48 protein-coding genes, 2 tRNA genes and 2 pseudogenes (2 of these 52 running past the window's edge) are annotated in these 57,671 nt (G+C 67.4%); 43 read left to right on the forward strand and 9 right to left on the reverse strand.

Going from position 1 to position 57,671, the window contains the following annotated elements; all coding sequences use genetic code 11:
• Positions 1 to 1,992, forward strand: partial view of a M14 family metallopeptidase gene (locus tag GA707_RS06365; RefSeq protein WP_152177551.1) — the 3' portion only. Its footprint begins 1,155 nt before the window's first position; 1,992 of the gene's 3,147 nt are visible here — the last part of the coding sequence; the start codon falls outside the window, past its left edge; it ends in the stop codon at positions 1,990 to 1,992.
• Between the two features lie 114 nt (positions 1,993 to 2,106).
• Here the strand turns inward: GA707_RS06365 and GA707_RS06370 are convergent, their stop codons facing one another.
• Positions 2,107 to 3,993 carry an ABC transporter ATP-binding protein gene (locus GA707_RS06370; RefSeq protein ID WP_226963565.1) on the reverse strand — a complete coding sequence of 629 codons (1,887 nt, stop codon included), beginning with the start codon at positions 3,991 to 3,993 and terminating at the stop codon, positions 2,107 to 2,109.
• Between the two features lie 97 nt (positions 3,994 to 4,090).
• On the opposite strand from GA707_RS06370, the gene GA707_RS06375 reads away from it, so the two are divergent.
• The 10 genes from GA707_RS06375 to GA707_RS06420 all read left to right on the forward strand — a co-directional run bounded on the left by GA707_RS06375 (position 4,091) and on the right by GA707_RS06420 (position 11,843).
• Positions 4,091 to 4,582: a MarR family winged helix-turn-helix transcriptional regulator gene (locus tag GA707_RS06375; protein ID WP_152177552.1), complete on the forward strand. Its 492-nt coding sequence runs from the start codon at positions 4,091 to 4,093 to the stop codon at positions 4,580 to 4,582.
• A gap of 331 nt (positions 4,583 to 4,913) precedes the next feature.
• Positions 4,914 to 5,303 carry a 2Fe-2S iron-sulfur cluster-binding protein gene (locus GA707_RS06380; RefSeq protein ID WP_152177553.1) on the forward strand — a complete coding sequence of 130 codons (390 nt, stop codon included), beginning with the start codon at positions 4,914 to 4,916 and terminating at the stop codon, positions 5,301 to 5,303.
• Positions 5,304 to 5,309: 6 nt separating this feature from the next.
• Positions 5,310 to 6,239 (forward strand): catechol 2,3-dioxygenase, encoded by a 930-nt coding sequence (locus GA707_RS06385; protein WP_152177554.1) that lies wholly within the window; start codon positions 5,310 to 5,312, stop codon positions 6,237 to 6,239.
• 97 nt (positions 6,240 to 6,336) lie between these two features.
• Positions 6,337 to 6,831: a heme-binding protein gene (locus GA707_RS06390; protein ID WP_152177555.1), complete on the forward strand. Its 495-nt coding sequence runs from the start codon at positions 6,337 to 6,339 to the stop codon at positions 6,829 to 6,831.
• A gap of 14 nt (positions 6,832 to 6,845) precedes the next feature.
• Positions 6,846 to 7,295 carry a hypothetical protein gene (locus tag GA707_RS20745; RefSeq protein ID WP_193315195.1) on the forward strand — a complete coding sequence of 150 codons (450 nt, stop codon included), beginning with the start codon at positions 6,846 to 6,848 and terminating at the stop codon, positions 7,293 to 7,295.
• A 50-nt stretch (positions 7,296 to 7,345) separates the two neighbouring features.
• Positions 7,346 to 8,368, forward strand: coding sequence for a phenol 2-monooxygenase (locus tag GA707_RS06400; protein WP_152177556.1), 1,023 nt, complete (start codon positions 7,346 to 7,348; stop codon positions 8,366 to 8,368).
• On the forward strand, positions 8,365 to 8,652 hold the full coding sequence (locus GA707_RS06405) for an MmoB/DmpM family protein (RefSeq protein WP_152177557.1): 288 nt from the start codon (positions 8,365 to 8,367) through the stop codon (positions 8,650 to 8,652). Before GA707_RS06400 ends, GA707_RS06405 begins: the two co-directional genes overlap by 4 nt.
• A 53-nt stretch (positions 8,653 to 8,705) precedes the next feature.
• The gene (locus GA707_RS06410) at positions 8,706 to 10,271 is read left to right on the forward strand and encodes a phenol 2-monooxygenase (protein WP_152177558.1); all 1,566 of its coding nucleotides are present in this window, start codon (positions 8,706 to 8,708) and stop codon (positions 10,269 to 10,271) included.
• 1 nt (position 10,272) lies between these two features.
• On the forward strand, positions 10,273 to 10,644 hold the full coding sequence (locus GA707_RS06415; RefSeq protein ID WP_152177559.1) for a phenol hydroxylase subunit P4: 372 nt from the start codon (positions 10,273 to 10,275) through the stop codon (positions 10,642 to 10,644).
• A gap of 95 nt (positions 10,645 to 10,739) precedes the next feature.
• Positions 10,740 to 11,843, forward strand: a complete 1,104-nt coding sequence (locus GA707_RS06420; RefSeq protein ID WP_152177560.1) for an NADH:ubiquinone reductase (Na(+)-transporting) subunit F — start codon at positions 10,740 to 10,742, stop codon at positions 11,841 to 11,843.
• Positions 11,844 to 11,999: 156 nt separating this feature from the next.
• On the opposite strand, the gene GA707_RS06425 is transcribed toward GA707_RS06420, so the two are convergent.
• Positions 12,000 to 12,761, reverse strand: a complete 762-nt coding sequence (locus tag GA707_RS06425; protein ID WP_152177561.1) for an IclR family transcriptional regulator — start codon at positions 12,759 to 12,761, stop codon at positions 12,000 to 12,002.
• A 69-nt stretch (positions 12,762 to 12,830) separates the two neighbouring features.
• Between GA707_RS06425 and GA707_RS06430 the strand changes: the two genes are divergently transcribed.
• From GA707_RS06430 to GA707_RS06485, 12 genes are all read left to right on the forward strand, one after another.
• Positions 12,831 to 13,706 carry an IclR family transcriptional regulator gene (locus GA707_RS06430; RefSeq protein WP_152177562.1) on the forward strand — a complete coding sequence of 292 codons (876 nt, stop codon included), beginning with the start codon at positions 12,831 to 12,833 and terminating at the stop codon, positions 13,704 to 13,706.
• Positions 13,707 to 13,950: 244 nt separating this feature from the next.
• Positions 13,951 to 14,733 (forward strand): 2-keto-4-pentenoate hydratase, encoded by a 783-nt coding sequence (locus tag GA707_RS06435; RefSeq protein WP_226963566.1) that lies wholly within the window; start codon positions 13,951 to 13,953, stop codon positions 14,731 to 14,733.
• Positions 14,734 to 14,774: 41 nt separating this feature from the next.
• Positions 14,775 to 15,788, forward strand: a complete 1,014-nt coding sequence (locus GA707_RS06440; protein WP_152177563.1) for an acetaldehyde dehydrogenase (acetylating) — start codon at positions 14,775 to 14,777, stop codon at positions 15,786 to 15,788.
• A gap of 3 nt (positions 15,789 to 15,791) precedes the next feature.
• Positions 15,792 to 16,937, forward strand: a complete 1,146-nt coding sequence (dmpG, locus tag GA707_RS06445) for a 4-hydroxy-2-oxovalerate aldolase (RefSeq protein WP_152177564.1) — start codon at positions 15,792 to 15,794, stop codon at positions 16,935 to 16,937.
• Position 16,938: 1 nt separating this feature from the next.
• Positions 16,939 to 17,820, forward strand: coding sequence for a 2-keto-4-pentenoate hydratase (locus GA707_RS06450; protein WP_152177565.1), 882 nt, complete (start codon positions 16,939 to 16,941; stop codon positions 17,818 to 17,820).
• A 2-nt stretch (positions 17,821 to 17,822) separates the two neighbouring features.
• Positions 17,823 to 18,026: a tautomerase family protein gene (locus GA707_RS06455; RefSeq protein ID WP_152177566.1), complete on the forward strand. Its 204-nt coding sequence runs from the start codon at positions 17,823 to 17,825 to the stop codon at positions 18,024 to 18,026.
• Between the two features lie 81 nt (positions 18,027 to 18,107).
• Complete coding sequence (locus GA707_RS06460) at positions 18,108 to 19,565, forward strand: aldehyde dehydrogenase (protein ID WP_152177567.1); 1,458 nt, start codon at positions 18,108 to 18,110, stop codon at positions 19,563 to 19,565.
• Between the two features lie 274 nt (positions 19,566 to 19,839).
• Complete coding sequence (locus tag GA707_RS06465) at positions 19,840 to 20,172, forward strand: helix-turn-helix transcriptional regulator (RefSeq protein ID WP_152177802.1); 333 nt, start codon at positions 19,840 to 19,842, stop codon at positions 20,170 to 20,172.
• A 3-nt stretch (positions 20,173 to 20,175) separates the two neighbouring features.
• A complete protein-coding gene (locus GA707_RS06470) occupies positions 20,176 to 20,661 on the forward strand; it encodes an SRPBCC domain-containing protein (RefSeq protein ID WP_152177568.1) in 486 nt (161 codons plus the stop codon).
• 100 nt (positions 20,662 to 20,761) lie between these two features.
• A complete protein-coding gene (locus GA707_RS06475) occupies positions 20,762 to 21,148 on the forward strand; it encodes an iron chaperone (RefSeq protein ID WP_152177569.1) in 387 nt (128 codons plus the stop codon).
• Positions 21,149 to 21,189: 41 nt separating this feature from the next.
• On the forward strand, positions 21,190 to 22,230 hold the full coding sequence (locus tag GA707_RS06480; RefSeq protein WP_152177570.1) for a LacI family DNA-binding transcriptional regulator: 1,041 nt from the start codon (positions 21,190 to 21,192) through the stop codon (positions 22,228 to 22,230).
• Between the two features lie 148 nt (positions 22,231 to 22,378).
• Positions 22,379 to 23,803, forward strand: a complete 1,425-nt coding sequence (locus GA707_RS06485; protein WP_152177571.1) for a ferric reductase-like transmembrane domain-containing protein — start codon at positions 22,379 to 22,381, stop codon at positions 23,801 to 23,803.
• A 149-nt stretch (positions 23,804 to 23,952) separates the two neighbouring features.
• Here the strand turns inward: GA707_RS06485 and GA707_RS06490 are convergent, their stop codons facing one another.
• Positions 23,953 to 27,375 (reverse strand): hypothetical protein, encoded by a 3,423-nt coding sequence (locus GA707_RS06490; RefSeq protein WP_152177572.1) that lies wholly within the window; start codon positions 27,373 to 27,375, stop codon positions 23,953 to 23,955.
• A 244-nt stretch (positions 27,376 to 27,619) separates the two neighbouring features.
• On the opposite strand from GA707_RS06490, the gene GA707_RS06495 reads away from it, so the two are divergent.
• The 3 genes from GA707_RS06495 to GA707_RS06505 all read left to right on the forward strand — a co-directional run bounded on the left by GA707_RS06495 (position 27,620) and on the right by GA707_RS06505 (position 31,025).
• A complete protein-coding gene (locus tag GA707_RS06495; RefSeq protein WP_370460016.1) occupies positions 27,620 to 28,924 on the forward strand; it encodes an extracellular solute-binding protein in 1,305 nt (434 codons plus the stop codon).
• A gap of 71 nt (positions 28,925 to 28,995) precedes the next feature.
• Complete coding sequence (locus tag GA707_RS06500; protein ID WP_152177573.1) at positions 28,996 to 30,099, forward strand: carbohydrate ABC transporter permease; 1,104 nt, start codon at positions 28,996 to 28,998, stop codon at positions 30,097 to 30,099.
• Positions 30,096 to 31,025 (forward strand): carbohydrate ABC transporter permease, encoded by a 930-nt coding sequence (locus GA707_RS06505; RefSeq protein WP_152177574.1) that lies wholly within the window; start codon positions 30,096 to 30,098, stop codon positions 31,023 to 31,025. Before GA707_RS06500 ends, GA707_RS06505 begins: the two co-directional genes overlap by 4 nt.
• A gap of 420 nt (positions 31,026 to 31,445) precedes the next feature.
• On the opposite strand, the gene GA707_RS06510 is transcribed toward GA707_RS06505, so the two are convergent.
• On the reverse strand, positions 31,446 to 32,990 hold the full coding sequence (locus tag GA707_RS06510; RefSeq protein ID WP_152177575.1) for a triacylglycerol lipase: 1,545 nt from the start codon (positions 32,988 to 32,990) through the stop codon (positions 31,446 to 31,448).
• Positions 32,991 to 33,137: 147 nt separating this feature from the next.
• Here GA707_RS06510 and GA707_RS06515 point away from each other — a divergent pair, with 147 nt between their 5' ends.
• From GA707_RS06515 to GA707_RS06565, 11 genes are all read left to right on the forward strand, one after another.
• Positions 33,138 to 33,920 (forward strand): enoyl-CoA hydratase-related protein, encoded by a 783-nt coding sequence (locus GA707_RS06515; protein WP_152177576.1) that lies wholly within the window; start codon positions 33,138 to 33,140, stop codon positions 33,918 to 33,920.
• A 537-nt stretch (positions 33,921 to 34,457) separates the two neighbouring features.
• Positions 34,458 to 36,521, forward strand: a complete 2,064-nt coding sequence (gene gyrB / locus GA707_RS06520) for a DNA topoisomerase (ATP-hydrolyzing) subunit B (protein ID WP_152177804.1) — start codon at positions 34,458 to 34,460, stop codon at positions 36,519 to 36,521.
• 98 nt (positions 36,522 to 36,619) lie between these two features.
• Positions 36,620 to 39,382, forward strand: a complete 2,763-nt coding sequence (gyrA, locus tag GA707_RS06525; RefSeq protein ID WP_152177577.1) for a DNA gyrase subunit A — start codon at positions 36,620 to 36,622, stop codon at positions 39,380 to 39,382.
• Complete coding sequence (locus tag GA707_RS21155; RefSeq protein ID WP_226963567.1) at positions 39,379 to 40,044, forward strand: DUF3566 domain-containing protein; 666 nt, start codon at positions 39,379 to 39,381, stop codon at positions 40,042 to 40,044. The genes gyrA and GA707_RS21155 overlap by 4 nt, the downstream gene beginning before the upstream one ends.
• Positions 40,045 to 40,220: 176 nt before the next feature.
• Positions 40,221 to 40,294, forward strand: a tRNA-Ile gene (locus GA707_RS06535).
• A 23-nt stretch (positions 40,295 to 40,317) separates the two neighbouring features.
• A tRNA-Ala gene (locus GA707_RS06540) sits at positions 40,318 to 40,393 on the forward strand.
• Between the two features lie 193 nt (positions 40,394 to 40,586).
• On the forward strand, positions 40,587 to 42,404 hold the full coding sequence (locus GA707_RS06545; RefSeq protein ID WP_152177578.1) for a sigma factor-like helix-turn-helix DNA-binding protein: 1,818 nt from the start codon (positions 40,587 to 40,589) through the stop codon (positions 42,402 to 42,404).
• Positions 42,397 to 44,445: a Z1 domain-containing protein gene (locus GA707_RS06550; protein WP_152177579.1), complete on the forward strand. Its 2,049-nt coding sequence runs from the start codon at positions 42,397 to 42,399 to the stop codon at positions 44,443 to 44,445. Before GA707_RS06545 ends, GA707_RS06550 begins: the two co-directional genes overlap by 8 nt.
• 25 nt (positions 44,446 to 44,470) lie before the next feature.
• Positions 44,471 to 45,556: a hypothetical protein gene (locus GA707_RS06555; RefSeq protein ID WP_152177580.1), complete on the forward strand. Its 1,086-nt coding sequence runs from the start codon at positions 44,471 to 44,473 to the stop codon at positions 45,554 to 45,556.
• Positions 45,549 to 46,424: a hypothetical protein gene (locus GA707_RS06560; RefSeq protein WP_152177581.1), complete on the forward strand. Its 876-nt coding sequence runs from the start codon at positions 45,549 to 45,551 to the stop codon at positions 46,422 to 46,424. The genes GA707_RS06555 and GA707_RS06560 overlap by 8 nt, the downstream gene beginning before the upstream one ends.
• Positions 46,421 to 46,702: a hypothetical protein gene (locus tag GA707_RS06565; protein WP_152177582.1), complete on the forward strand. Its 282-nt coding sequence runs from the start codon at positions 46,421 to 46,423 to the stop codon at positions 46,700 to 46,702. The genes GA707_RS06560 and GA707_RS06565 overlap by 4 nt, the downstream gene beginning before the upstream one ends.
• A gap of 13 nt (positions 46,703 to 46,715) precedes the next feature.
• On the opposite strand, the gene GA707_RS06570 is transcribed toward GA707_RS06565, so the two are convergent.
• Positions 46,716 to 48,116: a DNA cytosine methyltransferase gene (locus GA707_RS06570; RefSeq protein WP_152177583.1), complete on the reverse strand. Its 1,401-nt coding sequence runs from the start codon at positions 48,114 to 48,116 to the stop codon at positions 46,716 to 46,718.
• A 359-nt stretch (positions 48,117 to 48,475) separates the two neighbouring features.
• Between GA707_RS06570 and GA707_RS06575 the strand changes: the two genes are divergently transcribed.
• Positions 48,476 to 48,877: a very short patch repair endonuclease gene (locus GA707_RS06575; protein ID WP_226963597.1), complete on the forward strand. Its 402-nt coding sequence runs from the start codon at positions 48,476 to 48,478 to the stop codon at positions 48,875 to 48,877.
• 67 nt (positions 48,878 to 48,944) lie between these two features.
• Entirely contained in the window at positions 48,945 to 49,409 is a 465-nt protein-coding gene (locus GA707_RS06580) for a nucleoside-diphosphate kinase (protein ID WP_226963568.1), read from the forward strand.
• On the opposite strand, the gene GA707_RS06585 is transcribed toward GA707_RS06580, so the two are convergent.
• The 4 genes from GA707_RS06585 to GA707_RS21735 form a co-directional block, all read right to left on the reverse strand.
• Positions 49,406 to 50,986 carry a non-canonical purine NTP pyrophosphatase gene (locus GA707_RS06585; RefSeq protein ID WP_193315196.1) on the reverse strand — a complete coding sequence of 527 codons (1,581 nt, stop codon included), beginning with the start codon at positions 50,984 to 50,986 and terminating at the stop codon, positions 49,406 to 49,408. The genes GA707_RS06580 and GA707_RS06585 overlap by 4 nt on opposite strands.
• Before the next feature lie 58 nt (positions 50,987 to 51,044).
• Complete coding sequence (locus tag GA707_RS21730) at positions 51,045 to 52,028, reverse strand: beta-ribofuranosylaminobenzene 5'-phosphate synthase family protein (protein WP_226963598.1); 984 nt, start codon at positions 52,026 to 52,028, stop codon at positions 51,045 to 51,047.
• A gap of 2 nt (positions 52,029 to 52,030) precedes the next feature.
• A complete protein-coding gene (locus GA707_RS06595; RefSeq protein WP_152177588.1) occupies positions 52,031 to 52,807 on the reverse strand; it encodes a hypothetical protein in 777 nt (258 codons plus the stop codon).
• Positions 52,808 to 52,913: 106 nt separating this feature from the next.
• Entirely contained in the window at positions 52,914 to 53,984 is a 1,071-nt protein-coding gene (locus tag GA707_RS21735; RefSeq protein WP_152177589.1) for a DNA cytosine methyltransferase, read from the reverse strand.
• Between the two features lie 1,058 nt (positions 53,985 to 55,042).
• On the opposite strand from GA707_RS21735, the pseudogene GA707_RS21740 reads away from it, so the two are divergent.
• From GA707_RS21740 to GA707_RS06615, 4 genes and pseudogenes are all read left to right on the forward strand, one after another.
• Positions 55,043 to 55,669, forward strand: a pseudogene (locus GA707_RS21740) (transposase family protein); the annotation flags it as partial.
• A gap of 83 nt (positions 55,670 to 55,752) precedes the next feature.
• Positions 55,753 to 56,094: pseudogene (locus tag GA707_RS21745) on the forward strand (transposase); the annotation flags it as partial.
• Between the two features lie 167 nt (positions 56,095 to 56,261).
• Complete coding sequence (locus GA707_RS06610) at positions 56,262 to 57,326, forward strand: tyrosine-type recombinase/integrase (RefSeq protein WP_152177590.1); 1,065 nt, start codon at positions 56,262 to 56,264, stop codon at positions 57,324 to 57,326.
• Positions 57,323 to 57,671 carry the start of a tyrosine-type recombinase/integrase gene (locus tag GA707_RS06615; RefSeq protein ID WP_152177591.1) on the forward strand. It continues 1,694 nt past the right edge of the window, so 349 of the gene's 2,043 nt are visible here — the first part of the coding sequence; it begins with the start codon at positions 57,323 to 57,325; its stop codon lies off the right edge, out of view. The genes GA707_RS06610 and GA707_RS06615 overlap by 4 nt, the downstream gene beginning before the upstream one ends.

Raw genomic sequence — 57,671 nt, forward strand, 5'->3', positions numbered from 1 at the left:
TGCTACACGGTGTCCGACGCGGTCCCGGACGACGAGTGGGACGCCGCGGACTGCCAGAGCGTGTTCAACTTCCCCGACGACGAGGAGCTCATCCGGGCCGAGTACGAGAAGAACGTGCCGTTCGCACTGGCCGTCGCCGAGTCCGCCCTGGACCCCGACGACCCGGTCTCGGTCGTCGACCGTGACGCCGAGGACTTCCGGGTGGACAGCTTCGAGGTCTCCTACGGCGATCCCCAGCCGGTGTCGGTGACGGCGAAGCGGGCCATCCGGGCCAAGATGCTGAACTACTCGGTCAACGGCGGCGCGACCGTACGACGACCACTCACCGAGTGGACCGGCGGGGAGCGCTACGGCGAGGACGCCGACGACTACTACGCCGAGTACCGCGGCCTGGTCCAGGGGGCCGCGCCCGGTGACTCGGTCGAGGTGTGGTTCACCGGGACGGCGACCGCGGCTGACGTCGGTCCGGGCCAGGCCGGGCCGGTGGAGAGCGAGCGATTCACGTATGCGCTGGTCGAGGACTCCGGCAGCCCCGTCCTCGTCGTCGCGAACGAGGACTACACGGGGGTCAACCCCGACTACCCGGACACCACGACCGAACCGAAGTACCTCGCCGCACACGTCGCGGCCCTCGAGGCCAACGGGGTCACCCCGGCCACCTGGGACGTCGACGCCCAGGGCGTGCCGCACCACCTCGGAGTGCTCTCGCACTTCGACGCTGCCCTCTGGTACCTCGGCGACAACCGCCTCACCCAGGACCCGGAGGACGAGCTGATCCGCTACGGCGCGGCCGAGCTCCCCGACCTGGCGGTGGCCGAGCGTCAGCAGTACCTGACGGTCGCCATGCGCGACTACCTCAACGAGGGCGGCAAGCTGGCGTATGCGGGCGAGACGACGGCCTACTACGGCCTGGGCGGAGGTCTGTTCGGCGGGATCTACTACGGCCTGGACGGCGCCCCGGACCAGGAGTGTGTGGTCACCTCCGACCCGTTCTCCGACTGTCTCCTGCTCGCCGACGACTTCACGCAGTACTGGCTGGGCGCATACTCGCGCACGCCGCTCAGCGTGGAGAGCACGACGGGTACCGCACCGCCGTTCGAGGGGTTCGAGGGGACGTTCGGCGGGCCGGCCACGGTCGACAACCCCGTCGAAGAAGCGGGCGCGTTCGTCGCGACGAGCGACGTGCTGCCGGTGGACGAGTTCCCGCAGTTCGACAGCATGGGTGTGACCGAGTTCCCCGACCCGTTCGCCGCCGTCGAGGGGGCCTGGGCGGCGGCGGCCGGCCATGTCGATGACGGGTACCAGCGCCTCGGTCGCACCTTCGACCTGACCGGTCTCACGGCGGCCGACGCACCGGCGTTCACGGCGCAGATCGCCTTCGACCTCGAGCCGGGATACGACAACGTCCTCGTCGAGGTCCGAACCCTCGGCGCCAACCCGCCGGACTGGACCACACTCGAGGAGTCGGGGGCTGCCACGTCCTCGGCGCTGCCGACCGAGTGCGAGGCCGGGTTCTACATCGAGACGCACCCGCAGCTGCTGAACTACATCACGCTCGGCGACCCGTGCACGACGCCGGGATCCACCGGTGAGTGGAATGCGATGACCGGCTCCTCGGGTGGCTGGATCCCGGTCTCGTTCGACCTCACCGACTATGTGGGCGAGGAGATCGAGCTCGTCGTCAGCTATGTCACCGACCCGTTCACCGGAGGGCTCGGGGTCATCATCGATGACACCGCGCTGGTCACGACCGCGGGTCCGTCGCAGGAGGAGGGGTTCGAGACGGGCTTCGGTGCGTGGAGCGTTCTCGGCGCACCGGACTCGAGCCCCGACAATCTCAGCGACTGGGAGCGGGCGGACGGACTCTCGAACCTCTTCTCGGGGGTCGCCACGCCCGACACGCTGATGTTCGGCTTCGGGCTGGAGCAGCTCGCGAGCGACGAGGAGCGGGCCGACGCCGTCGGCCGCATCCTCGCGCACTTCGGCGGGTGACCTCCCCGTCCAGGCTCTTCGTGTGTGGGCGGGAACCACCGGCTTCGGGAGACAACCTTTGTCTCCCGAAGCCGAGGTTTCCGTCCCCCAGTGGTCGCCGCGGAGCGCGCCACCTCATGCCGCCCGGGCGAGAGACCCGGCCAGCGCCTCGGTGCGAGCGGCGGCGGAGGCGAGCGCCGCATACCGTCCGCCGAGGGCGAGCAGCTCCTCGTGGCGACCCAGCTCGACGACCCGGCCCGCCTCGAGGACGGCGATCTGGTCGGCGTGCTCGACCGTGGAGAGCCGGTGCGCGATGGTGATCGTCGTCCGGCCCCGCGAGACGGTGTCCAGGGCCTGCTGCAGGGCGCGCTCGGTCCGGTTGTCGAGCGAGCTCGTCGCCTCGTCGAGGACGAGGATCCGCGGGTCACGCAGGATGGTGCGGGCCACGGCGATCCGCTGCTTCTCACCGCCGGAGAACCGGTGCCCGCGCGCGCCGACGACCGTGTCGAGGCCGGTCGGCAGCGAGGCGACGAGGTCGGCGACCTGGGCCGCCGCGAGCGCGGACCACAGCTCGGCGTCCGTGGCGTCGGTCTTGGCGAGCAGGAGGTTGTCGCGGATCGAGGCGTGCACGAGGTAGGTCTCCTGCGTCACGACCCCGACCATCGAGGTGATCGTTGACTCGTCGAGGTCGCGTAGGTCGTATCCGTCGATGCGCACCGCGCCGGAGCTGGGGTCACGCAGGCGGGAGACGAGCGAGGCGAGGGTGCTCTTGCCGGAGCCGGTGTCGCCGACGAGCGCGAGGCTGGTGCCGGCGGGGACGACGAGGTCGATCCCGTCGAGCGCGGGCCGCCCCTCCCGCTCGTATGCGAAGGTCAGCTGCTCGAAGGCGACCTCACCGCGGACGGTGGTCGGGTCGAGGTGCACCGGCTCGCGCGGCTCCGGCACCTCGGCGACGAGGTCGAGGTATCCGAAGATCCGGCTGAAGAGCGCCATCGACGAGATCCACTGCGCGCCGATGTTGAGGATGCCCATGAGCGGGCGGAAGATCGCACCCTGGAGCGCGGTGAACGCGACGAGGGTTCCGATCGTCATCCCGCCGCTCGTCGCGGGGAAGCCGGCGGCGAGGTAGATGATCGCCGGGATCGCGGCGAAGATGATCTGCATCGTGGCCATCCGCCAGCGGCCGGCGAGCTGGCTGCGCAGCTCGAGGCCGACGAGGCGCTCAGAGGTCAGGGCGAAGCGGTCGGTCGCGGCCGAGCCGGCGCCGAGGGTCTTGGTGAGCAGGACGCCGCTGACGGAGAGCCCCTCCTCGACCTGGGAGTGCAGGGTCGCGAGCTCGCGCTGCTTGCGCGCGGTGATCTCGCGGCGCAGCAGGGCCACGCGGCGGGTCAGGTAGACCGCCGGCGGGATGACGACGAGCGAGAGCAGCGAGAGCCGGGGGCTGAGCGCGACCATCGCGATCGCCGTGGCGATCGCGGTCGTGACGTTGCTCGCGATCGAGGTCGCGGTCGTCGTGACGACCGACTGCATGCCGGCGATGTCGTGGGTGAGCCGGCTCTGCACCTCCCCGCCGCGGGTGCGCGTGAAGAACGACATCGACTGCCGCTGCAGGTGCGCGAAGACCTGGGTGCGCAGTCCGTGCATGACCTTCTGGCCGACGTCGGAGGACATCCAGGTCTGGACGACGCCGAGCAGCGAGGTCGTGGCCGCGACGGCGAGCATGCCGCCGACGAGCCAGAGCAGGAGCGTGACGTCCTGGCTGGGCAGGGCGTCGTCGATGACGGCCCGGACGAGGAACGGCTGGGCCATCGAGATGGCCGAGGTCGCGACGATGATCGCGGTGACGATCCCGAGGGCGCGGCGGTGCGGTCCGAAGAGTGCGAGCACGCGCCGGATCTCGACGGGGCTCTCGGCGAGCTGGGCGCGGTCGGCCGGGTCGATCCGGGCGGCCCTGCCGCCGTTACCGCCCCCGCCGCGCTCTCCGTGACCGGAGCGGGTGTGGGTGTTCATGCCGTCGTCCATGCGGCGCCTCCGTGTCTGAAGAGGAAGGGTCCTGAGGGTGCTATATAGAGAGGTTACCTCATTATCTGGTTAACTCCAAATCCGGTATGCTCGGCGCATGTCCAGCGAGCGCCTCCACTCCGATCGGGGCCAGGTTCCCGGGGTCGCCCACGAGCATCGGCCCGACTCCTCGGGTGCGGCGCTCGAGGGGTCGCTCATGGCGGTGGCGCGGGGGCTGCGTCGCGGGTGGGCGGACCAGATCGCGCACACCGGGCTGGCGCCGCACCAGGCGCGGGCGCTGCGGGTGATCGCGGCGGAGGGCTCGATCCGCCCAGGTGCCCTGGCGGAGCGGCTGCACGTGGCGCCGCGCTCGGTGACCGAGGTCGTCGACGCCCTCGTCGAACGGGAGCTCGTCAGCCGTGAGCCCGACCCGTCCGACCGTCGCGCGATGACGCTGACGCTCACCGAAGCCGGGCACGAGCTCGTCGGTGAGATCGGCGCGATCCGGCGCGCGCATACCGAGCAGGTCTTCGGCGCGGTCCTCTCCCGTGAGGAGCAGGACACCCTGGCCGCCCTCCTCGGCCGGCTGGCGGACCGCCTCTCCCCCTGACGCAGCCGGCGACAGGCTGCCGCCTCGCCACCGGTGCGTTCCGCCGCGTTTGGCGTGCACCGCGACGTTTGGCGCGCTACAGCGCACCGAACACGCCGCAACGCGCCGGTCCAGGAAGAACGCACCGGCTCCGGGCCACCCGCGCCCACGGCCCACACCCTCCCTCCCCGTTCCGCTGTCGGGAACGTGCGTGGCCGGGGGAGGACACTGGCAGCAGGCTCTTCACCAACGGCTGAGGACGGCCGCAGCACAGCCACACCGGCTGAGCGCCGGCCAGCACCACCCACGGCCGCCGAGCAGAACCGCATGAGCCCGCGCGAAGGAGCGCCCCGTGCCGAACGTCACGATCCACCCCACCGGCGAGGTCATCTACCTCGAGCCGGAGGAGACCGTGCTGAGCGGGCTCTACAAAGCGGGCTACGCCTACACGATCGGCTGCCGCCGCGGCGGGTGCGCGATCTGCAAGGTCGACTGCCGCGCGGGCACGTTCACCTACAACCGGCCCATCGCCGACACCGTCATCACCGCCGAGGAGCGCACCGACGGCACCTGCCTGAGCTGCCGCGCCGTCCCCGACGGTGACATCACGATCGAGATGCGCGACGGCAACGTCCGCCTCGTCAACCCCTTCCTCCGTCAGATCAACGACAAGGCCCGGCAGCGCGCCGAGGCCCTGGCCCGAGCGCAGGCCGACATGGCCGGCGCGACCACTAAGGAGTAACAGCACATGGGAGTCATGAGGTTGGGCTACGCCCACGTCCGGGTCACGGACATGGCCGAGGCCAAGGACCACTACGCCAACACGATGGGACTGTACGAGACCCTCTCGGACGTCAGCCCCGAGGGCGCGAACCGGACGTTCTACAAGGCCTGGGACGAATGGGACCACCACTCGGTCGTCCTCGAGGAGGGTGGCGTCGGCCTCGTCAAGTACGGCTGGAAGGTCCAGTACGAGAGCGACATCGACGACATCGAGCGCAAGGCCCAGACCTTCGGGGTCACCGTCGAGCGGATGAGCAAGGGGGAGAACCCGGAGATCGGCGACGGAATCCGTTTCACCACCCCCTCGGACCACGTCTTCGAGGTCTACCACGACGCGACGCTCATCGGCACCGAGGTCGGCACCCACAACCCGGACGCCTTCCCCCGGCACCTCGTCGGTGTCGGCGTCCCCGCGCTCGACCACTCGCTCATCACGGCCGAGGACCCGGGCATGATGGACCGCTTCCTCACCGAGGTCTTCGACTTCTACGCGACCGAGCGGGTGCAGACCAGCCTCGACGACGACGCGGACATCATCGCGACGTGGATGACGAGCAACAACCAGATCCACCAGCTCGCCGTCCTCGCCGGCCCGCAGGGCAAGCTGCACCACTTCGCCTTCCGCCTCGGTGACTGGACCGAGGTCGGCCGCGCGGCGGACCTGTTCTCGATGGACGACGTGCCGATCGACGTCGGCCCGACCCGCCACGGCATCACCCGCGGCCAGACGGTCTACTTCTTCGACCCGTCCGGCAACCGCAACGAGGTCTTCGCCGGCGGCTACCTCGCCTACCCGGACCGCCCGGTCAGCGTGTGGACCCCCGAGAAGCTCGGCAAGGGCGTCTTCTACCACGCCCGCGAGCTGAACGACGCGTTCACCTCCGTCCTGACCTGACCTCCCGCCCACCGTCGGCGACGGTGGCGGCGCCTCGCCGCCGTCGCCGCGGTACCCCCTACCCTCCAGCACCCCACATCCCCTGGGAGGAGCCACGATGCTGGTCCGCACCGAGACCGTCCTGACGTATGCCGGGGCCCGGCTCGCGCTCGACGCCTCCCTGCGCAGGGCGAAGGAGATCGGGGGCGCCTTCAACGTGGCCGTCACCGACAGCAGCGGTGGCCTGCTCGCTTTCGCGCGGATGGACGGAGCCTTCACAGTCTCCGGCTCGATCGCCCAGGACAAGGCGTGGACCGTGACGGGCTTCGGCGGGCTGTGCACCGACGACTTCTACGAGGCGATCGCCGGTGAGGACGCGGTGCGCGAGGGCATCGCGCAGCGCGGCCGGGTCGCGGCCTTCGGCGGCGGGGTCCCCGTACTTGTCGACGGAGTCCTCGTCGGTGCCGTCGGTGCCTCGGGCGGATCAGCCGCACAGGACAAGGACGTCGCGACCGCCGGCGCCGACGCCGTCGTCGCCGAACTGCAGAACCCCGCCGAACCGAACACGGCGGTCGAGCTGAACACGACAGCCGGAAGCCACGACAGACCCTGAGAGATGGAGTGACCATGACCCCGTTCATGCTGCGGGTCGCCGAGCTCGTCGACGTCGACGAGTCCGACGTCGCGGACGCCGACCTCGACGCCCTGGCGCCGATGCCGATGACGCGCATCAGCCAGAAGATCGCCACGAGCACGGGGGCCGACCGACACGTCGCGATCCGTGCCCTCGCCGAGCAGCTCGTCTGCGAGGCCAACGTCGTGCTCGCCCACGGTGACGAGCACCTGACCCTCGTCGACGAGATCCTCGCCAACGAGCTGGCCTTCACGGTCGGCTACCGCGGCCGCGGCGCTCGGGTGTCGACGACCTTCGAGGACGGGACCGCCTACGGGCGGCTCGTCGGCGACGGGTTCGAGAGCGAGCTCCCCCATGAGCTCGCCGACGCCGACGCCGTTCCCGATCTCGTCGTCCGACTCCTCGTGGAGTCCGGTCTCCCCCACCACCACGTCAACGTCTGACCCCGCCACGTCCCAACCCGCCACCCAGCAGCACCCACCTAGGAGGACCCGTGCAGATCGAGCTGCGAACGCAGGTCATCGAGCCGCGCCGCAAGACATTCACCCACGTGAGCAACCGCTACGGCGACCGTCCGGCCTCGCGCTACGAGGAAGGGACGATCGACCTCCAGGGTTCGGAGCACTTCCAGTACAAGCCGCTGTGGGCGCCGGACAAGGAGATCTACTCCCCCGACTTCAGCGAGCTCAAGCTGGCCGACCCGTACTCCTACATGGACCCGCGCCAGTACTACTACACGCCGTACGTGTCCGCGCGGGCCGACCTCCACGAGGCCTTCGGGGCGACGCTGTCCTACCTCGACAAGCGCGGCATGTTCGACCGCCTCCCGGAGGCCTGGCACGGCGTGCTGCAGAACATCGTCCTGCCGCTGCGGCACTACGAAGGTGCAGCCCAGATGATCAGCGCTGCCGCCGCGCGATACGGCTGGGGCACGTCGATCACACAGTGCTTCTCCTACGCCTCCTTCGACCGGATCGGGAACGCGCAGATGCTCTCGCGGGCCGGGATCTCCCTCGGTGGTGGCACGGCCGACCCCCTGGCGGTCGCCAAGACTGCCTGGATCGAGGACCCGACCTGGCAGGGACTGCGCAAGCACGTCGAGCTCACGCTCGCCGAGCAGGACTGGGGCAAGGCGATCGTGGCCCTCGACGTCACGGACCGGGTCATCTACCAGCTGCTCTACACCCACCTCGACGATGTCGCGATCGGCTCCGGCGCCGGCTCGTACTCGCTCATCGCCCAGCACTTCTCGACCTGGTTCGTCGACCAGCGCAAGTGGTTCGACGCGCTCTACAAGGCGTGGGCCGCCGACCCCGAGCACGGTGCGGCGAACGTCGAGACCCTCTCCGCGGTCGTCTCACAGACCCTCGCGACCGTGGCCGAGGCGCTCGCACCGGTCATGACCGCGGTCGACGGTCTCGTCGACGCCGGAGCGGTGGACGCCCTCGCCGCGACCGTCGACCAGACCCGTTCGGCCTACGCAGCCCTCGGTGTCGCGACGGAGGTGGCCTCATGACCGCCACCGCCGAGCGCCCCGTCGGCGTCGACATCCAGGAGAACGAGCAGAACCGTGCCGTCATCGAGGCCATCGAGGCCGACAACGAGGACGCGACCGTGCGCCACATGCCCGGTCTGGTCCGCGTCACGTCGCCCGGCCGACTGGTCATCAACCGCACGAGCGTCGAGGAGCGCCTCGGGCGGGAGTGGGAGACCCACGAGTTCCAGCTCGCGATCATCTCCTACTTCGGTCACATCAAGGAGTGGGACGACGACCAGATCCTCATCGCCTGGGACCACTGAGACAGCCCGACCACGGAACAGCGAGAGACAGCCATGAGACAAGGACTTCACACATGACCATCGCACCGAAGGCTCCGCGCAAGCTGAGCATGAAGGACCGCTACTCGGCCCTCACCCGTGACCTCGACTGGGAGCCGAGCTACGTCTCGAAGGAGCAGATCTACCCGCTCACCACCTTCGAGGGCATCACGATCCACGACTGGAGCAAGTGGGAGGACCCCTTCCGCCTGACCGTCGACGCCTACACCAAGTACCAGGCCGAGAAGGACAAGCGGCTGTATGCGGTGCTCGACGGCTTCGCGCAGAGCCAGGGCCATCTGAGCCTCACCGACGCGAGCTACCTCAACGCGATGAAGCTCTTCATCCAGGGCATCGCGCCGAACGAGTACAACGCGCACCGCAACTTCGCGATGCTGGCCCGGCACCTCGAGGGCGGCGGCCCGCGGTTCGCGGCCCTGTGCCAGTGCCTCGACGAGATGCGCCACGCCCAGACCGAGATCCACACGCTGTCGAACTACAACAAGTACTACGGCGGCTTCCACAACTTCTCGCAGCAGCACGACCGCGTCTGGTACCTCTCGGTGCCGAAGTCCTTCTTCGAGGACGCGCTCTCGGCCGGCCCGTTCGAGTGGCTCATCGCGATCGGCTTCTCCTTCGAGTACCTGCTGACGAACCTCCTCTTCGTGCCGTTCATGTCGGGGGCGTCGTTCAACGGCGACCTGCCGACGATGACCTTCGGCTTCTCGGCGCAGTCCGACGAGAGCCGGCACATGACCCTGGGCCTCGAGGCGATCAAGTTCCTCCTCGAGCAGGACGAGAAGAACGTCCCGATCGTCCAGTATTGGCTCGACAAGTGGTTCTGGCGCGGATACCGCCTGCTGGCGCTCGTCGCCCAGATGCTCGACTACATGCTCCCTCGCGAGTTCATGAGCTGGAAGGAGGCCTTCGAGCTCTACTTCGAGGAGCAGATGATGAAGGGCCTCTTCGAGGACCTCGCCTACTACGGCATCCGGCCCCCGCTGCACGTCGACAAGGCGATCCAGGAGAAGGAGCACGTCTCCCACCAGGCCTACTGGATCCTCTACCAGTTCAGCCACGCCGCGGCGTTCACCACGTCCGTCCCCACGGCCCAGCACATGGACTGGCTCGAGGAGCAGTACCCCGAGACCTTCCCCACCTACCGCAAGCTGTGGGAGAAGGAGCAGCGCAACATCGACAACGGCGGCCGCCACTTCATCCGCGGGCTCCCGCAGCTGTGCCAGGTGTGCCAGATCCCGATGGGCTTCACCGAGGCGGACGACCCGTTCGTCCAGGCCCAGCGGGAGAGCATCTTCGAGGGCGAGCGCTACAACTTCTGCTCCGACGGGTGCCAGTACATCTTCGAGCACGAGCCGGTGAAGTTCCGCCGGGCCTGGCTGCCGGTGCACCAGATCTACCAGGGCAACTGCGGCGGACCGACGCTGCCGGACGTCTTGAACTGGTACGGCCTGGAGCCGGGTGACGGCGGCGAGTACCTCGGGTCGATCGACCACCAGAACTGGCTGAAGTGGCACGGCGACCCCGCCCACGTCGAGAACGACCACGCTCCGGCAGCCGCCGGCGCAGAGGGAGGACAGTGAGATGACCCTTCAGGACACCATCGCCCGCCCCGAAATCAAGTCCATCGGCGAGTACAACCCCGCCTCCCGCTCCGCCCAGGAGCTCTACGGCGACGACATCCTCATGCACGTCTGGTGGAAGGGGAACCCGTGGTTCGTCGCGGCAGCCACCTTCCGGGTGTCGCCGCAGATGACCTTCGCCGACTTCTGGACCGGGGTGTTCGTGCCCTACCACGAGGAGGACCCGGACTTCGACGCCGGCAAGGGCTGGGAGCAGTTCGACTGGTTCCTCGCCGTGAACCGCGACGCCGTGCCCGTCGGCGTCTCGTCGGAGACGACCCTCGCCGACCTCGGCGTGACCCACAAGGCCGTGCTGGGGTTCACCGCCGCCTGACCCGCCTCCGAGGTGGGGTGTGCCGCGTCCGGCGCTCGGCATACCCCACCTCGATCTCCGCCTCCCTCTCCAGACCCACGAGGACGTGACATCAGATGTCTGAGTCGTTTGTCGTGACCGTCGAGCCGATCGGCCGCCAGGTCGTCTGCCGCGACGACCAGCCCATCCTCGACGCCTGCCTGCGGGCCGGTGTGTGGCTCCCTCACTCGTGCACCCACGGGACCTGCGCGACGTGCAAGGTCGACGTCGTCGACGGCGACGTCGACCACGGCGAGGCGAGCACCTTCGCCCTCATGGAGTTCGAGCGGGACGAGGGCAAGCTGCTCACGTGCTGCGCCAGGCCGCGCAGCGATGTGACGATCGAGGCCGACATCGACGTCGACGACGACATCGAGATGCACCCGGTCGAGGACTACGTGGGCACCGTGGTCTCCATCGACGAGGTCGCCCGCGACACGGTGCGTCTCGTCGTCGACCTCGACCGGGACATGCCCTTCAACGCCGGCCAGTACCTCAAGTTCACCGTGCCCGCCGCCGCAGACGGTTCGGCCGAGAGCGTCGACCGGACGTGGTCCATCGCCTCACCGCCCACCCAGTCCCGGACCCTGGAGTTCCACATCCGGAAGGTCCCCGGCGGACGGGGCACGGACGGATGGGTCTTCAGCAGCCTCGCGGTCGGTGACCTGGTCCCCGTCTCGGGTCCGTACGGCCGGTTCGTCCTGCACACCGGCCAGGACAACCACACGATCATGGTCGCCGGCGGCACCGGTCTGGCGCCGATCAAGTCGATGCTGCGGCACGGGCTGGAGAACGGCACCTACGAGGGTGAGATGAGCCTCTACCAGGGCGGCCGCTCCCGGGAGTGGCTCTACGACGTCGACTTCTTCCGGGCGCTGGCCGCGGAGTACGACCAGTTCACCTACCGGCCCTGCCTGTCCGAGGAGACTCCCGAGCAGGTCGCAGCGTCGGGTGACGACCCCGACGCCTACGGCTACGGCATGGTCACCGACGTCCTCGCCGCCGACCACGCCTCGCTCTCGGGCTGCAAGGGCTACCTCTGCGGTCCGCCGCTCATGGTCGAGGCCGCGCTGAAGACGCTGATGAGCAAGCGGCTCTTCCCCCGCGACATCTATCGCGAGGAGTTCTTCAACGAGGGTGACAAGGCCGCCGGAGTCAACTCCCCGCTCATCCGCCGCTGACCGAGGCCGACCCGACCCGCCCGCCAGATCGGGGCGCTGCGCCGGAACCGGTGCGGTGTTCGACGTTTGGGCCGCTACAGCGCACCAAACACGGAGCACCGCACCGGCTGCACCACAATGCACCAAGTACGGGTGACATACGGAGGCGCGCGCCAGTCAGATCCCGTCGGTGCGCAGCGTCCGCGACAGCACGAAGGCCGCGGTGCGCACGGCGGGACCCATCGTGCGCGGGTCGAGTGAGGCGGTCGGGCCGGTGATCGACAGGCCCGCGACGATCTTGCGGTCCGCGCCGAACACCGGCGCGGCGACGCACGACACCCCCGCGTGCGACTCCTCGGCGTCGAAGGCCATGCCGATGCTGCGGATCGCCCGCATCTCGGCGACGAGGTTCTCGGCCGTCGTGATGGTCCGCGGGGTCAGCTGGGGCAGCCCGGCCTCGATGCGCGCCTGGAGCACGCTCCGCGAGGAGTATGCGAGCATCACCTTCCCCACGCCCGTTGAGTGAGCGGGGAGCCGGCCCCCGACGCGGGAGGAGAGCCCCATCGAGCTGCCTCCGAGGATGTTGACGTAGACCACCTCGACCCCATCGAGCACCGCGAGGTGGATCCGCTGGTGCGTCGCCTCGCGCAGGTCCTCCATGATCGGCTGGGCCGCCTCGGACAGGGTGCGGTGCGTCGGCACGAGCTCACCGAGCTCGAAGAGCCAGGGCCCGAGCTGGTATCCGTCGTCGGTCCTCTCGAGCAGACGCACCGAGCACAGCTCGCCGCAGAGCCGGTGCACAGTCGACTTCGGCAGCCCCGAGCGGCGGGCGAGCTCGCCGACGCCGATCACGGGTGAGCGCTCGTCGAACGCGGCGAGAAGAGCGGTGGCGCGTGCAAGCACCGACACGCCAGGGCCGTCCCGCTCAGTGGAACGCATGTATTGATGGAATCACAGGATTCGGGCACCGTTCGAGGAACAGCACGATCCCGCGTCAAGGAGGACCCGATGTCGGTCGCCGCCCACGTTCCCGCCCCCGCGCAGCGCCAGCGCACCGTCACCCCGCTGGAGCGCGCCGAGGCCGACACCGCCTGGTGCGCGACCACTCCGAAGCGGACGACGAGTGCGCCGTACGCCGCCACCTCGGGTCTGAAGTCGGTCGGCAGCGCCCTCGATGTCCTCGAGTGCTTCGCGACCGACGGCGAGCTCGGCGTCTCCGACATCGCCCGCAAGCTCGGGGTCGCCAAGTCCACCGCGCACCGGCTCCTGCAGACCCTCGTCAGCCGTGGCTTCGTCGAGCAGGACCGCGAGACCGGTCTGTACCGCCTCGGCATCCACATCTACGAGCTGGGCGCCCTTGCACTGGCCCGCAACCAGCTGCGCCACGCCGCGCTCCCGACGCTGCGCCAGGTCGCGGCGATGACCGGACTCACCGTCAACCTCGCCGTGCCGGACGGCCCCGACGTCGTCTTCGTCGAGCGGATCGAGAACATCGACGGCCTGCGCATCCTCGGCCACGTCGGCCGCCGGCTTCCCGGCCACACGACGAGCTCGGGCAAGGTCATCGCCGCCTTCAACCCGGCCGTCGACCAAGCCCGCCGGGCCGCCGGCTTCCCGCCCCGGCTCGGTCGCACGGTGCGCACCGAGGCGGACTGGGACCGCGTCCTCGCCGACGTCCGCACGCAGGGATACGCGGTGTCCACGTCCGAGTCCTTCGACGGGACCACGTCGGTCGCCGTCGCCATCCTCGACAACCGAGGCGTCGCGGTCGCGTCGATCTCGCTCTTCGGCCCGACGGAGAGCATCGCCCCCCACGTCGAGCGGCTCGTGCCGCTGCTGCGGGCCGCCAGCAACCGCATCTCGCACACCCGCATCAGCGCCTGACCACTTCCTGCCGATAGGACCGATATGGCGTCGGTCCGACGGTCCGACTCGCCACTTCTTGGCAATAGGACCGAAACGGCGAACGGTCGGGAGCGGGACCGTTCGCCGTTTCGGTCCTATTTGGCAGATATGGCGGGGCAGGGGCGGGGCAGGTGGAGCACGGGTCCGTTCCCGCACGAGGAACGACCCGTCCCGGCCCCCGCCGCCCGCCCTAGCGTGGAGGGACAGCACAGAGAGGACTGCCGTGGACGACACGCTCCGGTCGGAGGCGACCGACAGACTGCTCAGCGCGTATGCGTCGCGTGAGCCGATCGACCCGCTCACCTCGACCTACGAGGGCATGGACCTCGAGGATGCCTACGCGATCCAGCTCGCCCAGATCGCCCGGATGCTTTCCGAGGGCAGAACGATCAAGGGGCACAAGGTCGGCCTGACGAGCGCGGCGATGCAGAAGCTGCTCGGCGTGAACGAGCCGGACTACGGACACCTCCTGGACGACTTCTTCTACCTCGAGCACATGCCGATCCCGGCGGACCGCTTCCTCCAGGCCCGGGTCGAGCCGGAGATGGCATTCGTCCTCAAGAAGACCCTGAGCGGCCCGGGCGCCACAGTCCACGAGGCGGTCGCTGCCGTCGACTTCGTCCTGCCGGCCCTCGAGATCGTCGACTCCCGCATCCGGGACTGGAAGATCGGCCTGTTCGACACGATCGCGGACAACGCCTCCTCCGGCGCCGTCGTGCTCGGCTCGACCCCGACGCCGCTGCGCGAGGTCGACCTGCGCCTCACCGGCGGGGTCATGCACAAGAACGCCGAGGTCGTCGGCACCGGGGCCGGCGGCGCCGTTCTCGGGTCCCCGATCAACGCCCTCGTCTGGCTCGCCAACACCCTCGGTGCCCGCGGCATCGCCCTGGAGGCCGGCCAGGTCGTCCTGCCCGGCGCCATCTGCGCGATGGTCCCGGTCGCCGCCGGCGACAGCGTCACCGCAACCTTCGCCGGCCTCGGGTCGGTCACCGCCCGCTTCGTCTGACCCGATCGCCAGCCGCAACTCACCGCCCACCAGGAGCATCCATGACCAGGACAACCGGAACGGCCGCCATCGTCGGCCCCGGCAACATCGGCACCGACCTGATGTTCAAGCTCATGCGCCGCAGCGACGTCATCGAGCCGCGCTACATGATCGGCGTCGACCCCAAGAGCGACGGGCTGCGGCGCGCGGCGTCGGTCGGGCTCGAGGCGAGCCACGAGGGCGTCGACTGGCTGCTCGCCCAGGACGAGCTGCCCGACATCGTCTTCGAGGCGACCTCCGCCAAGGCGCACGCCGCCAACGCGCCGCGGTATGCGGAGGCCGGCATCCTCGCCGTCGACCTCACTCCGGCCGCGGTCGGGCCGTACGTCTGCCCGCCGGTGAACCTCGACTTCAACCTCGACGCGATAAACGTCAACATGATCACGTGCGGCGGTCAGGCGACGACGCCGATGGTCCGCGCGGTCGCCGACGTCGTCGATGTGCCGTATGCGGAGATCGTGGCCTCGATCTCGAGCAAGTCCGCCGGCCCCGGCACGCGGGCCAACATCGACGAGTTCACCGAGACGACGGCGGAGGCGCTCAAGGTCGTCGGTGGCGCCGCCACGAGCAAGGCGATCATCATCCTCAACCCGGTCGAGCCGCCGCTGATGATGCGCAACACCGTGTTCTGCGCGATCCCGGCCGAGGCCGGTGAGGCGGGCGAGCTGCAGGACCGGATCCTCGCCTCGATCCACGACATGGTCGCCCGGGTGCAGGACTACGTCCCCGGCTACCATCTGCGCGCCGACCCGCAGTTCGACCACGCCCGCGACACGTGGGGCGGCCAGGCCCGCGTCTTCGTCCCGATCGAGGTCAAGGGACGCGGCGACTACCTGCCCGACTACGCGGGCAACCTCGACATCATCACCGCGGCGGCGGCCCGGGTCGGCGACATCATGGTCGCCCACCGGCTCGGCGTCGACACGACGTGGAAGTCGTCGGCGGACCTCGGCGACCTCGCCGCTGGAGCCGCTGCGAACACCGAGACGGCGGCTGCCGTGAAGACAGGAGTCTGAGCCATGGGAGACATGACCATCCGCCCGGAGGACACCCCCGTGGTCAACGGGCAGGTGACCGAGGCCGAGGTGCTGCTCCGCACTCCGAGCGCCGCCGCGGACCCGAGCGAGACTGACCTGCGGATCACCGACAGCACCCTGCGCGACGGCTCGCACGCCATGGCGCACCAGTACACCGAGGAGCAGGTCCGCGGCGTCGTCCACGCCCTCGACAAGGCCGGCGTGCAGGTCATCGAGGTGAGCCACGGCGACGGCCTCGGCGGCTCGAGCTTCAACTACGGCTTCTCCAAGGTCGACGAGTTCGACCTCATCAAGGCCGCCGTCGAGGAGGCCGAGCGGGCCAAGATCGCGATCCTCATGCTCCCCGGACTCGGCACCGTGCACCACCTGCAGAAGGCGCACGAGGTCGGCGCGTCCGTCGCCCGGATCGCGACGCACTGCACCGAGGCCGACGTCTCGATCCAGCACTTCGGTGCGGCCCGTGAGCTCGGCATGGAGACGGTGGGGTTCCTCATGCTCAGCCACAAGGCGTCGCCGCAGGTCCTCGCCCAGCAGGCCCGCATCATGGTCGATGCCGGCGCCCAGTGCGTCTACGTCGTCGACTCCGCCGGGGCCCTGGTCCTCGACAGCGCACAGGAGCGGATCGCCGCCGTGTTGGCCGAGATCGGTCGCGAGGCGCAGGTGGGGTTCCACGGTCACCAGAACCTCTCGATGGGCGTCGCCAACTCCGTGCTCGCCTACCAGGCCGGCGCCAAGCAGATCGACGGCGCGCTCTGCGCCCTCGGCGCCGGGGCGGGCAACTCCCCCACCGAGGTCCTCGCCGCGACCTACGAGCGGCTCGGCATCCGCACCGGCATCGACCTCGGTGAGGTCCTCTCCGCCGCCGAGGAGGTCGTGCGCCCGTTCATCCCGCGCCTGCCCTGGATGGACCGCGCATCGATCACGCAGGGGTATGCGGGGGTCTACTCCTCCTTCCTGCTCCACGCCGAGCGGGCCGCGGATCGGTACCAGGTTCCCGCGCACGCGATCCTCCAGCGGGTGGGCGAGCTCGGGTACGTCGGTGGCCAGGAGGACATGATCATCGACATCGCCCTCCAGCTTCAGCAGGAGCAGGAGCTCGGCGATCTTGCGGGCGCGGGAGTCCGCTGACATGGCTGACTCGACCACCGCATACGGCACTCGCGAACCCGGCCGGCAGCCCGAGGGTGGCTGGACGATCGAGACCGTCGCGGCCGAGCTGCTCCGCTGCGAGGACGAGCGGATCGAGCGGCCCCCGTTCACTGACGAGTGGGCTGACCTCGACCTCGACACCGGCTACGCGATCCAGGACCTCAACCTGACCAAGCGGCTCGAGCGCGGCGAGAAGCTCATCGGCGTCAAGCTCGGCCTGACGAGCCGGGCGAAGCAGCAGCGGATGGGCGTGCACTTCCCGTTCGTCGCGTGGCTGACCGACGCGATGATCCTGCCCGTCGGCGACCCGGTGCCGCAGGGCAGGCTCATCCACCCGCGGATCGAGCCGGAGATCGTCTTCGTCATGGGCGACCGGCTCGAGGGCCCGGGCGTCACAGCCGCCCAGGCGATGGCCGCGGTCGAGACCGTGTGGGGCGGTGCCGAGGTCATCGACAGCCGCTACAAGGACTTCCGGTTCAAGGCCGGTGACGTCAGTGCGGACAACGCCAGCTCGGGTGCCTTCGTCACCGGGCCGATCGGGCTGCCGCCCGCCGAGCTCGATCTCGCGACCGAGGCCGTCCTCGTCGAGGTCGACGGCGTCATCGTCGACTCGGCGACCGGTGCCGCCGTCCAGGGGCACCCCGGTGAGGCGCTCGCGCTCGCCGCGAACGACCTGGCCCGCCGCGGGCACGCCATCGAGGCCGGCTGGATCGTCCTGACCGGCGGGATGACCGACGCGGTGTTCTCGCCTCCCGGCTCCTCTGTGGCGATGCACTTCACCTCGCTGGGATCGGTCTTCCTCGCGCGTGGCGCCGACCCGGACGACACGGCACCGAATTCGCCCGCCGGGCAGGGGTCCTGACCATGCCCGTCATCGAGGTCACCCTCGTCGAGGGCCGCGAGCCGGACCGGCTGCGCGACCTCATCACCCGGCTCACCGACGCGGCCGTCGAGGCGATCGACGCCCCCCGGGAGTCGGTGCGCGTCATCCTCCGCGAGGTGCCGCCGACGCACTTCGCCGCCGGTGACGTGACCATCGCCGAGCGACGCGCCGGCCTGTCCGGCTGACCGCACGAGCCGACCACCGCATACCCAATCGACATCTGGATCCCGAACGACCAGCCAAGCCCGCACGGAAGGGGCATCGACATGAGCGTGACACAGCAGAGCGAGAAGCAGTTCTTCGGCCACATCATCGACGGCGAGGAGGTCGAGTCGATCGACGGCAGGCGCTTCGAGGTCTGGAACCCGTGGACGCGTCAGGTGTGGGCCGAGGCGGCGGAGGCGTCGGAGAAGGATGCCGAGCGGGCCATCGAGAGCGCGCGGCGCGCCTTCGACGAGGGCCCGTGGCCGCGGATGGGGCGGGTCGAGCGGGCGAAGCTCATCCACCGGCTCGCGGACCTCATGGAGGAGCACACCGACGACCTCGCCCGGCTCGACTCGACCAACATGGCCAAGCCGTTCGAGCAGGCCAAGCACGACGTTGCGCGCTCGGTGTGGAACTTCCGGTTCTTCGCCGACCACCAGCGCGACGCGGTCGGCGAGGTGTACCCGATGGACTCGGGACACCACACGTACAGCGAGTTCGGGCCCGCGGGTGTCGTCGCCGCGATCAGCCCGTGGAACTTCCCGCTCATGATGGCGACGTGGAAGATCGCGCCGGCGATCGCGTGGGGCAACACGTGCATCATCAAGCCGAGCGAGGACACCCCGGCCTCGGTGACGATGCTCGGGCGGCTCGCGGTCGAGGCGGGCTTCCCGCCCGGGGTGCTCAACGTCGTCAACGGCTACGGCGCGCCTGCGGGCTCGACGCTCACCGGTGACGACCGGGTCGACCGGGTGACGTTCACCGGGTCGTCGACGACCGGGAAGATGGTCATGGCCTCGGCCGCCACCCACCTGGCGCCGGTCTCGCTCGAGCTCGGGGGCAAGGGCGCCAACATCGTCTTCGAGGACGCCGACCTCGACAACGCGGTGTACTGGGCCGTCGAGGCGATCTTCCGCAACGCCGGACAGATCTGCCTCGCGGGGTCGCGCCTGTTCGTGCACTCGTCGCTCTACGACGAGTTCATGGAGCGCTTCGTCGCGGCCGCCGAGGCGTTGACGATCGGCGACCCGTTCGACCCGGCGACGAGGTTCTCGGCGCTCGCGAGCAAGCGGCACTTCGACAAGGTCGTCTCCTACGTCGAATCGGCGCGCGAGCTCGGTGGACGGATCCTCACCGGCGGGGTCGCGGACGACGGCTCGTGGGTCGTCCGGCCGACGATCATCGACGGGCTGCCGCTCGACGCGGCGCCGTACTGCGAGGAGATCTTCGGGCCGGTGTGCGTCGTCAACTCCTTCGACACCGAGGAGGAGGCCGTGCACCTGGCCAACGACACCCGCTATGGCCTGAACGCGATGCTCTTCACCGAGAACCTCTCCCGGGCGCACCGGGTGGCGTCGAATCTCAAGGCCGGCACGGTGTGGGTGAACTGCTTCTTCATCCGCGACCTGCGCACCCCGTTCGGCGGTGTCGGCGACTCCGGCGTCGGGCGCGAGGGCGGCAACTTCAGCCGCGAGTTCTTCACCGAGCCCAAGGCCGTCGTCATGCAGATCGCCCGCTGAACGCGGCGCCGCCCCGCCCTCCGCACGGCCGGATGCGTGCGGCGCGTCTCAGCGGCCGGAGTCATCCCCGCCTGCCGGAGTTGTCGCCGCCTGCCGGAGTTGTCCCCACCGGCCGCAGCAATTGCTGCGGCCGGTGGACGGATTTGCGGCGGCTGCTCACAACCGCGGCCGCTGGGCAGGATCCGTCCACCCGTGTCCCCCTCCCTCTTGACAACCTACAACCATTTAGTTGTACGTTAGTTGCGTGAGTGACAGCGAGGACCGCGCGGACGCGATGTTCCACGCGCTCTCCGACCGGACCCGGCGTGACATCCTGCGCCGCGTCCTGGCCGGCGAGCAGTCGATCTCACGACTCGCGGCGAGCTATCCGATGAGCTTCGCCGCGGTGCAGAAGCACGTCGCCGTGCTCGAACGGGCCGGCCTGGTCACCAAGCGCCGCAGTGGGCGCGAGCAGCTGGCCAGCGGCGACGTCGAGGCGGTGCGCTCGGTGACCTCGATGCTCGATGAGCTCGAGGCGATCTGGCGCGGCCGGATCGACCGGATCGACGTGCTGCTCACCGAGACACCGGGCGACCCGTCGCCCACTCCACAACCTCAGGAGGACTGACCCATGCCCGTCACCGACATCTCCAAGGACCTCGACCAGCGCACCATCGTCATCACCGCGGAGTTCGCCGCGCCGGTCGAGCGCGTCTGGCAGATCTATGCCGACGCTCGCCAGCTCGAGCGCATCTGGGGCCCGCCGACCTACCCGGCGACCTTCGTCGACCACGAGCTCGCGCCCGGCGCGACGAGCCGCTACTACATGACCGGTCCGGACGGCTCGAAGAGCGGCGGCTGGTGGCGGATCGTCTCGGTCGACGCGCCCCGCAGCTTCACCTTCGACGACGGGTTCGCCGACGCGGACCTCAACCCCGTCGACGGGATGCCCGTCAGCCACAGCGTGTACGCCTTCGCTCCCAGCGAGGGCGGCACGCGGGCGACCTTCACGTCGGTCTACGACTCGGTCGAGAGCCTGCAGCAGGTGCTCGACATGGGCGTCGAGGAGGGCGCGACTCTCGCGATCAACCAGATCGACGACCTGCTCGCCGCCTGATTCGACGTCCCCATCCCCGCGAGGGACGGCTCAGCGGTGGCCACCAGGCAGTTCGGCCACCGCTGTTCCGTCCGTCGCGCGTCCGGAGGACACTCGACCCATGGCGAACAAGCAGGTGAGTGGGATCGCGGAGGAGACCACCGCATACCTCCAGCAGGCGCCGACCCCCGGCCGCGAGAGGTATGCGCTGGTCCGGGCCGCGGTCCTGCGGCAGGTGAGTGCGGAGCGGGTCGGCGAACGGCTGTCCTACAAGATGCCGTCGTTCTTCGTCGACGGGCGCGTGCTCCTGCACGTCGGGCTGTGGGCCGACCACCTCGCGATCTACCCGGTGCCCGAGAGCGCGACCGACGCGACGCTCGCCGACGACCTCGAGCCGTACCGGAAGAGCAAGGGGACGCTGCACATCCGCTACGCGGACGACTGGCCCGCGGACCTCGTCGACCGGGTCATCGCCGCCCACCTCAGCCGGCTCGGCGGCCGATCGTGAAGCGCAAGCCCGAGCAAGCGGGTATGCCTAGGATGACCACCATGCCCAGCCCCCGTCGCAAGCCGACGCTCGAACAGGTCGCTCGGTATGCCGGGGTCTCGCGGGCGACGGTCTCCCGGGTCGTCAACGGACAGACGACCGTCGACCCAGCCATCCGCAAGGTCGTCGAGGAGGCGGTCGCCGACCTCAACTACGTGCCGAACCAGGCGGCGCGCGCGCTCATGACGCGGCGCACCGACACAGTCACCCTCATCGCCGCCGAGACCGACACCCGGGTCTTCGGTGACCCGTTCTTCGCGCAGATCGTGCGCGGGATCAGCAAGGAGCTGCGGGGCTCGCCGATCCGGCTCACCCTCTCGATGACCGAGACCGACGAGGAGGCCGCGGCTCTCGGCACGTACCTCAGCGCGGGCCACACCGACGGGGTCCTGCTCATCTCCGAGCACGGCCGCCACCGGATCGCCGAACAGCTCACCGAGGCCGGCATCCCCGTCGTCATCGGTGGTCGGCCGATCGACCCGAGGGTCGAGGTCAGCTACATCGACCACGACAACGTGGGCGGGTCCCGCCTGGCGGCTCAGCATCTGAAGTCGTTGGGACGCAAGCGGATCGGGACGATCACGGGACCGCTGGACATGTCGGCCGGCGTCGACCGGCTCGAGGGTTTCTCCTCCGGGTTGGGACGGATGTTCCGCAAGGGGCTCGTCGAACACGGCAGCTTCACGACCGCGTCCGGCGAGGTGGCCACCGAGCGGCTGCTCAAGAAGCACCCCGAGATCGACGGCCTGTTCGTCGCCTCCGACCTCATGGCTCTCGGGGCGTTGCGGGCGATCCGGCGGTCCGGCCGCAGTGTTCCGGACGACATCGCCGTCGTGGGCTACGACGATATCGACCTCGCCAGCATGGCGGAACCGAGCCTGACGACCATCCGTCAGCGCACCCAGAAGCAGGGCCGGCTCATGGCCCGCCGGCTCCTGCAGCTGCTCGAGCAGCCCCTCGAGGACGTGCTGCCGGAGGTCAACACCCCAGACGGCCGGGGCATCGTCCTCGACGTCGACCTCGTCCAGCGCGAATCGGCCTGACCACCGCACCACCCGAGAGAGCGCTCTCTCGCACCTCGCCCTTCGCGCGCCCAGCCGCAGTGAGGCGGACGTCATAGCGAATCTCCCACCGCGACATCGTCTCTCGCACCATACTGACGTCATCGACGAGACCACGCAGACCCGGCCCTTGGTCAGCCGCGGCACACGCCTAGCCCGAACCCTCGCGGGACGTCCCCAGGACTGGGCCGTCACGCTGCCCCGCCCGTGGCGGCACGGACTCTCGCCCGCGAGCCTCGGACCCCTCCTCGTGCTCGTCAGCGCCGTGGTCTGGTGGGTCCCCTACACCGCGACCGACCGGACCGTGGCCCTCGGCCTGTTCACCGGCTCGGTGGCGGTCGTGCTGATGGCCTGGAGCTTCGTGCTCGCGATCCGGTTGCGCTGGCTCGAGCCCCTCTTCGGCGGACTGGACCGGATGTATGCGGTGCACCGGTGGTCCGGCGTCCTCGCCATCGTCGCGATGTTCCTCCATGTGCGTCTCGAGCCAGAGATCCAGGGGGGATTCGACGGACTGCTGTCGGGCTACATGGAGTCGGGCACCGACCTCGCCGGAACCGCCGAGACGATCTTCTACATCCTCGTGGCGGTGAGTCTGGTGCGGTGGGTGCCGTACCGGTGGTGGCGGCTCAGTCACAAGGTCATGGGCATCCCGTTCGCGCTCGCCGCGTTCCACACGGTGACCGTCGACAAACCCTTTCCCGCCGACAGCGGCTGGAGCCTGGCACTCGTGGCGGTCAGCGTCATCGGGCTCGCCGCCTGGATCTGGCGCGTGGTGGGGCGGGACGTCGCCCGCCCGGGTGCGGCCTACCGCATCGTCGGCGCAGTCCGGCACGAGCGCACGATGGAGCTCGAGCTCGCACCCGTCGGACCGCCGCTGGAGCACCGCGCGGGTCGCTTCGCGTTCGTCAAGATCCGGCTCCCCGGGCTGCGCGAACCCCACGCCTTCACCATCGCCTCGGCACCGGGTGAGAAGCATCTGCGCTTCTTCGTGCGCAACCTCGGCGACTGGACCGCGAAGATCCGGCAGCACGACCTCGTCGGCGCCCGCGTCTACGTCGAGGGTCCGTACGGGCGCTTCGAACCTCTCCCGGAGGATCCGGCCGGACGACGCGTCGTGTGGGTCGCCGGCGGGGTGGGCATCACGCCGTTCCTCAGCGCGACGGCGGCCCTCCCGGCCGACGTGCCGTCCGAGCAGCGCCCGGTGCTCGTCTACTCGGTCCAGCGCGAGGACGACGCGACGGCGATCGAGGTGCTCCGGCGGGCCGGGGACGAGGCCCGGATCGACCTCCACGTGGTGGCGTCGGCGGACGGGCGGCGGCTCGACGAGGAGCTGTTCGCGAGCATCGTCGGCGGCGACCTGACCGGCGCGCACGTGGCGGCGTGTGGACCCAAGGGCCTGGTCGCGATGGTCGAGCACACCGCCAGGCGACTCGGCGCCCGGTCCATCGAATCCGAGGACTTCGACATCAGGTCGGGTCTCGGCCCGGACCTGTCCCGCCAGGTCGCCGATCTCGAGCGTCACGTCCGCGAGCGCGCCGCCCGCGAGCCGGCCTGACCGGAGCCGCGCCCCGAGAGCACCGGTCCGTTTCTCCAGGACCGGTGCGTTTCGACGGGTTCGGCGTGCTGTAGCGCACCAAACACGCCGCAGCGCCCCGGTCGTGGAAGAACGAGCCGTTTGCGGTGGTCCGACTCCTCGCCGGATCCCTAAGCCGGCACGGTCACGACGATGCGCCGCACCCGACCGTCCCGCGCGAACACCGAGGCCGACAGCTCACGGCTGAGCAGGCCGTCCCGGCTCGCCTCGACAGCACCGTCCGCGTCGACCACCTCGATGAGGGACTCACCACCGGGCACCCGGCGCATGATCACCGGCACCTGGCACACGGTGAACCCCAGCGCACCGACGGGGATCGGCTCGTGCTGCTCGCGACCGTCGACGTCGACATAGCTGAGCCAGCCCGTCGCCGTCGACCAGTCGCGTTCGCTCACCGCGCCGGCGTCGAGCCGCAGCCGCCCGTCGACGAACGCCACGCCGAGCTCGGCCCGCCGGATGAGCACATCCTCCTTGACCTGACCCGTCATCCCGGGCTGCCGTGCCCCACGTCCGGCCGGCGTGTGTGAGTACGGGTCGTGCGGGAACGCGCCGTACTCCTCGGCGGTCTTCGCCATCCCGAGCCCTCCGCGCGCCTGCTCGTAGGCAGCCGACAACCGGGCCACCCGCGCCTCGTCGACGGCCTCGGACCGTCGCGCCTCGTCGAACTGCTCCCGGATCGCGAGCACGAGCTTGGACACCATGTGCCAGTACACGCTGCCGACCCCCTCATAGGCGAAGAAGCTGCTCGACCGGCCGGTGAACGAGGCGTGGTCGAACATCTCCTCGAAGATCGCGAGCACGTCCTCCTCGCACTGCTCGACGAGCTCCCCGAACTTCGCATCCGCGCCCACGTCGGCGAGCCGCGCCCGCAGGTCCTCCGCGTGCCGGATGCCGGCGGCGACGTGCACCCCACCGCGCCGGTCCCCGACGACGACCCGCCGGTCGCCCGCCGCGACGAGCGCGACGAGCAGCTCGTTCGCGCGGAAACGGTTGTCCGGCAGGGTGTTCCGCTCGAGGAAGCCGCGGATGTCCGGCTCCGGATACAGCTGGTAGGTGTTCGCGTCCTCGCGGTACAGCCGGCTCCCCGGCAGCGCCGCGACGAGCGCGTCGACCTCGTCCGGTCCGAGGATCCCGGAGCCGAGGACGGCGACCTGCCCCTCGAGCATCTGGTCGAGACCGATCACCGAGGCGGTCCCCTCGCCGAGCCGCAGGAGGTTGTATGCGTCGTACAGCCCGTCGGACCGGTGCGCCGTCCGCACGGTGTGGCTGAGCCAGGACCGCACGGCCGCGAGGTGCTCCCGCACCTCCGCGACCCGCACGGTGGTGCGGGCGGAGGGCTGCTGGGCCACCGCATACCGGTAGTCGCTTCCGGCCCGGCCGAGGCGGTCCAGCAGGCTCCGACGCACGTGGTCGTCCACCCGCCCGTCCGCCGGCGGCGACACCGACAGGGCGTCGGTGACGGCCCGCACCGCGACCGCGAGCGGCTCGCTGATCTCGAGCTCGTCGACCGAGGCGTCGCCCTCAGCCGCTTCCTCGAGAACACGCTCGAGGAACGCGACGAACCGGTGCAGCTGCGCGACCGTGACGATCGAGAGGCCGCGACCGACGAGAGCGTTGTTCGCGTCGTTCCATTCGGGGCGTTGGGTCGTCATCCAGATCCCGCCCTCGGGAACGAAGTTCGCCATCTTGGCGGTGAGCAGGATGAGCAGCTTCTCGACCAGGCCGGCGCGCACGGGCGTGCCGTCGACCTCGACGAGCAGCCGCCCGTCGCCGCCGATCTCGGCCACCCGCTGCATCGTCGCCGCGTGCCGCTCCTCGTCGAAGAACACCGAGTTCTGGGCGTCGACGAGCAGCTCGTCATAGGTCGCCAGCCGGTAGGGCACGTCGACGTGGACCATCTCGACCCGGCCGAGCAGCCCGGCGAGCCGCTGCGGGTCCTGGTCGTGCAGCACCTCGAGCAGCTTGAGCAGGTAGATGATCTGGTGGTCGCTCCAGTAGCCGATGTTCGACCAGGGGTCGTCCGGCTCCGGCACCTCCCATTCGACGCCCTGGCGGAACACGCGGTAGGGGTTGTAACCGTCGATGGTCGTGGCGTTGAGGAACGCGCGCACCATCGACTCGGTGAGCTCGGGGAAGGACCAGGCGAGCGCCTCCCAGTTCTGGAAGATGTCGCGCCAGTTGCCCTGGTACGCCAGCCGCGGCCGGCCGTGCTCGTCGCGGAGGTCGATCTCGAAGCTGTTCCACGGTCGCGACGGGTCGCCGTGGCGCCGGCCGAAGGTCAGCGGGAGGTACTCGAGGACGAGGCGGCTGAGGTCGAGGTCCCCGGTCTCCCCTGCGGCCGTGCGCAGCTCGTCGAGCGACAGTCGCTCGGGGAGGACGTCGAGGAACGCCGCCGAGCGCTCGGCGACCGGCGCGTTGCGCTCGCGCAGGAAGCGGCGCACGTCCTCGCGCTCGACCGTGTAGCCGTCGAGCGGCACGCCGCCGCGCATGAGGTTGAACATCGTCGAGGCGGCCAGGTGCGCGTCGGCCATCGCGTCGCCAGACCGGCTCCAGCCGTCGGACGATCCGACGAGTGCCTTCAGCGAGGAGCGGCCCGCGGCGATGTCGTCCTCGAGCGCGATCTCCAGGTGGGCCGGGTCGCTGAGCAGCTCCTCGAGGTCGACGAGCGCGGCGGCGTCCTGGTCGATGTCGACGACGATGCTCCAGCGGGCGGGGGTCGCCGGAGTGAGGTGGTGGGACAGCTCGATGAGGTATGCGGCCCGCTGCCCCCTCGCCTGGGTGCCGGCCTCGCCGGTCCCCCACCCGTGCAGGACGTCGGTGCTCAGGTGGTGGCGCTCCGGCTCGGCGCCGACCTGCCACATCGCCGTCGCGGCGAGCGCCTCGGACGCCTCGGCCCGGTCGGTGAGCATGGAGTTGAGCCGGACCCAGGCCAGACCGGTGGCCGGGTCGAGCTCGGAGATCTTGTATGCGTCGAGCAGGGGCGACATCTCCCGCTGGGTGCGCGCGGTGACGCCTGGGGGAAGGACGTTGCGGATCCCGTCGATGATCCGGACGTCGAGTCCGCGGGGGTCGGCGCACGTGAGGGTGACGCTGCGGACGAGACCGAAGCGGGGGCTGACCCGCCACGAGACGCGGATGGTCGCGTCGAGGTCGGGGCGGCGCTCCTCGAAGTGGACGACGTCGCCGAGGTCGGTCTTGGCGACCGACCGCTCGACCCGGGGAAGGTCGGGGTGGACGGGACCGAAGGGGCGCCACTCGCTCGTCCGCCCGGTCGAGTCGGTGACGCGCAGCCGCGTGACACCACCGGTGACGTCGGCGTCGTCGGCCACCAGGTCCTCGGTGCGATATGGGAAGATCGCGTGGTCGACATTGCGCCGTCCGGCGGTGATGCCGCCGTTGCTCGTGAGGTAGGCCCACACGTCGCTGGCGCTGGTCAGGGTCATGAGGAACGGAGGCATGCGCTCCACCCCGGTGATCACGTGATGACGTTCGCCCGCGATGTCGATGACCGGGCTGCTGGCGGTGTCCTGCATATGACGTCGTCCGTTCCGTGAGATGGGGCCCCCCGCCGGAGGAGAGCAGCAGGGAGAGCGCTCTCACATTCTGGCCTGCCCGATGCATGTCGGCAACCCCACATCGACCGTTTTCCGCATGAATGTTGGAAGAACTGTCTTGACAGCGGGAATGCGGACCGCCACTATGGGCGTCAGAGAGCGCTCTCTCTGACCGGGTCCGGCATGGGGCCTGGGCCATTCAATGACGAACGTGGAGGTAACCATGCGCCCCGGATCCCGACGAGGAACCACCTACGGCCGTATCGCGGCCCTGACCATGACCGCAGCACTGCTCGCCGCCTGTGGTGGCGAGAGTGCAGACACCGACGCCGGCAGCGGCGGTGAGGGCGGTTCCGACGGCCCGGTGACCCTGACCGTCGCGACGTTCAACGAGTTCGGCTACGAGGAGCTCTTCACGGAGTACATGGAGCTCAACCCGGACGTCACCATCGAGCACAAGAAGGCCGCGACGGCCAACGAGGCCCGCGACAACCTCAACACCCGACTCGCCGCCGGCTCCGGCCTGAGCGACATCGAGGCCGTCGAGGTCGACTGGCTGCCCGAGCTGCTGCAGTACCCGGACCAGTTCATGGACCTCAGCTCCGACTCGGTCGAGGGCCGCTGGGTGGACTGGAAGGTCCAGCAGGCGACGACGACCGACGGCAAGCTCATCGGCTACGGCACCGACATCGGCCCCGAGGCGATCTGCTACCGCGCCGACCTCTTCGAGGCCGCCGGTCTGCCCTCCGACCGCGAGGAGGTCGCGGCCGCGCTCGGGTCGACGTGGGACGACTACTTCGCCCTCGGCGAGGAGTTCATGGCCAACTCCGACGTCCCGTGGATGGAGTCCGCGGGCGCGACCTACAACGCCATGGTCAACCAGCTCGAGTTCCCCTACGAGCAGGAGGACGGCACCGTCATCGCGACGGAGAACCCCGAGGTCCGCGCGCTGTACGACCAGGTGCTCGCGGCCTCTGCGAACGGCCTGTCGGCCGGCCTCTCCCAGTGGAGCGACGACTGGACCAGCTCCTTCCAGCGTGACGGCTTCGCCACGATGGTCTGCCCGAGCTGGATGCTCGGCGTCATCGAGGGCAACGCCGCCGGCGTCGAGGGCTGGGACATCGCTAACACCTTCCCCGGCGGCGGCGGCAACTGGGGCGGCTCGTTCCTGACGGTCCCGACCCAGGGTGAGAACCAGGAGGCGGCCAAGGAGCTCGCCGACTGGCTGACCGCTCCCGAGCAGCAGATCAAGGCGTTCCAGTCCAAGGGCACCTTCCCGAGCCAGGTCGAGGCGCTCGAGAGCGAGGAGCTGCTCGGCGACACCCGTGAGTTCTTCAACAACGCGCCGACCGGTGAGATCTTCAGCGAGCGCGCCCAGGCCGTGGAGGTCGTGACCTTCAAGGGCCCGAAGTACTCCGGCATCAACGACGCGATGCAGCAGGCCATCAGCCGTGTCGACGTCGACGGAACGGACACCCCCGAGTCCTCGTGGGAGAAGTTCGTGTCCGCGGTCGAGGCGCTCGGCTGACACCTATCGGCCGGGCCGCCCCTGCTGCACCAGGGGTGGCCCGGCCCCGGTAGTGCAAAGGAGCACACGCCATGGCCACCGTCACCGAACCGGCACCGAGCACGACGCCGACACCACCGCCGGGCAAGTCACTTCCGCTCACCCGACGGCAGCGGATGTCCGCACTCGACGTCAAGCTCTCTCCCTACCTCTACATCTCCCCCTTCTTCATCCTCTTCGCGGTCCTCGGACTCTTCCCCCTCGTCTACACGCTCTGGGTGTCCCTGCATGACTGGAACCTCATCGGCGGCAAGGGTGAGTTCGTCGGGATGGCGAACTACGCGCAGGTCGTCCAGCAGGAGTTCTTCTGGCGGGGCATGCGCAACACCTTCTCGATCTTCCTGATCTCCGGTGTGACCCAGACCCTGGCGGCCCTCGCCCTCGCGGCGGTGCTCAACCAGAACATCCGGGCCAAGACCTTCTGGCGCATGGGCGTCCTGCTCCCGTTCGTCATCGCCCCCGTCGCCGTCGGCGTCATCTTCAACAAGATGTTCGCGGACCAGAACGGCTTCTTCAACGAGCTGCTCGGCTATGTCGGTCTCGGGCCGGTCGCCTGGCACGCCGGCGTCCTGGAGAGCCACGTCGCCATCGCGACCATGGTCAACTTCCGGTGGACCGGCTACGTCACGCTGATCTTCCTGGCCGCCATGCAGGCGATCCCGACCGAGCTCTATGAGGCGGCGCTCCTCGATGGTGCGTCCCGCATACGGCAGTTCATCTCGATCACCGTGCCGATGCTGCGGCCGACGATCATCTTCGTCGTCATCACCGCCACCATCGGTGGCCTGCAGATCTTCGACGAGCCGCGCGTGTTCGACCAGACCGGTCTCGGCGGTTCGGACCGGCAGTGGATGACGGTGACGATGTACATCTATGAGCTGGGCTGGGGCCCGACGAAGAGCTTCGGCCGCGCGGCCGCAGTCTCGTGGATCCTCTTCCTGATCATCATCCTCGTCGGTGCGATCAACTTCTGGCTCACCCGCCGGATCGCCTCCGGCGACTCGAAGAAGGTCGCCGCCCCCGCGGCACCCGCGCCGACCCAGGCGGCGGCCCCCGGCGCCGGCGCCGTCGCGTCCGCTGAGCCGACCCGCAAGGCGGCAGCCGCGAACAACGATGCGAAGGAGACGACGTCATGAGCGCACCTCCGTCCAGCCACCTCGCCGGTGGCATCGCCGGCGCCGGCGCGGCCCGGGCCGCCAAGCGTCGCGACGAGCGCATCCGCCGCCGGAAGTCGCAGGTCGGCAACCGGCCCGGATGGGTGACGTATGCGATTCTCGGCGTCGTCCTCGCCCTCTCCGCGTACCCGCTGTACTACTCGTTCCTGCTCGGCAGCTCCGACCCGGTGACGATCGCGCAGAACCCGATCCCGTCGCTGATCCCGGAGGGCAACTTCATCGACAACGCCGTGCGGGTCATCAGCTCGGACATCAAGTTCTGGCAGGCGGTCCTCAACAGCGTCATCGCCGCGACGATCATGGCGGTCTCCGTCGTGTTCTTCTCGACCCTGGCCGGGTTCGCGTTCGCCAAGCTCCGCTTCAGGGGCCGGGCGCCGCTGCTGGTCTTCGTCGTCGCGACGATGGCCGTGCCGACCCAGCTCAGCGTCGTCCCCCTGTTCATCCTCATGGCGGAGCTCGGCTGGACCGGGCGGCTCGAGGCCATCATCGTCCCCGGGCTCGTCACCGCGTTCGGCGTGTTCTGGATGACTCAGTACCTCGAGCAGGCGCTGCCGTACGAGCTGATCGAGGCGGCCCGGGTGGACGGATGCAGCATGATCCGCACGTTCTGGCACGTGGTCCTGCCGGCGGCCCGGCCGGCGGCGACGATGCTCGGCCTGTTCACCTTCATCGGGTCGTGGACGGCGTTCTTCTGGCCGTTCATCATCCTCGGGTCCACGAACCCGACGCTGCCGGTGGCGATCCAGCTGCTCCAGGCGTCGTACTTCAAGGACTACTCGCTCATCCTCGCCGGTGTGACCCTCGCGGCGCTCCCGCTCGTCGTGGTGTTCATGTTCGCCGGGCGTCAGCTCGTCGCCGGTGTCATGCAGGGTGCCGTCAAGGGCTGAGGTTCCGCTCTCACCCCGGAGCACCCTGCATCACCCCACCCGACCCGTGGTTGGTGCGTTGCACTGAGTTCGGTCCGCTATAGCGGCCCGGACGCAGTGCAACGCACCGCCCACGGCGAAACGCGCCACTCCACCGCGCCCCACCACCGGCACCACCCCACCCCAAGCCGTCGAGAGTGCACGGCACGCCGTTCCTGAGAGAGCGCACCCGGCGTGTCGTGCACTCTCGACTCATGTCCGGGCTCGACCCGCGAGACGTCGTCGACCCGCGGCCATCCCCTCGACCCGCGGCGCTCGACCCCAGCAGCGGCGCAATATCCCCGCGTCTCGCCGGAGCCGCCGCGGCTCGGCGCAGGACCCGCCTCAGCATCACGACCCGCCCTCGCCGGAACCACTGCGGCTGGCCGTCACCGGCACCCCTCAGCCCGGCTGACTCAGCTCCTCCGCGGCCTGGCCGTCGCGGTCGCGCACCGTGAGCCGCAGGGCAGCCTCCGCGCCGAACAGCCGCCGCGCCCCCTCCGGGAGCGGGAACCGCTTGACCCACTTGCGCGGCGTCGCGTCGTCGTCGACGAGCGGCGGCCCCGACGGGATGTAGTCCCGCAGCGTGACGTCGAGCTCGGAGACCCAGCTCGCCCACGCCGCGAGCTCGCCGTTCACCGCGCCGATGTCGACCACCAGCCAGTCGTCGAAGTCGGCCGTCTGCTCGAGGTGGTCGCGGAAGTCGAAGATCCCGCGCTTCTGCCGCACCGCGAACAGCTTCAGGTGCAACGTGTACCGCGCGGTCTCGGCGTTGTCCGGACGCACCGTCGGGTCGGCGATGAGGAACGTCGTCACGAGCGGCTGCGGCCGGTCGGAGGCGTCGGCCGGCAGGTCGAGGATGACCGGGCAGTGGTGGGCGGCGACCTGCTGGTGCATGAGGATCGGCAGCCCGCGCACGGCGAGCTCGACCTCGGCCTGCCAGACCAGGTCCCGCGGGTCCGCGACCTGCTCGGGCGGGATCCGCAGCCCGACGAGGTCCGCCGTCACCTCGAGGTCGCCGAGCAGGAACCGCCGCAGGTTCTGGTAGCCCTCCTCGGAGTTGACGATCCCGTAGCGCCCCGAGTGCGAGCGGTGCACGTACGCGAACTTGGCACCTGGCACATACGCGTTCTCGATCTGGACCAGCCCGTCGCTCTTGACCCCGACCGCTTTCGACGACAGTCCCATCGCGACGTCGTAGTCCTCCGGGTTCGTCCCGACCAACGTGAAGACACGTTCGGTGGGGAACGCCGTGGCCGGGATGGCGCGCGCGTCCCAGTTCTTCGGCCGCCGCTTCCGCGGCGTGCTCGGGTTGAGGTACTCCCACATCCGTTCCGGGCCAAAGATGTCGGCGCCGTTGATCCCGAACCGGTCCCGCAGCTTCTCGAACAGCCCGAAGCCGACGTCGAACTCGATCCCGCCGTGCGGCGTCGCATACGTGAAAAGCCGGTCGACGTAGTCGGTGGCCTTGCCGCCCTTGTCGGGGATGACCCTCTGGATCATGCTCCGGCAGACGAGCCCGCCCATCGAGTGCGCGACGAGATAGACACGCGGCGCCCCGGTCTTGCGGCGGACGAGCTCGACGAGCGTGAGGAGGTCCTCGGCCGCCCGCTCGAGCCGGTACTCCTGCGCCGCCTTGCCGAAGGTCGACGCCGACTCGTCGTAGAAGCGGTGGATCCAGATGGTCGCCTCGTCGACCTTGCCGTCCTTCTGCGCGCGCAGCCACGCGAGCTGACCGCCGTTGACCTCGAGATGGTAGTCGTGGTCGAGCATGAGCCGCAGCAGCGGACTCTCGAACTGGTAGAAGCTCGGCTCCCCTCGCGCGCCGACGCGCACGTGGGTCGAGCCGGCGTTGAAACCGTAGAACGGGTCCTCGACGAGCGCGTCGATGCCGGACTGCCCCCCGCCATATCCCCGGACGTAGATGATCGGCAGCTTTCGACCCATCGGAGTCCTCCTCCTCGAGGCGGCGTTCGTGGTCTCGACGGTACTGCCGACAGGCCCGTATGCGCTACGCACCTCGCCCAGCCCACGCACCCCGATCTGTGGCCGGCGCCCTGCGGTCGCCTCGGTCGGTAGGCGAGAATGGCGCCCATGGCATCGGATGACGCGTCGACAACTCGGACCGAGCAGCCGGACGAGCCCGTCGTCCTGCGCGAGACGGCCGACCGGATCGCCGTCCTCACCCTCAACTCGCCGGCCAACCGCAACGCGCTGTCCCGCGCGATGGTGTCGACGCTGTCGGCGGAGCTCGAGGCGGCGAGCGCCGACGAGTCGCTGCACGGGGTGCTCATCCGTTCCTCGCACCCGGTGTTCTGCTCGGGCGCCGACCTCAAGGAGGCGCAGACCGTCGACATGGTCGAGGGGGCCCGCAGCATCATCGCGCTGCAGCGCACGATGGCCGCCTGCCCGGTCCCGGTCGTGGTGCAGCTCGACGGCCCGGTGCGCGCCGGCGGCATCGGTCTGGTCGCGAGCGCCGACATCGTCGTCTGCTCGCGGGAGGTGTCGTTCGCCTTGACCGAGGTCCGGCTCGGCCTGGCCGCCGCGATCATCTCGATCCCGCTCAAGGCCCGCGTCGCCCCGCGCACGCTGGCGGACTGGTCGCTCACCGCTCGCACCTTCACCGCCGAGGAGGCCCGCGACGCCGGACTCGTCACCCACATCACCTCCGGGGAGCAGGTCGCACACCGCGTCGAGGAGGTGCTCGACGACCTTCGGACGGCCGTGCGGCAGGGCCTCGTCGAGTCCAAGGCGATCCTCGCGCGGGACCTCGTCGCCGCCCTCGACGCCGACGGCGACGCGATGGCGCGGTTGTCGGGGCGGCTGTTCCACTCCAAGGCCGCGCAGGCTGCCTTCGCCGCCAGGGCGTCGCGCTAGCCGTCGCGGCGGGCGTCGCGGGGGTGCGGGCGGCGGTTCTTCACCACGCCAACGGATCGTTCACCACGTCAACTTGCCGTGGTGAACGAGCCCTTTCCCGGTTGGGGAGAGAAAAGGCAGTGCCCCCGCCGAGAACCGCGCACAGAGCCGCTGAACCCCCGATCCGCGTGATCCCCCATACGTCCGACCCGGTTATCCACGGAAAACCGCCCTCAGGCGCGTCTGCGTGCATGTCATGTCCCCGCAGCCCGGTAGGATAGAGGGAGTATCCGCGCCCAGCGCTGCGACGGGTCGCCACCCCCGGTGACCCCCTGGCCTGGGCGCCTCGCATGAGGTGACCGAGGGCATACCGACGGTATGCGCGAGGCGCCCCACGCATACCCCTCACCGACCCCGGTTCACCGGGTCGAGGGACACGACGAAGGAGAGCGAGTGGCTGACCAGCCGACGACCCCGCCCAGCGGATCCGGCACCAGTGCATCCGACGGACCCGTCCCGGGTGTCCCCGACGGCACCCCCGTCATCGACCCGAGCGCCATGCCGGACTACGACGCCGGGTCGATCACGGTCCTCGAGGGGCTCGAGGCGGTCCGCAAGCGTCCGGGCATGTACATCGGCAGCACCGGCGAGCGCGGCCTGCACCACCTCGTCTGGGAGATCGTCGACAACTCCGTCGACGAGGCGCTCGCGGGCTATGCCGACACCATCGACGTGACGATCCGCGAGGACGGCAGCGTCCGGGTCAAGGACAACGGCCGCGGCATCCCGACCGACCTCCACCCGACAGAGGGCGTCAGCGCGGTCGAGCTCGTCCTCACCCAGCTCCACGCGGGCGGCAAGTTCGGCGGCGGCGGGTACAAGGTCTCCGGCGGTCTGCACGGCGTCGGCTCCTCCGTCGTCAACGCCCTCTCCACCCGACTCGACGTCTGCGTCCGCCAGAAGGGCCACGCCTTCCGGATGTCCTTCGACCACGGCCTCCCCACGACGCCGCTGACGAAGATGGAGGAGACCGACGCGACCGGCACGACGATCACGTTCTGGCCGGACGCCGACATCTTCGAGTCGGTCGACTTCGACTACGAGACGATCCGCTCGCGCTTCCAGCAGATGGCCTTCCTCAACAAGGGCCTGACGATCAACCTCACCGACGAGCGCGTGCCCAACGAGGACCGTGCCGAGACCGACGTCGACCTCGACGACATCGATGCCGACGTCCAGGAGGTCGAGGCGGCCGCCGACGACACGACCGAGCGGCCCGAGACCCCCGAGAGCCCGAGCGAGAAGAAGGTCGTCAAAGCGCGCACGGCGTCGTACCGCTACGAGGACGGGCTCGTCGACTACGTCAAGCACCTCGTCTCGTCCAAGCGCGCCGAGCCGGTGCACGCCGAGATCATCAGCCTCGAGGTCGAGGACGAGGCGCGCAGCCTGTCCCTCGAGATCGCGATGCAGTGGACCGGCGCCTACAGCGAGTCGGTGCACACCTACGCCAACACGATCAACACGCACGAGGGCGGCACCCACGAGGAGGGCTTCCGCGCGGCGCTGACCAAGCTCGTCAACGACTTCGCGCGCAAGAACAACCTCCTCAAGGACAAGGAGGAGAACCTCACCGGCGACGACGTCCGCGAGGGTCTGACCGCCGTCATCTCCGTCAAGCTCGCGGAGCCGCAGTTCGAGGGCCAGACCAAGACCAAGCTCGGCAACTCCGAGGTCAAGGGCTTCGTACAGCGGGCGATGACCGACGAGTTCGGGCACTGGCTCGAGGCGCACCCGAACCAGGCCAAGGACGTCATCCGCAAGTCGATCCAGGCCGCGGCCGCGCGGATCGCCGCCCGTCGGGCCCGCGACAGCACGCGCCGCAAGGGACTGCTCGAGTCCGGCGGTCTGCCCGGCAAGCTCAAGGACTGCTCGAGCAAGGACCCGGCGCTGTCCGAGGTGTTCATCGTCGAGGGCGACAGCGCGGGCGGCTCGGCCACCCAGGCCCGCAACCCGGAGACCCAGGCGATCCTGCCGATCCGCGGCAAGATCCTCAACGTGGAGAAGGCCCGCATCGACAAGGTGCTGGCCAACCAGGAGGTGCAGGCGCTGATCTCGGCGTTCGGCACCGGCATCGGCGAGGACTTCGACCTGTCCCGGGCCAGGTACCACAAGATCATCCTGATGGCCGACGCCGACGTCGACGGCATGCACATCCGCACGCTGCTGCTGACGCTGCTGTTCCGGTTCATGCGCCCGCTCATCGACGCCGGCTACGTCTACCTCGCGCAGCCGCCTCTGTACCGACTGCGCTGGACCAACGCCCCGCACGAGTTCGCCTACTCCGACCGGGAGCGCGACGGGCTGCACTCGGCGGGCCTGGCGGCGGGCAAGCGCCTGCCGAAGGAGAACCCCGTCCAGCGCTACAAGGGTCTCGGCGAGATGAACTTCGGCGAGCTCGGCGAGACGACGATGGACCCCGAGACGCGCGTGCTGCTCCAGGTCACCCTCGACGACGCGGCCGCGGCCGACCAGGTGTTCTCGATCCTCATGGGCGAGGACGTCGAGTCGCGCCGCTCGTTCATCCAGAAGAACGCTCGCGACGTGCGCTTCCTCGACATCTGACCCCGTGGTCGCCCGACAGACGCAGAGGTATGCGGTGCGCGCCACCGCGCAGGTGCGCACCGCATACCGAACAGGCTTTTCGATAAAGGACATTCGCAATGGCTGACGACAACGATATCCCCGGCGGACTGGACGACATCCTCGGTGACGGCGGCGACGGGGAGGGCGTCGACGTCGAGGAGGCGACCGACGACCTCGGCGCGGTCGTGCCGGTGCGCGAGGGCGACCGGATCGAGCCGATCGACCTCAACACCGAGATGCAGCAGTCCTACATCGAGTACGCGATGTCGGTCATCGTCTCGCGTGCTCTGCCGGACGTGCGCGACGGCCTGAAGCCCGTGCACCGGCGGATCGTCTACGCGATGTACGACGGCGGCTACCGCCCGGACCGCGGCTACAACAAGTGCTCGCGCGTCGTCGGCGACGTCATGGGCAAGTACCACCCGCACGGCGACAGCGCGATCTACGACGCGATGGTGCGCCTCGTGCAGCCGTGGTCGCTGCGCTACCCGCTCATCGACGGCCAGGGCAACTTCGGCAGCCCGGGCAACGACGGGGCCGCGGCGCCGCGGTACACCGAATGCCGGATGGCTCAGCTCGCGACCGAGCTCGTGCGCGACATCCACGAGAACACCGTCGATTTCATCCCCAACTACGACGGCAAGACGCTCCAGCCGACCGTGCTGCCGGCGCGCTTCCCGAACCTGCTCGTCAACGGCAGCTCCGGCATCGCCGTCGGCATGGCCACCCAGATCCCGCCGCACAACCTGCGCGAGGTCTCCGCGGCGGCGCAGTGGGTGCTCGAGAACCCTGAGGCCTCCCGCGAGGAGACGCTGACCGCGGTCATGGAGCGCATCTCCGGGCCGGACTTCCCGACCGGCGCGCTGATCATGGGCCGACGCGGCATCGAGGACGCCTATCGGACCGGTCGCGGGTCGATCATCATGCGCGCGGTCGTCGAGATCGAGGAGATCAAGGGGCGGACCTGCCTCGTCGTCACCGAGCTGCCCTACCAGGTCAACCCGGACTCGTTGGCGGAGAAGATCGCCCAGCTCGTCCGCGAGGGTCGCGTGAGTGGCATCGCCGACATCACCGACGAGACTTCCGGGCGCACCGGGCAGCGTCTCGTCATCGTGCTGCGGCGTGACGCGGTGGCCAAGGTGGTGCTCAACAACCTCTACAAGCACACCCAGCTGCAGACGACGTTCGGTGCCAACATGCTGGCGCTCGTCGACGACGTGCCGCGCACCTTGCCGATCGACGCGTTCGTGCGGTACTGGGTGGACCACCAGATCGAGGTCATCGTCCGGCGCACGCAGTACCGCCTGGACGAGGCCGAGAAGGCGATCCACCTGTTGCGCGGCCTGATCAAGGCCCTCGACATGCTCGACGAGGTCATCGCGCTGATCCGGCGCTCGCCCACGGTGGACGAGGCGCGCACCGGTCTGATGGAGCTGCTCGACGTCGACGAGGACCAGGCGACGCACATCCTCAACATGCAGCTGCGACGTCTGGCGGCCCTGGAGCGGCAGAAGATCGTCGACGAGCACGACCGCATCGAGGCGATGATCCTCGACTACCAGGACATCCTGGCCACCCCGGCCCGGCAGCGGAGAATCGTCGCCGCGGAGCTCGGCGAGATCGTCGACCGCTACGGCGACGAGCGGCGCACCCGGATCGACCTGTTCGACGGCGACATGTCCGTCGAGGACCTCATCCCGGAGGAGGACGTCGTCGTCACCATCACCCGAGGTGGGTATGCCAAGCGGACCCGGCTCGACGCATACCGCTCCCAGAAGCGGGGGGGCAAGGGTGTGCGGGGCGCGGCGCTGCGCGGTGAGGACGTCGTCGAGCACCTGTTCACCACGACCTCGCACCACTGGTTGCTGTTCTTCACCAACCTCGGCCGGGTGTACCGCGCCAAGGCCTATGAGCTGCCGGACAGCGGACGGGACGCCAAGGGCCACCACGTCGCGAACGTCCTGGCGTTCCAGCCGGGTGAGCGGATCGCGCAGGTGTTCCCGCTGAGGTCCTACGACCAGGCGCCCTATCTCGTGCTCGCGACGAAGAAGGGTCTGGTCAAGAAGACCCGACTCACGGAGTACGACTCGCCCCGCTCCGGTGGGCTGATCGCGGTGAACCTGCGGGATGGCGACGAGCTGGTGAGCGCCGGGCTGGCGTCCAACGAGGACGACCTCATGCTCGTGTCGCGCCGGGCGCAGTCGGTGCGCTTCCATGCCAACGACTCGATCCTGCGGCCGATGGGCCGGGCGACGAGCGGCGTGACGGGCATGAAGTTCCGCCCCGGCGACTCGCTGCTGTCGATGTCGGTCATCGAGGCCGGCACCGACCCGGACCTGTTCGTGGTGTTCGAGAACGGCGTCGCCAAGCGGACCGCCGCCTCGCAGTGGACGCCCAAGGGCCGCGGTATCTATGGCGTGACCGCCGCGAACTCCGGCAAGGGCGGCCAGCTCGTCGGAGCGCTGACGGTCGAGCCTGGCGATGAGGTCATGGTCGTCATGGAGCGTGGCAACATCGTGCGCTCGCGGGTCGACGAGGTCAGCCGAACCGGGCGGAACACGATGGGCGTCTCGTTCGCGCTGCCGAACAAGGGCGACGCGATCGTCGCCGTGGCGCGCAACCCCGAGCGTGCGGTCGAGGCGGAAGCCGAGGCCGCTGCCGAGGACGGCGCTGGTGACGGCGCCGAGGTTGCCGGCGACGGTCCGGCTCGTGGCGGCGAGATGGCCGACGCTCAGGACAATGGCGTAACGTCGCCTCAGGCGAGCGTCGACCACACCGGCGGCGACGCCGGTGAGACCGAGCCCGACGGGGCGGAGACCGAGCAAGGAGACCACGCGTGAGCACCACTGACGGCACTTCAGGCCGCCCGGGGTCAGGCTCCCCCTCCTCCGGCGGGTCCGGCTCGGGGCCCGGCGGCTCCGGCTCGAGCACCCGCCCGCTGACCGCGGTGCGCACCGAGGAGGGCCAGCAGACGGCCCGTGCGGTGCCGGCACCGGGTCAGGGGCAGCAGGGTCCCAGCCAGGGTCAGGCGCAGGGCGGCGGCGGTCAGGTGCAGAAGACCGCATCGCAGCCTCCGCAGAAGACGGCGCAGAAGTCGGCGGCTCCTCGTCCGGCTGGACGGCCGGCCCCTCCCACGGGCCGCCGGGTGCGCCTCACGGTGTCGCGGATCGACCCGTGGAGCGCGATGAAGATGTCGTTCCTGCTCTCGGTCGCGCTCGGCATCGCCGGGGTGGTCATGGTGTTCGTGCTGTGGAGCGTGCTCGCCGGCATGGGCATCTTCGACGCGGTCAACGACATCGCGGCCCAGGTGTTCGGCGCCGACGGCTCGGATCCGTTCGACATCATGGACTACATCGGACTCGGCCGGGTGGTGTCCCTGTCGATCGTCATCGGAGTCATCGACGTCATCCTCATCACCGCGATCGCCACCCTCGGCGCGTTCCTCTACAACGTGTCCGCGGCGCTCGTCGGCGGCCTCCAGTTGACGCTGACCGACGACTGATCCGAGGTCTTCCCGACGTCGGGAGGCGCTCTCGCCGGGAGCAGGCGTTATAGCACCTCACCCTGCGGGAACACCTCCCCTCAGGAGCAGCGTCTCCCCCTGACGCCGGTTTGGTCGGGTGCGAGACCATGGGGTAATCTCGCGTGTCGCGTCAGTTGCCTGGCGCGTGCACGAGCGGGCCTATAGCTCAGACGGTTAGAGCGCTTCCCTGATAAGGAAGAGGTCACAGGTTCAAGTCCTGTTAGGCCCACCCTCCCCCACGGGACGAACCCCGGGGCCTTGGCGCAATTGGTAGCGCACCTGCTTTGCAAGCAGGGGGTTACGGGTTCGAGTCCCGTAGGCTCCACCACACAAAACCCCAGGTCAGACCGGGTTTTCGACGTTCGATCAGCTCCTCCCGAGAGCATCTCCACAGAAGCTGTGGGGGAAGTGTGGGGGAATCTTGCCGAGGAGTTCCGAGTTTCGGAATGCCCCCGGCTGCCGGACAAACTGGAGACTAGCTACTGTGACGTCAAGAGTTGGCTGCCAGGCGTGAGGAGGGGGTGGACGGGACGATGTGCATCGAGGGGTCGACGCCAAGCTCACCTTCGGCTGACAGCTTCGTCCCCGTCGCACCCGATGCCGTCAGAGTCTGCTCCGGCGACTGCCAAGAGGCGAAGCCAAGCACGGCGTTCCCAATTGGAAATGGGCTGACGGGTGCCAGGTCGAGCGAGTGTAGGTCCTGCCGCGACAAGCGGATCAGAACTGGGGTCGGAGGGAGTGACGGCGACGACGCGATAGGTCACTATCGGTCTGGTGGCCGGAGAGAGACGCTTCGCGTCCAGCGCCAGACGGTCAGGGAGGCGGTCACGCAAGTAGTCAAGACGCACGCCGGGGTAGCCATGACCATCAGGCAGATATACAAAGAGGTCTTGGACTTGCTCGATATTGTCCCCCATGAGATCGATGTAAAGAAGATTCTCCGGGACCTCGAAAAGGAAGAGCCTTATCTCCTGAAGGTGGGTCGAGACGCCTACGCCTGGGATCCGGAGGCGGCCAGCGAAAGTGCGGTGGAACAGTACCGGATCAAAGAGACGCGACGAGTCCAGCGCCAAGCGGTCATTGACACGGTCTCCCATGTGCTGAGCACGCACGTCGGCGTAGCGATGACCATCAGGCGAGTCTACGAAGAGGCAGTGCGTCTGCTTGATTTTGTTCCCCCTGAGGGTGATGTGCGGAAGGTCCTAAGCGATCTCGCCAAATCAGATCGCCGTCTCGTGAGGGCGGGCCGAGACGCCTACCTGTGGGCTCCCGACGGCAAGATTGGCCAGCTTCAGCCGGTTGGACCAAGACAGACTCTTCGAGTCCAGCGCCAGGCGATCAGTAACGCGGTCTCCGAGGTGCTGAGAACGCGCCCCGGGATAGCTTTGACGATTAGCGAGATATATGAAGAGGCTGTGAATCTGCTCGAATTTACCCCCGCTGAGAGCGATGTGCGGAGGATGCTAAAGGACCTCGCCAAGTCAGAGCGATACTTGGTGAAGGTCGGTCGAGACGCTTACGCGTGGGCTCCCGACGGAGTCATTCCTCCCCGGCCGGCGCCGCCACATGTGGTCGGCATGATCGAGCGACGGTGGCGGGGAGACACCCTCGACGAGATCGGCCAAGCGTTCGGGGTGACCCGTGAACGGGTTCGGCAGCTGCTCAAAAAGTACGGCGGCCCGAGTTGGGCCGAGGTGCGTCGTCTCCAAATTGAACAGGCCGAAGGGGAAGAGCGGGCTCGGCAAGAGGCGGTCGCGACGAAGATCCGCACCCTTCTCGCCGGCGCGGGTGCGACGACACCAGAGGATGTGGCAGCCAAGACGGGGCTCGATGCCGCGGACGTGTCCAAGTTCTGGCCAACCGATCTAGTCCACTTGCGGTTGTGGGGCCATGGGTCCCACGAGAGTCGATGGTCTGATGAGGAGATCCTTGAGGTCATCCGTGAAGCGGCGATCTACGAGTTCCCACTGACGGCAAACGGTTATGCAGAACTGCTAACAGTGGGTCAGGTGACTGGCCCATCGCTGCCAAGAGTCAGCCAAAGATTCGGATCCTGGAGCGCAGCCTGTGATGCGGCGGGCGTGGTATCGGGACAGACTTACCGTCCCCACTACGAATCTCAATGGGGAGACGAAGACATCCTGAGCATAGTCCGGGCCTACCTTGAAGATCCGACAGCGCCGAACTCGATCCAGGGCTATGACGTGTGGAAACGGGCCAATGCACCGGACGGACCATCTGGTCAGACCATCAGAAACAGATTCCGATCATGGACGGCGGTCAAACGACTTGCGCTGACCACCTCTTCGATCGCCCGGGAGGAACCTACCCATGAATGAAGTCGAGCGGCTAGATGCGGTCCTAGCGTCGGGGATCGACGATGAGACACGCAATGGGATATGGGCGTCTGTCCAGGCGATTCTTCAGCGAGGGCCGAAGGAAGGGATGAAGACTGGGGAGACAGTGCTCGCGCTGGGCTATGTTCAGTCGGGAAAGACAACGTCGATCACAGCACTTGCAGCCGCTGCGGCTGATGACGGCTACCAGGTCATTGTCGCTTTGCTTGGATCGACGAACCTTCTACTCGACCAGAACAGCGAGCGCTTGGAGGCCTCCCTAGGCATCACTACGAGGTCCGACTATGTCTGGATCAGCGAGACGAACCCGTCGAGCGAAACGGCCGGCAAGAAGCTCCGTAAGTTCGTCGACATGGGACGCGTCTGCTTGGTACCGGTGCTCAAGCACGCAGGACGGATCCGGGCGGTGGCCAAGCAGTTGGAGAAGATCCCTGATGACGTCCGCGTTCTGATCATTGACGACGAGGCGGACCAGGCATCCCTCAATACGAGCAAAGCCGCCGAGAGCAGCACCTACGCCGCCATCCGAGAACTGCGGAAGTCAGTGCCTAGCCATCTTTACGTACAGTACACAGCGACCCCCTATGCGCCCCTGCTGCTGGACGCCGCCGACATCCTTAGTCCGCAGCATGTAGAGTTCCTGGCGCCCGGGCTGGGGTATACGGGAGGAAAACAGTTCTTCATCGACAACGCAGATCGTGTTGTGCGGAACGTGCCGCTGTTGGACGAACAGGCATCGAAGACGCCCCCCCTTCAGCTTCAGAAAAGCCTGTACCAGGCCTTGTCCGCCTTTCTCGCAGGTTCCGCCTTGCTCCTGCTGCATGATGCCGCAAGCCCTCCGATAAGTATGCTGGTGCATTCTACTGCGCGGAATGACGTCCAAGCACGGTATGAATTTCTGATTCGCCGACAATTGGAGCAGTGGCGGAAGTCGATCGCGGCTGACGACATCTCCAGTGTCCCTGATGTAATACTCGAGGAACGCAAGCGCCTTGTCGTCAGCGGGGCTGCAGACATAGATGACTACACTTTTCTTCACAAGTTGAAGTTCGTTCTCTCCCAATCGATGACGTGGCTCGTTAATAGTGCGGCCGACGTCAATAAGGTGGACTGGCACGTCTCGCCAATTCACATCCTGGTGGGTGGCAATAAGCTAGACCGTGGCTTCACTGTTGAGGGCCTGACTGTCACGTACATGAATCGCCCAGCTAGCCCTCAAGTCGACACGCTGGAACAGCGTGCCCGAGCGTTTGGGTACCGTGGCGACCTGCTGCCTTATTGTCAGTTTTTTGCAAGCAAGAAGACTGTGCGTTCTCTGACGGAGGTCGTTCATACAGAGGAGGACCTGCGTGCGCGACTTCGCGATCACGTCGAGAGTGGTGGTTCTGTTCACACGTGGGCGCGTGAGATCGGCCTGCTTCTGCCGGACGGAATGAAGCCAACACGTGCGAGCGTCGTGAGCGCGCTGTCGGTGATGGGATTGGGCTGGCATCAGATGCGAACCCCCTCTCGCTTGGCGGGGGACACCACCCACAACTACGAGTTGCTCGCGGACATCGGCTTGACCGACGCGCCTCGCGTCCCACAGGGCCGGCTGGCGTTCCGCACTCTTTACGTTGACTCCCTGTCCTCCATTAGGTCCTTGCTCGACGGTTGGGCCCGTCCGACTTATAGCCCAGGCTGGCTCCACGAGGAGTTCACCGACGCGGTGGTACGAGGCTTCGAGCATCACAAGAAGGCCACTGTCATGCTCATGGAGGACGGCGGAAGTCCACGAACCCGCAAATGGTCCGGCGAGCTCGGTTTCGTGAATCTCTTCCAGGGCCGTGACCTCAAGCCACAGCCAAATGGTGACTTCTATCCTGGCGACCGGCTTGTCGAGAACCTAGAGAACGAGCCCAACCAAATCCTCATTCAGGTTCATCGCACCAACGTACGGCAACATGAAGATGCTGGCGAGGTACTGGCCCTGGCGATTTACCTCGGCTCCGGCCTTGTAGTTCGAAAGGAATCTAATGTCTGAGTCGGTACCGATCAGTGCTGGGCGTGTGGGGAAGGCTCCCCTTTCGGCGCTTCGGCTTGATCCCGAGAACCCCCGGATTCCCGAAACCCACCGCACCAAGGACACCGCTGAACTAGCGACTCTACTCGAAATGGGGTTTGAGGCGTACACTGTGGCCCAATCCATCGTCGAATTGGGCTTCTTCAATGCTGAACCCCTCATTGTCATTCCGTCACCCGATGAGGCTGGCGCTTGGATTGTGGTGGAAGGCAACCGACGGCTGACTGCATTGATCGGCCTGGCGTACCCAGAGATTCGAGCTGGGTTCGCGACACCCGATCGATGGGAGGTTCTCGCCACGAAGCGGTCTATAAGCGCCGACATGGTGGTTCCCATTGTCATCCACGAGTCAAGGGCGACTACGCACGCCGAAATTGCTCGAGTCCACGTAGTCGGCAAACTTGGGTGGCGCCCCTTCATGCAGGCTCGCTACATCGCCGCTCGTGTGGCTGAGGGCCGCACCCTCCAAGAGGTTGCCGATCTAATCGGCATCCCGAGAAGCAAGGCGGCAGACCTCTATCGTGATCAGGCGGTCCTGACCCAGGCCGCGAAGCTCGGGCTCGAGACCTCGCAGGTTGAGAGTGCGTTCTCGCTGCTGACGGTGGCGATGGGTAGCACGAAGATTCGGAATCACGTCGGTGCCCCCTTGGGGTCACAGACGGTACTCGGCAAGGATCCGGTGCCCGCCGACAAGGCAGAGGAGCTCAGGGAAGTCATCCAGTGGGTGTTCGGAGACGAGGAGCACGAGTCTCGGATCTCGGACTCACGCCAGATCTCGCAACTCGGAAATGTGATCGCATCCGAGGTTGGACTGGCGGCGCTGCGTGAAGGGAAGACCCTGGAGGAGGCAAAGCAGCGCATTCAGGAGAAGGGTCTGGACCCCTTGAAGGCCCTCACGTTGAAACTCAACGCGGCGAAGAACTCGCTTTACGCGGCCAGCAGCGATGTCGCCGAGTTCGCCATGGACCTTGATGTTCAGAATCTCGTCGATGACATCGAGTCGCTCGTGGGGAGCATTCGCTCGACGCTAGACGATGTCGAGGCGGAGTCAGGCCAGTCGATCGATGACTGATCTCGAGGTCTCGAGCACGGAGGCCATCGCGGACTGGATCGAGACGAGCGTGTTTGTCAGTAGCTCGGGTCACTTCGGGCGCGACAAGGTGGATGACCTTGCGACAGCGGAGATCAGTGCGCCAGCGATGAAGGTGTCGATGGCGCTCGAAGTGATGGCGAAGCGGGCGAGCATTTTGGGCGACGCCTATCCTTTCGTCGTCCGCGACATCGCGGTTCTTCGCAGGAAGAGCCCTCTGGCTAACCAGTACGCTGCTTTGCTCTACCTAACGCCCGGATCAGTAGCGCGCCAGACGGTCCGGGTGTCGGAGACTGCGGAGATGGGGGAGCTCCTGGAGGAGGTAGCCGAGGCGGCGCTGGCCAACTTCTGGGGCGCGGGTGGGTGTGCGCTGTCTTTCGGATACCCATCGAGGCACGGGCGCCCTGAGTCGTTCGATCAGGCGGTCCGTTGGTTGGCTGGCAGGATGGGCCTGGAGCCTGGCCGGGGCTATCGCCCGCCTCGACGCAAAGACGGTGGCGTTGATGTCGTCGCCTGGCGCCAGTTCGCAGATCGCCGGCCCGGTTTTCCCGTGGCCCTCGCGCAGTGCACGATCCAGGCGGAGACCTTCACTAAAACCACCGACATCGACCTTCGACTGTGGTCTAGCTGGCTCGCAATGGACAGCGATCCACTCAGCCTGCTGGTGATTCCAGGAACGATCCGATCAGCGGGCCCTAACTGGAAGCAACTCACCACGGTCGTCATGGTTATCGACCGGGTGCGACTCATGGATCTCCTCAGTCGAGAGCCCGGGAGTTCAGGTGACCTGGCCTGGGTGGACGCGACCACATCATCGCTGAGGACGGCTCTTAGGGCGGCGGAACTGTGACCACCAAGGCCGACCTCGTCTGGACTATCGCCATCAGAGTAGGCGTCGAGCCCCCAAGAATGTCGACTGGATCAACTGAGCCTCGAGAGATCTTCGAACTTGTCAACGAGAGTCTTGGCCTCGGCATCGACGACAGTCTCACTAAACCCGACGTGGCTCGCCAGATCGTCGAGGCCGCGGGCATCCCCTGGAATGCACACTACGAGTCGAGCGGAGGCACCGTAACGAAGGTTGGCCTCGAGGCAGTGCTCAGGGCGGTCGAGCACTTCGTTGCCTGACTGTCCGATCTCCCTACCCCGCGGCCCTACGACTGTTGTTCCTCCCGCTTCGACGACGCACGATGACTTCTCGACTCGAATCCCAATGGCGCTCAACTGCAGTATCCGGGCTGAGGTGAGATCGCTCGACGGCCGCCGCTAGGCCGGGAGCGCGACGCCGGACCGCAGCCAGCGTATGCAGGACGTGTTCACGAAAGACGTGATAGGCGGCCCCAACGTTCACCCCATTGCCCATTTGCTTATAGGTCGCTGCGTCTGGTTGATCGCCGAAGTCGAACCACTCGGGCAGGCCTTGGAGCCGGGCAGCCTCGCGAGGTGAGATTCGACGCATCCGATCACCAAGGATGCTTGTCTGCGTGATGGCTACGAGAGCCGGAACATATGTCGCCTGCTTTACCCTCAGCCCAGATGGACGCAGGTGCATTACCGTCTCGCTAAGCGAATCGGCCTCCTGAGCCTGCCACTCGAACTTCCGCCTGGATGGCGGAAAGTCACGGAGGTAGTCCCATCGGGCTAGCCATGCCTCGAGTAGTTCTCGATGCTCGGTGTAGAAGGCCGAGTTCTTGCGGAGGAACGTGGCCTTCCATGCCGCAGTCCCCGGAGGAACTACGAGATCGTCCTGGTGGATGAACGCGTCAACCCATACCGGGAAGCCAGGGAGCTTTTTGACGCCCGCGGACCGGAGTGTCGTCACGAAGTCGTTCCAGGCCTCGACCCACGTAGTCTCTGCGGGAGCAAGGTTGAGGCGAAGCCTGTCTCTGAGGTCGGACTCCGACTGAATCGGCAGGTCTGCGTCCAGATTCCAGCCGGATGGAGACCAGTCGTCGACCGGCTGATGCGGAACCGAGGGGGCGACGTCCTCATGGGAGCGGCTCACTCCGAAGTACGTTGCCATGATGAACACCCGCTCGCGGATCTGGGGTCGTCCGCCCCGCTCCGGCGGCAATAGATGGGGAGAGAACACGATGGGGCGGGACGATACTTGATAGCCGAGTTCGCGGAGCGAGCGGATGATCACTGCCCACTCGTGCTTGTGCCTCGGACCGTAGATGTTGCGCACGTTCTCGAGCATGACGATCGTGGGACGTCGGACTTCCAGGATTCGAAGAATGTTCCAGAACAGAGTGCCGCGGGCCTCATCCATTCCGTGCTGCAGACCAGACTTCGAGAATGGCTGGCACGGGAACCCGGCGGCGAGCACGTCGTGCGCCGGAACCAACATGGTGGGGTCAGTGTCATTCACGATGTCCCCGAGCGCAGGCCTCCTCCAGTTGCGTTCATAGACAGCCGCAGCCTCAGGGTCCTTCTCAACTGCATAGACGCACTTGCCGCCCACGGCACCTAGGGCGGCGTGGAACCCGCCGACACCCGCGAACAGATCGACGAAGGTGAAGGGGGGGGAGTCCGGACTCATGTTCGCCAGCTTAGCTGATGCTTGAGCTATCCCGCCGGAACCGCCGTGTTGGCGCCCACCCCCGGTTCGGGGGGCCCTCCTAGGAGTTGTCATCATGGCGCATCCTTATCAGTTCGTTGCTCAGGATCTGGATCGTAGGTGTGACGTCCGACAGCAGGTACGCAACCCAGGTCCCCGGTCACGGTGACGGCGGATCAATCACGAGCGGCGAACTGGCAAGCACAAGGATCCACGAGAAAGGTAGAGCAGATTGCCGGTTGGCGGTCTTTACCTAGTCTCTGCGTAGCCTCAACATGCATGATGTACCGGTGACCGCCGAGTACAAGCCTTGGGCGTCATCTCCGCGCGTCCGCGCCGCGATGCGGGGAAATCGTCGGCGCGACACACGACCTGAACTCGCAGTTCGTCGGGCGGTGCACGCCCTTGGGTTACGGTACCGGGTCGATGCTCGGCCCCTTGCCGACCTCAATCGCCGCGCGGACTTGGTCTTCCCTCGCGCCAAGGTCGCTGTCTTCGTGGATGGTTGCTATTGGCACGGATGCCCGGTGCACGGCACTGTGGCCCAGACGAACGCTGCCTACTGGGATCAGAAGATCCGCCGTAACCGTGAGCGAGATCTTGAAACCGATACGGTGCTGGCTGAACGGGGGTGGACTTCGCTACGCGTGTGGGAGCACGAGCTGCCCGCGGAGGCAGCGACGCGGGTCTTCTCTGCCGTGATTCTCGCCCGCTCCGCTTCCGTCCGAGCAAAGTCCGACTAAGGCGCCAGGACACGAGCCGAGCCCCGTGAGAGAGTTATGCCAGGCCCTCGGAGGGACGGAACCACACGTGGAAGACACACTCGTTGTACTCAAGCCGGACGCCCTGAGCCGCGGTTTGGTTGGGCGGATCCTTCAAAGATTTGAAGACGCGGATCTTGCATTGATTCAGGCCGAAACGCGATCGCTCGATCCTGGATTCGTCCGTCAGCACTACCACGATCTTGAAGAGCGGCGCGGCCGGCTAGCTATGGAACTGACGGAGCGGTATATGATCTCCGGTCCCGTCATGGCCTGCCGCCTCCGGGGGGCGGAGGCTGTCCGCAATTGCCGGCGACTCATTGGCCCGACCATGCCGATAGAAGCGCCGCCGGGGACAATCCGGGGAGACTTCGGGCACGTTTCGGAGGAAGCCTCGATGACCGCTGGCGTGGCTGTGATGAACTTGGTGCATGCGTCCGGTAGCCCCAACGAGGCGAGGTACGAGCTAAGTCTGTGGTTCCCCACGCATATCGACCGCTCTCCCCGGGACTAGGGGCGTTCCATCAATTCAAGGTAAGCCATGCCGGCATCGGTGATAGACCAACGCACGCGACCCGTGGGCGGGTCGTCCCGAATGGTGGTGTTTCTTGCGAAGTCGAGGATACGCGAGGCGTTGTGATCTCCTAGGCCCTCCGCCTCCTCCAGCTCGGGGAGGGTCAAGGGACCGCGGTCTCTGAGCAACGCGAGACATCGAGATAAGCGAGTCCTGCGCTCCCTAAGGGAGCGATCCCTCTCCGGTTGCCGCAGATTGCCTCTAGTCTGTCGGCGATCCGCCGGCCGTAAAACGTTTCCACTGAGCACGTACTCGTTCCAAATGTCGGAGACCATTGCCATGTACTCCTCGAGAGAACCATTGTTCTCGATGGTCAAGTCGCAGATATCCCGGGCGACGGGTAGCAATCCGAAGTTGTGTTGCGATCGGTCGCGCTGGGCGAAATCGTGCTTGGATCGCACCTCCTCGCCCCGCTTCCGCACCAGGTAGCGTTCATATCGCATATTGAATGGAGAAGAGATATAAATGACTTTTGACTCGGGGAAGGACCTTAGCATGGTTCGCAGTTCTTCAAGAGTCCGGAGTCCAGTGATGATGTGTGGATCTCGCTCCATCTCGTCTTTACGATGTTCGACGATGTACTGAGCGATCGCGTCCATACCGAGTTCTTCAAGAACAGAAAGTGCGTGAGCCGCAGGGTCTGTCGCCCGATCAGGAAAGATTGACGAGCTCTGCTCCGCCAGAGGAGCGAGGAGGCTGCTGGCCTCAACATGTTGGGCGTCGCCGTGCACCGTCGCGATGCGAGCAAAGGTGGTCTTCCCCGCACAACTCTCACCGATAACGATGAGTGGAGCTCTTGGCAACTCTCCGACGGGGGGCAGCAGCGGCAATTGTACGGCGTCCTTCAACGCTGCTACGCGGGGGCTAGCGCGCCGGTAGGCTTGTGAGGGAAGGTTGAGCACCGCTGCGTACTCCCGGACGCGGGCGAAGAGCGAATTAAGGGACTTCGCTCGGAAGTCGTACAACAGGCTTTCCTCATAATCCATCTGACCTAGCGCAATATCAACCCCATCCGGCGCGAACCAACCGTTGAACGTGCTGGTGGTGAGCCATGTGTACAGCGGATGGGATCGAGGCGGAGGCTCTCGCATGACCACTGATCCGCGGGTCTCCCCATGAAAGAACACCGGCTCTCTATGGCCTGGGATGCTCAGTGCAATATCTGAACGCACGGTGACCGCACGGGAACTACCAGCTGCTTCCAGTTCGCTCGCCAATTTGGCAAAGGTCGTCGAACTGAACCATTCCTTGGTAGACAAGCCAGGATAATCCCCCTCAGGCGAACTTAGCGCATCAATGCGAACCGTGGTGTCTTCGACAAACACAAGAGCACTACGGCCAGCCGCTCGCACGGCGTGCCCAAGCGCTTTTGCGAGCATCTCGCGGGGCTTCAACTCGTAGTCCTCGTCATAAGGCTCGGATCCAGCCAAGAACTGTGTCAGCCGCACGTTGGCGTCTTGCGCAAGGATTCGCGCCTGTAGGAACTTCTCGGTGTTCGATGTGTGGAAGTACAGCACTGGTTCACGGCGACCAGAAGCCGGAAGAGACCGTGTATTGGCCAATTTCAGTCACCCTCTACGAAGTTAGGCCACAGTTTCTGGCAAAGGTCCAGTGCACTCGGCTCGAGTGTTCGGTCGCCGTCTCCATGATGTGATGTATGGCCGATTCATCCGATTCCCGGCATATAGCAAAGACCAGCGGCCCCACGGAGCTCATACTGCAAGCCACCCCGTCGTGCGCCTCGAGCTTTGTCAGGCTCTGCCTGACGACTTCATGCTGTGACGCTACCTCAATGCGCTTGAAGGCATTACGTCGCAACGAGTGGAGCCCATCCCGGAACAACTCGAACTCGGAAGAAGCGACTCCCGCAAACACTTGGTGGTACGCAGCCGCGATTGAGGTGCCTGCCTCCCGGCTGTCGATCGACCGCGCGGCCGCCGAGAACAGTTGGACCTCTTCCCGCTGCGCGAGCACGTACCCCATCGGGAGGTCTAGCAGCGCGATACGCCAAGAAGCTGGATAGGCGTGGTGAGCAGCGAGTAGAGGGATGTCGCTTTGACGTCCGAGCGAGGAGGGTCCTAGCCGAGTCCTGGCAGGGTGACCGGCGTCGAGAACGAGTCCACCAGTCCGGTAGCCGTGGACACCAACACCACTTGCGCCTCCGCGGCCGGAAAGACGAGCCAACTCGTCGTGGTACGGCTCACGGCCGTTTGACCTGTACACCGCCTCGGCAATGGCAAGTAGAAGCGCGGACTTACTCCCATAACCTCGGTGACTTGGCGGGCGGTGAACGACTTCGATCCTCCCGTTGAGTCGATCCCCAATGTGACTCTCGAGTCGGTCAAGTAGGGCTCCAACCTGGCAGTGAGCAGAGTCGTCAAGAGGAGTGGCCGACACTATGGCGAGTTCTTCAGCGGAGGTATGCCACCTCACGAGCGTGCTGGGGCTGTCAAGCATCACCCCGACGCCACCGTAACGTCGTCCAAAATGAGCGGGCAGATCGAGAAGGCCAAAATGCAAGCGCGAAGCGGCATTGACAACGCCCTCAGCGGAATACATGGTCACGGCGCTGGCCGCGAGTTCTCGTCGGACCACAGCTGCTCGAAATGGTCCATGAGCCGATCGAACAGAAAACCGTCGCCGACCAGAAGCGTGGGAGTCCTCCTTGATGGCTGATGCAAAAGATAGGGGCCAAAGAACATCGAGCTATCGACTCTGAAAATATTCACGCTGGGCATGGTCCGATAAAGCCGCACAGTGAAGTTGGTGTTGCTGTTCCGCAGTGCTTGAGTCTCGTCCAGGAATTGCCTAACCTCGGCACGTATCGTTCCAAGATTGGCGCCCTCCTCCCGGTCCCTGGCATCTGCATAGGACGACTTCTCATCGGGCGCGTCGGGATCGAGCAGCAGAACGCGAACGTTACAGCGTTTTGCCCACTCATCGAATGATCCGGAGAAGTCTTGACGCAAACTGTTCAGTCCGAATCCCAAGATGTCGATCTGACGGCTGGCGTAACGCAGGCGGTCTTCATACTCCGACCGAATAGAGACGCTACGAGTCGCAAAGATTGAGTGCAGACCGGACCGCTCAAGCGACCTTTGGCGCTGAGCTCGCCCTTCCTCAAGCAATACATGGAAGAAGGCAACGAGGCCCGCGATACCGGTAGCAATCAGCCCAGTGCCGACGGCCGTCCACGCGGCACCTTCGATTGACAGCATTATGCCGCCAGCCATTGCGATGACAATCTGGACCAAGAAATAGACCGGGTTTGAGGAACGAGTCGCATTGCGCCAGGCTGCTCGCATTGTCCGCCCCAAGGTGGACGTGACCTTCATCATCCCACCAGCCATGACCAGACCTTTCGTTTTCGAAGGGCTCGACCCGCAAAACGGAGTGCGGAGGTGGCTAGCTTGCCCGATCCTGGCGCACCCCCCTGCCCTGGCTTCACGCCGACATCCACTTCTCGAAGGGAGATGCACGAGTTAACATTGTCTGAACGACCAGTCCTAAAGCGGTTGCCAAGCGGACAGGCACAGCGTTGCCGATTTGCCGCTCGATCGAGTCGTAGCCGCCGTGGAAGTGATAGTTCGGCGGGAAGGTCTGAAAGGTCGCGGCCTCCCGAAGCGTGAGGCCGCGGTTCTCTGTGGGATGGACGAAGGACCCGCATGCGGGGGTCGTGCAACGTGTCGTCATTGTTGGCGCCGCTTCGCCAGTTCGCACGCGCCCGTACGAGGCAGTCGCCCCAACCCGTTGTGATTGGCCTGACTCCGTCAGTCGTGTGTGACACTTAAGTTGATGCTGAGGTGGAAGGTCAAATCGGTCGCCCCCTATCGGAATTGCCGAGATCCGCGCAGTTACTGAGGGATTGCTTTTGCGGAATCTGTTACACGGATCGCCAGGCGAAAGGTGTTTGGCGAGTTCGTCTAGGGCTTCTCCAGCAGTACGGTGAGAGAGGTCGAATTGAGGAGGAACGAGGTCTTGAAGATCCCTGGGCAACTCACTTGTGATGCTGCGGCGAACCGCCAACACTATCAGTCGGCGGCGTCGCTGCGGGACGCCAAAGTTTCTTGCGTCGACTGTGTAAGTTGAGTGCTCATAACCGGCTCCTTCCATCGCATGGAGGAGAATAGGGAGCCGTTCATCACGCGCAAGGCCGGGTACATTCTCGACAATCACTGCCTTGGGGCGGAAGTCGAGCACGAATCGAAGGACGTCCAACACAAGGTCGTTGCGCAGGGGGTCGCTACTCGTGCGCGTGAGGCTGCTGAATCCTTGGCAGGGCGGACAAGCCTTGAGGATGTCGAGTTCGCCGCGCTGCAATCCGAGAAACCGCCGCAGGCGATAGGGGACGATGCCGCGCACGTCTCCAGCCATGATGACATCGGGATGGTTGGCCGCGAAGGACTCGGCAGCGTTGTTGTCGTTCTCCGCGGCTGCGAGGACGACGAACCCAGCGTCCCTCAACCCCTGCGTGGCTCCGCCTGCACCAGCGAAGAGATCAATCGCTGTCCTCACGACGCTGGCGGATAGTGGCGAAGAGGAGCAGCACGAAGGTGGTGTTGGCTATTAACCGCAGGGCGGCTCCCGACGGAACGCCACGAGACCGCTTGCCGGCGTTGCCGCTTTTGAACTACCACGGCGTCGGCCGAACGCACTGCAGATCGGAGCCGTGGGTCACTGAATTGGACGCGACGGCAACACTGATCGAATAGCGGGGGTGTATTGACCAATCCATGCCGTGTCGTACCTTCAGGGCCCTGCGTCCCGAGTCGTGTCACGAGGCCATTATCGCTGTCTCCGCGACTCTCGTGTCGACCAGTCTCGTCCCCTTCTCGGCGTGTCGATCATTGCAACATGATGAGACCGCCTGGTTAGGGACCGCGATTTGGGTTCGACCCAAGACCTCCCCACGCTTGAGGTTGGGCCGCAGCGGTCTCTGCGCCGCCGAGGCGTGAACGGTGCGGACCAACCGAAGGAGAGGGCGGTGGACCCGGGCGCCGCCTGAGAAGAGTGAGCCGACTAGCCTTTAGAAGTTGGTTTCGCGGCACCGGCGAGGAGTCACGACATCCACCAACTGCCGAGGGAGGGCGGTGCGTGGATACTCTGGGCGAACGGACCCCGGAATCGGTGAGATTCGAGGGGCGAGCAGGCGACGATCTGGTCGCATCCGTGGGCAGGCGTCAGATCGGAGCCCTGAGCCCATCCTTCAGCTCTGCGTAGGCCAGGCTCACCCGTTGCCATGTCGATGCTCACCTCCCGGATGGTTTCCAGCACCAAGAACTGAAAGCGCACCGTTAAGTGGCTCTTCGCCGATGAGTGTGGGGTGAGCACGGCGCGCCGGGCGGCTGGTTGAGGGGTGACGAGGTCGAGGCCCCCGAGGATCGGAGGACTTCTACCTCTCACCGATCTCAAGGACCTCGACGATGCCCGAGCCTACGTTGTGCTGCCGTGTGCCCGGCGCCTACTGCGACCGTTGTGACCTGCTTGTCGGGCTGCCTGGGCTGCGCGTGATCGGGGTCGAACGTGACGGCCGTGACTGCCTGGTGGTCACGGTGGAGTCGGCCGCGGAGCCGATGGGGTGCCGCTCCTGCGGGGTCATCGCGCGAGGGCATGGCCGGGTCGACGTGCACCTGGTCGACGCGCCCGCGTTCGGGCGTCCGGTGCGGATCGTGTGGCGCAAGCGCCGCTGGTTGTGCCCGGACCCTGGCTGCGAGGTCGCCTCGTTCGTGGAGCAGGACGAGCGGGTCGCGTCCGCGCGGGCGGTGATGACGAGGCGGGCGTGCTGGTGGGTGATCGAGCAGATCCGCCGAGAGCACGCCTCGGTCAACGGGATCCGGCGTCACCTCGGGACGGGTTGGCGCACGGTGTGGGAGTCGATCAAGCCGCTGCTGCAGGCCGCCGCCGACGACGAGTCCCGCTTCGAAGGGGTCACCATCCTCGGGGTCGATGAGCACGTGTGGCACCACGCGTCCACCAAGGCGATCGAGGACGGCGGCCGGGGCCCGAAGGAGCTGACCGGGATGGTCGACCTCACCCGAGATCCCAACGGACACATCAAGGCTCGACTGCTCGACCTGGTGCCGGGCCGGTCCGGGGCGACGTACCGGCAATGGCTCGACCAGCGAGGTGAGGCGTTCCGCTCGAGCGTGCAGATCGCGACGTTGGACCCGTTCCACGGGTACAAGAACGCCATCGATGACCAGTTGCAGGACGCCCGCTCGGTCCTTGACGCGTTCCATGTCGTCAAGCTCGCCACGCAGGTGGCGAGGACGTCCGCCGGCGGGTGCAGCAGGACACCACCGGTCACCGCGGCCGCAAGAACGACCCGCTGTACCGAATCCGCAACATCCTGCGCGCCGGGCAGGACCGGCTCACCGACCGGCAGCTCGCCCGGCTCCACGCCGCGTTCACCGCCCGGGACGAACACGTCGAAGTCGAACTCGCCTGGCAGTGTGCCCAACAGGTCCGCTCCGCTTACCACCAGCACACCCACGCCGCCGGCCGTGCCATCGCCGAGAAGATCGTTAACACCTTCGCCTCCTGCCCGATCCCGGAGATCGCTCGTCTCGGGCGAACACTGAAGCAGTGGCGATCAGAGTTCCTCGGCTACTTCGACACCGACGGCGCGACCAACGGCGGAACCGAAGCCATGAACGGACTGATCGAGCTCCACCGCCGCATATCGGTTAACCGGCCCTGCCTGGGGCGGCACGCCATGGGTGTGCGGGTCCCCGATTGTGGTGCCTGGCAGGTGAATGCTCGAGGTGGGCCTTCTGTGTGGAGGTGTCGAAGATGGGTCTGCAGGTGCACGACGGACCGGGCGGGCATGTGCTGCTCGGTCCCGGCGAGGATGTCGAGCTGGCGAACCGGTTCCTGGCGCACCTGTCCACGCGGTGTTTCGCGCCGGCCACCCGGCGGGCGTACGCGTACGACCTGCTCAGCTTCTTCAGGTTCTGCGACGAGCGGGATCTGACGCTGGCAGCGGTGCAGCCGATGGACGTCTTCGACTTCCTTGCCTGGCTCCAACGGTCTTCGCCCGCGAGCCCGGATCGGGTCGTGGTGCCGCTGCGGGCCGTCCGCGGGGCGGCTCCTGCGACGATGAACCGGCGGATCGCTGCACTGCGCGGGTTGTTCGAGTTCGCGGTGGTCACCGGCGCCCGCTCCTCGAGCCCGGTCCCGACGGCAAGGACGAGCAGCAGCGTGCGGGCCCGTCGAGGCCTGCTCGGGCACCTCCGCTCTCCGGGCCGGTCAGTCGGTCAGGGGCGTCTGGTGCGACAGCCTCGCCGGCTGCCGGAGTCGTTACCAGCGCACGAGGTCGCCGCCTTCATCGCCGACCTGGGCACCGCCAGGGATCGTGCGATGGCGCTGCTGATGCTGCTGGGCGGGCTGCGCTCAGGCGAGGTGCGAGGTCTGCTGCTGCGCGACGTGGACATGGGTCTTCGCCGGGTCCTGGTCCTCGGCAAGGGCGGCAAGGAGCGGGTCGTGCCGGTGGACCGGGCGTTCTTCACCGAGCTGGCCTGCTACCTGCGCACCGAACGCCCTCCCGGATGCTCCACCGCGGAGTGCTTCGTCGTCTTGCGTGGCCCCACCCGTGGGGCGCCGGTGACCGAGGCCGGGCTGCGACACATCTTCCGGATCCACCGCGACCGGGCTGGCGTGCCCAGGGTCCGACCGCATCGACTCCGGCACACCTACGGCACCGAGCTCGCCTCAGCCGGGATCGATCTGGTCGTCCTGCGCGATCTGATGGGACACGCCAGCCCGGAGACCACCGCCGGGTATGTCCACCTCTCCGTGGAGACCGTCGCGAATGAGTACGCCAAGGCCCGCCAGGCCCTGAGCGCGGCTGGGTCATGACGCCCACCACGCCGCTGTTGTCCCTGGTCACGGCCACACCACAGGTCAGCGAGCCGGTATCGCCGCGCCCGGCGCCACGACTGTCGGCGGGTGAGGCACGGGATTGCCTGCAGCCGGCGCGGCTGTTGGCCGAGCACAGCGCGTACGTCGCGACGCTGGGCTGCAACCAGCAGTCCAAACGGTCACGTCGGCGCGCGGCTGAGCAGCACCTGGCAGCCTTCGTCGACCTGACGGTGTGGATGCAGCGGCCCACCGCGACCCGGGTGGCCGAGGCGCGCCGGTTCGGGTCCTGGCCGTTCCTGTCGTGGTGTTTCGCCACCGGGCGGCTGCGCCCGGACGTCGAGC

This window comes from Nostocoides sp. F2B08, from assembly GCF_009184895.1.
GTDB lineage: Bacteria > Actinomycetota > Actinomycetes > Actinomycetales > Dermatophilaceae > F2B08.

What these genes read in the sequence shown, in the direction of transcription:
- GA707_RS06595 (WP_152177588.1), bottom strand. Translation starts at nt 52,807, where the DNA reads ATGATGAAGGTCACGTCCACCTTGGGGCGGACAATGCGAGCAGCCTGG.
- GA707_RS06455 (WP_152177566.1), top strand. Translation starts at nt 17,823, where the DNA reads ATGCCCGTCATCGAGGTCACCCTCGTCGAGGGCCGCGAGCCGGACCGG.
- GA707_RS21730 (WP_226963598.1), bottom strand. Translation starts at nt 52,028, where the DNA reads ATGTATTCCGCTGAGGGCGTTGTCAATGCCGCTTCGCGCTTGCATTTT.
- GA707_RS06460 (WP_152177567.1), top strand. Translation starts at nt 18,108, where the DNA reads ATGAGCGTGACACAGCAGAGCGAGAAGCAGTTCTTCGGCCACATCATC.
- GA707_RS20745 (WP_193315195.1), top strand. Translation starts at nt 6,846, where the DNA reads ATGACCCCGTTCATGCTGCGGGTCGCCGAGCTCGTCGACGTCGACGAG.
- GA707_RS06560 (WP_152177581.1), top strand. Translation starts at nt 45,549, where the DNA reads ATGACTGATCTCGAGGTCTCGAGCACGGAGGCCATCGCGGACTGGATC.
- GA707_RS06505 (WP_152177574.1), top strand. Translation starts at nt 30,096, where the DNA reads ATGAGCGCACCTCCGTCCAGCCACCTCGCCGGTGGCATCGCCGGCGCC.
- GA707_RS06470 (WP_152177568.1), top strand. Translation starts at nt 20,176, where the DNA reads ATGCCCGTCACCGACATCTCCAAGGACCTCGACCAGCGCACCATCGTC.
- GA707_RS06385 (WP_152177554.1), top strand. Translation starts at nt 5,310, where the DNA reads ATGGGAGTCATGAGGTTGGGCTACGCCCACGTCCGGGTCACGGACATG.
- gyrB (WP_152177804.1), top strand. Translation starts at nt 34,458, where the DNA reads ATGCCGGACTACGACGCCGGGTCGATCACGGTCCTCGAGGGGCTCGAG.
- GA707_RS06480 (WP_152177570.1), top strand. Translation starts at nt 21,190, where the DNA reads ATGCCCAGCCCCCGTCGCAAGCCGACGCTCGAACAGGTCGCTCGGTAT.
- GA707_RS06490 (WP_152177572.1), bottom strand. Translation starts at nt 27,375, where the DNA reads ATGCAGGACACCGCCAGCAGCCCGGTCATCGACATCGCGGGCGAACGT.
- GA707_RS06465 (WP_152177802.1), top strand. Translation starts at nt 19,840, where the DNA reads ATGTTCCACGCGCTCTCCGACCGGACCCGGCGTGACATCCTGCGCCGC.
- GA707_RS06475 (WP_152177569.1), top strand. Translation starts at nt 20,762, where the DNA reads ATGGCGAACAAGCAGGTGAGTGGGATCGCGGAGGAGACCACCGCATAC.
- GA707_RS06510 (WP_152177575.1), bottom strand. Translation starts at nt 32,990, where the DNA reads ATGGGTCGAAAGCTGCCGATCATCTACGTCCGGGGATATGGCGGGGGG.
- GA707_RS06515 (WP_152177576.1), top strand. Translation starts at nt 33,138, where the DNA reads ATGGCATCGGATGACGCGTCGACAACTCGGACCGAGCAGCCGGACGAG.
- gyrA (WP_152177577.1), top strand. Translation starts at nt 36,620, where the DNA reads ATGGCTGACGACAACGATATCCCCGGCGGACTGGACGACATCCTCGGT.
- GA707_RS06550 (WP_152177579.1), top strand. Translation starts at nt 42,397, where the DNA reads ATGAATGAAGTCGAGCGGCTAGATGCGGTCCTAGCGTCGGGGATCGAC.
- GA707_RS06375 (WP_152177552.1), top strand. Translation starts at nt 4,091, where the DNA reads ATGTCCAGCGAGCGCCTCCACTCCGATCGGGGCCAGGTTCCCGGGGTC.
- GA707_RS06610 (WP_152177590.1), top strand. Translation starts at nt 56,262, where the DNA reads ATGGGTCTGCAGGTGCACGACGGACCGGGCGGGCATGTGCTGCTCGGT.
- GA707_RS06420 (WP_152177560.1), top strand. Translation starts at nt 10,740, where the DNA reads ATGTCTGAGTCGTTTGTCGTGACCGTCGAGCCGATCGGCCGCCAGGTC.
- GA707_RS06440 (WP_152177563.1), top strand. Translation starts at nt 14,775, where the DNA reads ATGACCAGGACAACCGGAACGGCCGCCATCGTCGGCCCCGGCAACATC.
- GA707_RS06495 (WP_370460016.1), top strand. Translation starts at nt 27,620, where the DNA reads ATGCGCCCCGGATCCCGACGAGGAACCACCTACGGCCGTATCGCGGCC.
- GA707_RS06370 (WP_226963565.1), bottom strand. Translation starts at nt 3,993, where the DNA reads ATGGACGACGGCATGAACACCCACACCCGCTCCGGTCACGGAGAGCGC.
- GA707_RS06410 (WP_152177558.1), top strand. Translation starts at nt 8,706, where the DNA reads ATGACCATCGCACCGAAGGCTCCGCGCAAGCTGAGCATGAAGGACCGC.
- GA707_RS06575 (WP_226963597.1), top strand. Translation starts at nt 48,476, where the DNA reads ATGCGGGGAAATCGTCGGCGCGACACACGACCTGAACTCGCAGTTCGT.
- dmpG (WP_152177564.1), top strand. Translation starts at nt 15,792, where the DNA reads ATGGGAGACATGACCATCCGCCCGGAGGACACCCCCGTGGTCAACGGG.
- GA707_RS06405 (WP_152177557.1), top strand. Translation starts at nt 8,365, where the DNA reads ATGACCGCCACCGCCGAGCGCCCCGTCGGCGTCGACATCCAGGAGAAC.
- GA707_RS06570 (WP_152177583.1), bottom strand. Translation starts at nt 48,116, where the DNA reads ATGAGTCCGGACTCCCCCCCCTTCACCTTCGTCGATCTGTTCGCGGGT.
- GA707_RS06425 (WP_152177561.1), bottom strand. Translation starts at nt 12,761, where the DNA reads ATGCGTTCCACTGAGCGGGACGGCCCTGGCGTGTCGGTGCTTGCACGC.
- GA707_RS06430 (WP_152177562.1), top strand. Translation starts at nt 12,831, where the DNA reads ATGTCGGTCGCCGCCCACGTTCCCGCCCCCGCGCAGCGCCAGCGCACC.
- GA707_RS06390 (WP_152177555.1), top strand. Translation starts at nt 6,337, where the DNA reads ATGCTGGTCCGCACCGAGACCGTCCTGACGTATGCCGGGGCCCGGCTC.
- GA707_RS06450 (WP_152177565.1), top strand. Translation starts at nt 16,939, where the DNA reads ATGGCTGACTCGACCACCGCATACGGCACTCGCGAACCCGGCCGGCAG.
- GA707_RS06500 (WP_152177573.1), top strand. Translation starts at nt 28,996, where the DNA reads ATGGCCACCGTCACCGAACCGGCACCGAGCACGACGCCGACACCACCG.
- GA707_RS06415 (WP_152177559.1), top strand. Translation starts at nt 10,273, where the DNA reads ATGACCCTTCAGGACACCATCGCCCGCCCCGAAATCAAGTCCATCGGC.